This window comes from Gemmatimonadaceae bacterium, from assembly GCA_020846935.1.
Taxonomy (GTDB): Bacteria; Gemmatimonadota; Gemmatimonadetes; order Gemmatimonadales; family Gemmatimonadaceae; genus RBC101.
The window spans coordinates 400,394-458,064 of sequence record JADLCY010000002.1; the positions used below are offsets into that span (position 1 = coordinate 400,394).

A 57,671-nucleotide genomic window follows, 5' to 3' on the forward strand; every position below is an offset into this window, starting at 1 on the left:
CCAGCGCGCGCTGGCGACAAGCAGAAGGATCGCCAGGCCGGCGATCATCACCAAGAAGAGAAACCCGACTGTCTTCACGATCATCAACTTATCGGGCCACGCAAGCGGGCGACGATGTTCGGCACGTTGCGCGAACGGAGCAGCGCATTGAACGCGGCGACATCACGCGAGAACAACGTGTCGAGCGCGCCGAGGTGTCCTTCGAGTTCGCCGTGCAGGATGCCTTTCACCTCCACGTGCTGCGACGTCGGACGGTGGTCGCTCGCCGCCATGCCGTTGGCGAGGTAGCCAAGTTTGGAGATCAGCTTCGCAGCGAAACGCACGCCGTCCTGGCCGTCGCCGGTCATGCGCAGCTCCACCAGATTCAGCTCGAGATCGATGAGCTTCTGCGCCAGCGAATCCGCGGCCCGGCGTACCGTAGCGTCGTCAACGGATCGCTGGATCGCCTCGAGCTGCACGCGCACCGACTCGATGCGATGCACGGCGTCCGCGGCCTCGTTGAGGTCGCGACCGAGGCCCGTGAGTTCGCGGACCTGCTCGGCGATGTCGCCCTCCGTGCCGCCGGAGTGCGGATCCTTGAGGACGACGAGTGGCTGCGTTTCTTCGCGCCCGTCCACAATGAGCTTTACGGTATACGTCCCCGGTGGCGCGAGAATGCTCAGGCGATTGGTGCCGGGCGCGACGCGACCCTCCGGGCCCGGCACAATGTGCGGCGCGTACATGGGGCTCGTCTGCAGGCGGACTTCGGCAGACGGTTCGTAGCGGAGATCCCAATACACGCGGTTCACACCGGCGGCCCTGGTCCCGGCCAGGGTGCGGACGGTGGCGCCCTGCGCATCGGTGATCACCACGCGGACCGGTCGCGATGCCGGCGTCTTGAGATAGTAGTTGATCGACGCGCCGTACCGCGGGTTTTCGCCCGTGGTCGGGTCGTCATAGGTGGTGGATGGCGCGGTGATTGGTCGAAAGCGATACGCATCCCGCACCGTAAACAGATGCGACGCGCTGGCGAGGACCTGGGGAGTCAGCAGCCTCAGGGGCGTGATGTCGTCCATGATCCAGAAGCCGCGACCATACGTGGATACGACCAGATCGTTGAAGTGCTCCTGCACGACGATGCCGGAGACGGGGGCGCGTGGCATGTCGTTCTGCAGGGGCTGCCACAGGTCGCCTTCGTCAAAGGAGACGTAGATCCCGTTCTCCGTCCCCGCGTAGAGCAGACCGCGCCGCACGGGATCCTCGATGATGATCTTTGCGTAGCTGAGCATGCTCTTCGGGATCCCGTTCACCACGAGCGACCAGGTGCGTCCGTAGTCGCGCGTCCGGTAGATGTAGGGATCGCGATTGTTCACCTGATGAAAGTCGATCGTGATCCATGCCGTGCCCGCGTCCCAGCGCGAAGGAGCGATGCTGCGCACCGAGCCCCACGGCGGAAGATTGGGGATGTTGCGCGTCAGGTTGGTCCACGTCGCGCCGTTGTCGCGCGTGAGCTGCACGAGACCGTCGTTGGTGCCCACCCAGATCAGTCCCTTCTCGCGCGGCGATTCGGCGATGCCATACACCACGCCCGCATACTCCACGCCGATGTTGTCGGGCGTGAGCCCGCCGGACACGCCCATGCGACTGCGATCATTCAGCGTCAGGTCGGGCGAGATCACCTGCCAGCTCTGTCCGCCGTCCTGCGTGCGGTGCACGTGCTGGCTCCCGACGTAGATCGTGTTGTTGTCGTGCGGCGAGATCTGTAGCGGCGCGTCCCACACGAACCGATAGCGCACACCGGAGGCCGGCCCGTTGGACTGGTTCGGCCACACCTCGACGTTCCGGAACTGGCGGCGGTCCTCTTCGAAGCGCACGACGATGCCGCCCACCATGCCGGAACCGGAAGCCGTGGACCAGATCAGGTTGCTGTTCTTGGGGTCCGGCGTTGCCCACCCGCTTTCGCCGCCGCCAACGGAGTGCCACATCCCGCGGGAGATCCCGCCCCCTCCACCGAACCCCTGCACTCGGCTGTTAGAGGGGCCGCGGTAGGACGGCTCGTCCTGCTTGTTGCCGAGGACGTTGTAGGGGATCTCGTTGTCCACGGTGACGTGGTAGATCTGCGCGTTGGCCAGCCGCTGCCTGAACCACGTGCGGCCACGGTTCTGCGTGATCGACAGACCCTGGTCGTGGGCCACGATCATCCGCTGAGCATTGGTCGGATCGATCCAGATGTCGTGGTGATCGCCGCCGGGCGCCTGGGCACGCGGGAGCACCGTGAGGGTGCGGCCACCGTCGATCGACTTCGCGTACGAGGCCGTCAGGAAATACGTCTCGTCCGGATCGTCGGGCGCGACGGCCATCCGCGAGTAGTAGTGGGCGCGGCCCATGGCGTTGCGGTCGCGCGTGGTGAGGGTCCACGCGTTCCCACCGTCATCGCTCCGCCACAGTTGGCCGGATTCGGTGTCGCGGCCCTCCCAGGGAATGCCGTCGCCCGTCTCGATGAGGGCATACACGCGATCGGGATTCGACGCGGAGATCGCCACGGCCACCTTGCCCACCGGCTTCGTCGGCAGGCCACGGCCGGTGAGGCGGGACCAGGTGACGCCGCCATCGCGGGAGACAAACAGGCCGCTGCCTGGGCCTCCGCTCGTGCGACCCCACGTATGGATCTCGATCTGCCACATGCCGGCGAACAGCACACGCGGATTGCGCGCATCCATCGCAAGATCGGAGCAGCCGGTGTTCTCGTCGACGAACAGGACCTTCGTCCACGACGCGCCTCCGTCGGTCGACCGGAAGATGCCGCGCTCCGGCTGTGGTCCGTAGGCGTGGCCGAGCGCGCAAGCCATGACCACATCAGGGTTGGTGGGATGGACCACGATGCGTGCGATGCGTCCGGTGCGCTCGAGCCCCATGCGCGTCCACGTTCGACCCGCATCGACCGACTTGTAGATGCCCTGCCCCACCGAGATGTGGGAGCGGATGTGCGCTTCACCCGTGCCCGCCCACACCACGTTGGGATCGGATCGCGCGATGGCGAGCGCGCCGATGGATTGCACCTCCTCACGGTCGAACATCGGGTCCCAGTTCACGCCGCCGTCGGTGGTCTTCCACACGCCGCCCGACGCCGAACCGACGTAGTAGGTGAGGTGGTCGCCGGGAATGCCGACCGCTGAGGTGAAGCGGTTGCCCTCGGGACCGATGGTCCGCCAGTGAAATGCGGCGAAGGCTTCAGCGGGAATGCGCGCCGCTGTCGGCTGCGCGGGCCCGAGCATGGGCGCCAGGGACAACACACACGCCACCGGAACACGCATCGTCCACCGCATGACGAACTCTCCGCGAGAGGATGGCGCCTACGCTACCGGCCCGCGCTGTGCGCGGATAGGGGCGCCACGGCGCGGCGAGCAGGCGCTGCGGCCGCGGGCAGGGCATGGATCGGATCCCCGCTCGCGGCCGTTCTTCCGAACGCTTTCGTGCCGGCAGGCACTGGTTGGCGACGCGTTTGCCGTCCACCAGGACGCCGCCACCGGTCGCCCATTCGGTATTCGCCCCTTACGGTGCCCTGCTGCGAGGCCGGCGAGCGGACGATCAGCTCGCCGCGCGCCCGCTCGGCAGGCCGATGTCGATCGTGCGCCACTTGCCGCGCCGGAACCGCGCCACCGTGAGCGCGGCGCGCGTCATGTGGCCGACCACGATCGCGATCCAGATGCCCGTGGCGCTGAGTCCGGTGGTGGCCTGCAGCACGGCACAGATGCCGAGCGGCACGCCGATCTGCGAAATGATCGAGATGTAGAGGGGGCCCTTGGTGTCGCCAGTCCCCTGAAGCCCGCCCGTGAACGTGAGCGCGACGGTAATGAACAGGCCCGACAGGCTGAGCCAGCGCAGCAGTTCGCGACCGATGCCCACGACGAGCGCGTCCTGCATGCCGAAGATGCCGTACAGCTGGTTGGGGATCGCGAGAAAGAACAGGCCGACAAACGCAGCAATGCCGAGTCCGAACCGGGCCGCGATGTTGACGGCGCGCTCGGCGCGATCGGGCTGATTGGCGCCGAGGTTTTGCCCGGCGACGGCGGCGGCGGCGCCCATGAGCCCGACCGAGGTCCAGGTAATGAAAGAGAACAGCTCCGTGTACCCGATCGCGTAGGCCGCCTGCGTCTGGGCGCTGAGCGGCAGCGAGCCGATGAAACGCAGCAGCATGATCCCGGCGATGTTCATGGCGATCCCCTGGAGCCCGGTGGGCAGGCCAAAGCGGAAGATCTGCCGGATGATCACCCAGTCGGGGCGCCAGTCCATGCCACGGTGCCAGGCGACGACGAGGCGCCCCGAGAGCAGGAGCGCAAAGCCCGTCCCGCTGACGAGGACGCCGGCGATGACGGTGCCCACGGCAGCGCCAACCGTGCCTAACGCGGGGAGCGGGCCGAGTCCGGTGATGAGCGCCACGTTGAGCCCGATGTTGAGCGCGGTCATGGCCACGCCGAGCCGGAGGGGCGTGCGCGCATCACCGGCCGCCCGCAGGGCGCCGCCGAGCATGAAGAACATCATCATCCCGATCCCGCCCACCAGCATCGTGCGCAGGAAGGGCAACGCCTCCTCGCGCACCTCCGCCGTCGCGTTCACCAGCTCGAGCAGCCACGGCGCCGCGAACCAGCCGATGGGCGCGAGCACGAGCAGCGAGAGCATCAGCGAGGCGAGGAAGCCCTGATACACCACGCGGTTCACCGTCTCGTGGTCGCCGGCTCCCGTCGCGCGCGACACGAGCACGCCCATGCCCGTGTACAGCGACATCACGAACACGATCACCACGATGAAGATCTGCAGCGAGACGCCAACCGCGGCGTTGCCGGTGAAACCCACGTAGTGGCCCACGAGTGCGTGGTCGACGACGCCCTGCATGCCGCCGATCACGTTCTGCAGCACCGTGGGCCACGCGAGCTTTCCGACGGCCGCGGCGATCGGACCTTCCACGATCGAACGATCGAACGACTTCTGTCTGGGTTTCTGGGTCATGCGGGCATGAGGACCGGGCGCGGCGATGCGGGACGTCCGCGCGGCCATGCCGCGGATCGGCGGGGAAAGCAACATCCGAGGCACGGCAGATTGAAGGGCAGTCCCCTCCTTGCGTCGCGCGAACCTGCCCCCGACAGACACGCGCCCCGTCCGCACGCTATGCTGTCGACATGCGTCGTGTACTCACTTTCGTGCTCCTGCTGGCCCCGGTGGCCACCCTGGCCCAGACCGCCACTCCTCGTCTCCGGAGGCCGGGGATCGTCCTCACACTCTCGCCCGACGACGGACACCTCATCGAACTCTCGGACGGCGAGCGTCGCGCGCTCGCGGGCGCCGCACGGGACTCGGTTGGCCTGTGGCTCCTCGATCGCGCACCTGGCGCCACGCCGATCGCCGCGCAAGCGGCCGGCCGCTTCACCTGGCGTCGCACGGGTCAGGGCCTTGAGCTCACATGGGACCGCTTTGCGGCGCCCGCCACGAGGCTGCGCGTCGTCGCGACCGTGCGGCTTCGTCGCGACTCGACCAGCGCGTGGCGCATCCGGCTCGACGGCATCGACGGGCTCGATGTCGAAGGCGTGCATTTCCCGCGGATCACGGGGATCGCCGCGTCCGGCGATGGGGAGGAACTCGCCGTACCACAATGGATGGGCCAGCGCACGCGCGAACTTCGGCGATTGCTCGCGGGCCCTGATGGTCTGGGCCGTCGCCTCGAGTGGAGCTATCCGGGGCAGTTGTCACTGCAGGCACTGTCGTTCACGACCAGCGCTGGTCGAGGGCTCTACCTCGCCGCCGATGACACCGCCGCGTATCGCAAGAGCTTCGCGTTCTGGGGGACGCGTGACGGCCGCGTCGGCTACGACATGGTGCACGTGCCATCAGATCCGGCCAAGCGCTCGACCTACGCGCCGACCTACGCCGCGATCGTCGGCGTGACCCAAGACGGCTGGTTTGCCGCGGCGGAGCGCTATCGCTCGTGGGGAACGCGGCAGTACTGGGCTCGCGAGAGTCGACTGGCGAACGGCACGTCGCCGGCATGGGTGCGTGAGACGGGAATCTGGGTATGGAACCGTGGCCGCTCGCCGGTAGTGCTCGAGCCGGCCGCCGCGCTCCAGCGTGACGCTGGTCTGCCGGTTTCCGTGTTCTGGCATTGGTGGCACGGTGGCCCATACGACACGAGCTTCCCCGATTACCTCCCGCCCCGCGAGGGCGCCGAGGCGTTCACGCAGGCCGTCGCGAAGGCGCACGAGGAGAAGCTCCACGCCATCGTGTACATGAACCAGCGGCTCTGGTGCGTGAACACGCCGAGCTGGGTACGCGAGGGCGCCGAACGTTTTGCTGTGCGCGAGCGCGATGGGACGGTGCGGCGCGAGACGTACAACGTGTTCGATCCGCAGCCCTGCGCGCCGATGGACATCGCCACATCGTTCTGGCGCGACAAGTACGCGGGCATCGCAGTCACCGTAGTGCACCAGTACGGCATCGACGGACTCTACATGGATCAGGCGGTCCTGAGCCTGTTGTGCTGGAGTCCGGACCACGGCCATCCGGTGGGCGGTGGGCACTACTGGATGGACGGCTTTCGCTCGCTCGCGCGTGACCTGCGGCGGCGAACCGCGGGCAAGCCACTCGCGTACGCCGGCGAGGGTGGTGGTGAAAGCTGGCTCCCCGACCTCGACGCCTTCCTCACGTTGCAGGTGAGCCAGGAGCGCTACATCGATCCGGCCAGCGGCTGGGAGGTCATTCCGTTCTTCCAGGCCGTGTATCACCCGTATGCCCTGACGTACGGTACCTACGGGTCACTCACCTGGCCGCCATACGACGACCTGTGGCCCGACAGCACGCGTCCGGCGAACGCGATGACGCTGCTCGACCTGAAGTATCGCTCGCAGTACTACCTGGAGCAGGCGCGCATGTTCGTCTGGGGCATGCAGCCAACGATCGCGAACTTTCTGCCGGAGCAGCTCTCGGCGCGTCGCCGACAGATCGACTACCTCGAGCACCTCGCTCGATTGCGTTACGACCTGCTCGACTTCTTCCAGCGCGGGACGATGCTGCGCGCACCGCGCCTTGGGGTGAGCGAGCGGACGATCCTGATGTCGCGCGTGTCGATCTACGCCGCGCGGCGCGGCGGCGCATCCGAAGCCACGGTGCGAACGCCGGACGTGCTCTCGGGCGCCTGGCGCGCACGCGATGGGCGTGTCGCCCTCGCGCTCGCGAGCATCTCCGAAGACACCGTCACGTTCACGCTCGACCTCGACCCGTCGGCGTTTGGGCTGCCGCGTTCTGTGTCGATCACCCGGCACGATGCCACGGGCCGTCACGCCGTCGAAAGCCTGGGTAACGGTCCGCGCACGATGACGCTGCACCTCGCTCCGCTCCAGGCGATGGTGCTGGAACTACGTCCTCGTCGCCAGGGTTCCGGCGCGCGCCAGGCACCTCCGGGCGCGACGACGGGTATCACCGACGAGCTGGGGGTCAAGCCGGCTCCTCGCTGACCGGTTCCGGTACACCCGGGGCCTGTCGCGGTACCCGCTGAACTCGTTGCTCGCGGCGCATCACGCCGCGCGCTACCATAGGACGTTCCTTTCGGAGGCTTTCCGTGCACACGCTGCGCGTCGTCGTGCTGGCGTGCCTCGCCATGCTCCCGGCGACGGTGCGCGCGCAGGATACGTTCGACAACGTCGAGCGCATCGTGGCGGTGGGCGACGTGCACGGGGACTACGAACAGTTTGTCCTGGTGCTGCGGGAGGCCGGCGTGATCGACAGCAAGGCCCGTTGGACCGGCGGACGCACCTTCCTGGTCCAGACGGGCGACGTGCTGGATCGCGGTCCGGCGTCACGCAAAGTGATGGACCTGCTGATGGCCCTCTCGGGCCCGGCCCGGAAGGCCGGCGGGCGCGTCATCCCGTTGATCGGCAACCACGAGGCCATGAACATCCTCGGCGACCTGCGCTACGTGTCGGCCGGTGAGTACGCGTCGTACAAGTCGGGCAACTGGTCCGCGCTGCAGGAGCGGGCGTGGCAGGTGTTGTCGGACTCTGCGCGGCGTGGCGATAGTGCCTATCGCAAGATGTGGTTCGACGAACATCCACCGGGCTGGGTCGAGCAGCGGTTTGCCTTCGAAGGCAACGGGAAGTACGGCACCTGGATCCGGACGCACGACGCGGTGATCCGGATCAACGACATGCTGTTCCTGCACGGCGGCCTGTCATCGAAGTACTCCGGCATGAGCCTGGACGAACTGAACACCGCGGTGCGCGCCGCGCTCGCCGGCGACAAGGCTCCACCGCCCGACAATATCGCCGAAGATTCGCTGGGGCCCCTGTGGTACCGCGGCCTCGCCACGGGGGACGAGGCGATGCTCGCGCCACTGGTGGACACGCTGCTGCAGCGGTTTGGGGTGAAGCATATCGTCATCGGTCACACCGTGACGCCCGGGACCGTGATGCCCCGATTCGGCGGCAAGGTCATCATGATCGACGTCGGGCTGTCAGCGGTTTACGGTGGCACCCCGGCATTCCTCGTAGTGGAACGCGGCGCGGCGTTCGTGATGCACCGTGGCACCCGGCTCGACCTGCCGCTGGTCGGCGACCTGTTCCCCTACCTCAAGGCTGCCGCGGCGCTCGATCCGCCGGGATCGCGACTCCAGCAGTACGTCGAGCAGCTCGCAGCCGTGCGCGGCGCACGCTAGACCTCCGCTGCGCTGCAGGCGACACACATTGCACGCAACTCACGCATGTCTGACTGCTCCGTGCAGGATGGTTCCTGCGGGGTCCGAAACCACGGCACAGCTCAACTCCAGTTGAGCCCGTCGCCGCCGACTGAGTGCGTCAACAAACTGGCTATTGACGCGGTGTCGCATACATCCCATCGTGGCGGCGCTGGCCTGTGCCTGGGCTATACCTGACTCCCGAGCAGCTTAAGGAGGTACGTATGTCGAAGCATCTCGTTCTGCTCCCGATCCTCTTTCAATGGGCGTGCCTTGGCCAGGATTGCATCGGCCTCGACTGCTGCTGGATCGCGTAGTGACGGACAGTCTCAGGTCGCTCTGCCAGAGGTGACGGGATCTGATGAAGAACGGCCGTTCGTACATGTGCCTGGCGCTTTGCAGCACCCTTCTCTCAGCACGAGCTACGGGAGCCCAAGCGTCCCGGCTGGCTCAACACTTCACCTTTGGGCCCAGAGTGGACCTGGAGGAGCCTAAAGGCGTCCTGAACGTGGCGGTGGCCGCATCAAACGACGCACGCGGCGGGGTGCTCGTCGTCGATGCACGCGAGTCCCAGGTGAGGAGGTACGACCTCAACGGAAGGCTGCTCATGTACTTTGGAAGGGCCGGCGGGGGACCAGGTGAGTTTCCCGGTCCTCCGTTGGCCGCGATTCGACTTCCCGACAACCGGATCGCCGTCGGAGATGCTGAAGGAGGTATTTCCGTGTTCAGCGCATCCGGTACCATCGTGCGGCGCGTCAGAGTCTCGCCTTCGCCGATTTACTCAATGGTGGCCATTGGGCAGACCATCTTTGTCTCCACGCAGAGGATGGTTCATGGCCGACTGCTGTTGCTCCACCGCTGGGGCCCTGAAAGCGACAGTCTGGCTGGGAGCTTCTTCGAGCCCCCTGTAGTGCGGAACGCCTCGCGTCGCATCGTCGCCACCACTGGGGGCGCGTTCGTTGCCGCCAGAGCAGATACCCTGGTCGTCACGTTTTCGCTCGCCGACTCGTTGTACCTCTTCCCGGGCACCGCGCAGGTTCCGATCAAGCGGCCACTCTCGCTCCGCTCATTCTCATATCACGTGGGCGAGGCACCAAACAGCGGACCGCTTTCTCCGGAGTTCCGGTCGTGGTTGCAAACGGGGGCACGGGTCGAGCGGGCGTTTTCGTCGTCCGACGGTGCCCTCTACGTGCAATACCTCCGGTTTGGCTCATATGGACCGGACTGGCACTTGGCCCGCCTCTCACCGAGTGGAACGGTGACCATGGACACCGAGACCGGTGCTCAGCTCTTGTTCGTTTCGCCGATGGGCCTTGTTTTCACCGACCCTGTGACCGGGTCTCCGAGTGTGTGGCAGGTGGCATCGCCCCGAGTTCGACCGTGAGCCCTCCGACGAAGCTGCTCGTGTGCTGGCTGGCGGTCCTTTCGATGGCCTGCAGGTCGAATGCGCCATTCGAGGACCTTGACGCGCACCTGGTCGGCGCGGGAAGAACCGTCGTCTGGATCACGAGCGAACACGACTGCTTTGGATGCAGTACGCCTCTTGCTCTCCTTCGACAAGCGAGTCACGACCTGCCGCAGCTGCGAATACTCATTCTCGCTGTCGATGGCGACACCAGCATGTTCCGGGAGATGGTTACGAGAGAGCGGATTCGTGCCCGCGTTGGCCGAGTGGACCTGTCGTCTTCCTTCAGCAAGTTGCGAGCGCAGGCTCCGCTGCTCCTCGTGCTTGATGGTCGAGAGCTGCTGGCGATGGCGCGCACGGACGTACCACTGTCGCCCAACCTCACGAGCGCCATGATGGCGCTTGCGAGCCAGAACCTCGACTCAGCATCATCGGGAACACCGCACTGATGTCACCGACTCTTCGGCGAACCCTGTCCTGGCTGCTCTGCGTGGCGACAGCCGTGGCGCACTCGTCGGCCGCACAAACAGGCCCAGCCCCGGGCTACCTCGGGGCGATCATTGCAGCGTGCGCACGACCGGATTGCACCGCTGAGCAACGGATGGGGCGCGTTATGCGCATCGACCCGCACTCCCCCGCCGCCGCCGCCGGCCTCCAGGTTGGGGACACGGTAGAGGCAATCAACGGCCAGGAGCTCTCCGGGGTTCCACTCCCGGAGCTGCTGCGGTACAAAGCCGGGCAAGTTGTATCACTTCGGGTCCGCCGAGCGGGCAAGTCCCTCGTCGTCAGGGCGACTACGGTGCAGCGGACTCCGGAACTCGAAGCTCGTCTCGGGGCGCGCCCGCCATCACGGCGTCCCTGAGCTTTGGTTGGTCCGCGAGCTCATCGCCAGCATCGAGCAGTTTGTTTCGCCCTGCAACGCGACTGCCAGCCCTTCCTCTGAACGCGACAAGTCGCCGTGTCCTTGTCGAGGTGGAACGACTTCCGAAGAAGGGCCCAGCGACGTCACACTGATCATCCGCTGCCCGCGCGCCGACCTCACCTGGCCGCAGTGGGGCGTCCCTCAGAACCTCACGCCGAGCCGCACCTGACGGGGCTCGACCGGGTGGAAGTGCACGTCTTCAATTCCGCCCGCGGGTTCGCCGGCCAGGCGCGAGGCATAGTAGTACTGGATGTCGCGGGCCCTGGCGTTCAGCAGGTTGAGCACGCTGAGCTGCAGGCGCATGCGCGGGAGTTCGATGCCAACCTCGCCGTTCATGAGCGTGGTCCCGGTCGCACGGACGCTATTGTCCTCGATCAACGGATACGCGCCGAAATGCCGGAGCCGCAGGCTCGCAAACGGCCCGCGGCCGAGTCCGCCCCAGGTGGCACCGGCGGCGATGACGTTCTCGAGCGCGCCGGGAATCCGGTTGGCGTCAGCCCCTACACCAACAAAGCGAGCGCGGGCAAGGGAGACGTCCGCATCGAACGACAGCGGCGCGATGGGCCGATAGAAGTTCGCGAACGTGATGCCGGAACGCCGACTGCGATCCGATGGCTCCGTCGTGCCACCGTCGCCCACAAAGACCAGTTCGCTCGCCAGTTCCAGCGCCCACACGGTCACAGTCGAACGCAGACCCGTCACCGGCGTCGCGCGCAGGCCGAGCTCGACACCGCGTGAACGCACCAGGGGATCCACGCGCGTGGCCTGGTCGCCGCTGTTGGGATCCACCGTGATCGTCGTGCCGCGCGCATCGTTGCTGTGGAAGCCGAGTCCGCCGCTCAGGTACAGCTCCACGCGAGACGACGGCGTAAAGATCAACGACGCCTTGGGACTCGCGATCGCGTCCGTCGTGCGACCGGAATTCACGGGATCCCCGGTCACGCGGAACTGGTACGCGTCTCCGCGCAGCCCCACCACCGTCCGCAACTTCGGCGCCCAGCGCACCTCGGCCTCGCCGAAAAGCCCGGTGCCGGACTGGGTGACGTCGTCCTGCCGTACGGTCGACAGCCGCTGGCGATCGCGCGTCCGGTGCAGCCCGATGTCGTCCACCACGTCGGTGCGATGCTGCAGGCCCAGCGTGAGCGTCGCCTCCCGACCAAAGAGCCGGCCCTGCTGCTTGTGCTGCGCGTTCGCGCCGATCACGCTGCGACGTTCGCGTTGGTTGAACTGGTCGCCGTCGGTGGCGTCGTCGAGCAGGTACGTGAAGTTGGAGTAGAGGTCGAGCGTGGATCGAATGCCGTAGACCTGCACGACCTGTGTGGACGTTCCACCGAGGCGATTCCATGACCCCGAGAGGCTGTAGCGGTCCGATTCGCCACCGAGCGATGGGTCGATCTGCCCGAAGCGGGATACCGATCCCGACTCCACGGCCCGCAACGGCAGTTGGTCGGATGCGTTCCATCGGTTGTTGTATCCCAGTCCAAGCACCGAAAAGCGCGACGTCGGCGCACCCCACGAGTAGCGCACCAGCCCGCTCGCTTTTCGCAGGCGCTGGTCCACCGACCACGGGCCATCATACGCCTTGCCCTCGCCACCAATCAGCAGCGTTCCCGGGCCAACGTCGCGTGATGCGCCCGCGGCGAGGCGCGAGTACCCCCACCGCCCGCCCTCCAGCGAGATGAACGGCCGGTCGAGGGACCTGGCCAGGTGAAACTCCGCACCGCCCGCGCTGCCAAAATCGCCTAACGAGGCGTGGTGCACGCCCAGCCGGTAGTCGATGTGCTCGACGAGTTCGGGAATGAGGAAGTTGAGGTCGGTGTAGCCCTGCCCGTGGGCGTGCGACGGATTGTTCACCGGCATGCCGTCGAGCCGCGTCTGGAAATCGGTGCCGTGGTCGAGATTGAAACCGCGAACGAAGAGCTGGTTCGCCTTGCCGTCGCCGGAGTGCTGCGTGACGATCATGCCGGGCACGGTCTCCAGCAGTTCGCCCTCGCGCATGAGGGGACGCAACCTGAAGTCCGACGCGCCGACACGGCCCTCGGACGCGCTCGACGCCACGCCTGAGAGGTCGTCGATACGCCCGGTGACCTTCACCGCGCCAAGCGATCGGGCACGTATCGAATCGGGAACGGTACGCCGCGTGGTGTCGGACTGCGCGGCAGCAGGCAACGCCGACAGGGTCGTCAGCGCCAGGAGGAGAATGGTGCGCATCGAGAAGTCAGGTGGGGGCAGCAAGCTACCGAGGGATCGGGCGTGCGTGGCGCGATTGCTACGTGCGGCGCGGCGCTCCGGTTTGCCGGACCTCCCTCCGACGATGGCCGTTCGGCGCCGCGAGATGGCCGTCGGCGTTCGGGGCGTCAACGAGCGCGGGCACATGGGTGGCTCCGGCAGGTGTGCGCCCGACCAACCACCCGCAATCCGGCCGACGCGGCCAGGGTTGGCCTACGCGCCCGCGAGTCCTCGGCTCGCCAGCTCGCGGATCCGTGCTTCCACGCGCGGAAAGACCGTGTCGGCCTCGCCCTGGAATCGGGTGAACAACGCCTTGAGGTCGGCGGTGCTCAGCTTGCGGCCCTGCGCGTAGTACTGCTCGGCGGCGTGGCCGAGCGCATAGGTCGTGGCAAAGGTCACCGCCACGCCGGCGGCCGCGCCGGTGGCTCGGCCAAGCAGACCACCCAGCAGTCCGCGCCCGACGCCACCGAGCACGCGTCGCACGATGCCTTCCATCATGTGTCCGGCGGCACCGATCCCGAGCACGGCAACCAGATCCTTGGCCTGCGACATGTCGAACTGCTGCCCGTGACGCTGGCCGATCGAATACACCATGCGCAGCTGCAGCGGCAGGATTCCGATCGTCGACAGCCGGTGCGGGAGCAATTCGCACGCGCCGGCCATCATCGCCTGGTCGAGGATGAAGGCGTCGGTTTCCGGCCTTGCCGACGTTGACTCGGACTCCGCGCCCACGCGCGCGGCCGCCTGGAGCGCCTCAGTCGATGCGGCCACACCCGGCACGCCGCCCAGCGTCTTCATCAACTCGGTCAGGAACGCGGACTCGGCGGCGTTAGGCGGACCGTCGGCGTTGCAGACCGCCGCGGCCGCGTCGTAGGCCGCGAGGCGCGCCTCGTCGCTGGAGAGTGACGCCACGAGCGCGGCCACCGTGCCGCTGCCGGTGACCGTGGGCCGCAGACGCGGATCATCGTTCGGGAGTCCGAGTCGCGTGGCGGCCGCGTGGATGTTCGCGCGCTCGGCGTCGCTCTGGACACCGTCGGCCGCGGCCGCGAGCGCGGCGAGGGCAATGATCGTCTGTGCGTCTGCGGCGTTCATGGTCAGTCGTGTGCTACTTGAGGTTCTTGCGGAGGAAGGCAATGGTGCGCGGCCAGCCGTCGCGCGTTGCCGCCAGGTTCGCCGCCTCTTCGGCCGGGTCGCGTTGAGCGCGCGGGTCGTCCTGGGCGCGCAGGAACCCGTGAACGGCGCCCTCGTAGTTCACGCCCACGTAGTCCTTGCGCTGCGCCTTCATGATCGAGTCGATCGCCGGCATTGCCGCACCGATGCGAGCGTCTTTGGAGCCGTTGAGCAGCATGATCGGCGTGCGGATCTTCGCCAGGGAGTCCGCGACCGGCGACGCCGGGACCGCGGCCGTGGTGGCCGTTGCGGGCGAGCCGCCCGCCATGAACGGCGCCCCGTAGAATGCCACACCGCCGGAGAAGCCCTTCACGCCACCGTTGACAGCGTGGGCGAACGTCGTCGAGCCGCCCCAGCAGTAGCCGATCACGCCGTATTTCTGCGTCGCGGCCGGTTGCATCATGGCGTAGCTGGCGGCGGCCGCGATGATGCGATTGCGCTCCTCGATGTTCACGCCGGCGATGAGGGCACGCGCCGTGTCACCTCGCAGCTCAACGGTGCTCGGTCCGCCACGGACGCGCGTCAGGAAGTCGGGCGCGATGGCGATGAACCCATCGGCCGCGACCTGATCGGCGACGCCACGCACCCACGTGGCAAGCCCGAAGATCTCGTGCACGACCACGACCACGGGCGCCTTTTCCCGCGCCTCGGGGTAGACGATCCATGCCATGATGGAATCGGCCGAGCCCGGCGCCGAAGGAAACTTGACCCATTCACCGTGACGTGGGCTCGCGGCGAGTCGAGCCGCGGCGGCGTTGTTGCTCGCGGGCAATCCGGCCTGGCCCTGCTGGCTGAGGTCGAAGGTGCGCGGCGCCACCGGCGCCTGGAGGTCGGCCGCGTTCATGTGTGCGGCATGATCGTCGGCGGCCGACATCTCGGTCGCCGAGTATCGCTGCAACGTGCAGGCGGAGAGAATGACGGCAGCAAGAACGGCGGAATGGCGCATGGCTGGTGAGCGCTGGGGTTGCCGTGAGGGTGAAGCAGGCGAACGGGAAGATGCAGGCCAACGCACTATGGCACCACCCGCGGCTTGCCGATCTGGTACTCCTTTGGCGGCGTGGCACCCATCAGGTTGGTCACGAAATAGTCCCATCGGCGCCGCATCATGTAGTTGTTGTCGGCGCCAAAGCCGTGTCGCGCGTTGGGGAGGATCAACAGGTCGAAGTCCTTGCCGGCCTTGATCAACTGCTCCACCACCAGGGTGGTGTTGTACGGCGGAACGTTGTCGTCCATGCCGCCGTGGGCGAGCAGCAGCTTGCCCTTGAGGTTCTTCGCGTACGTCTGGTTCGCCTCGGCCGCATAGTTGTCGGTGTTGCCGTTGCGGACGAGCAGCCCCTGATAGCGTTCACCCCAATCGTCTTCGTAGTTGCGGTTGTCGTGGTTGCCGGACTCCGCAATGCCCACGTCAAAGAAATCGGGCTGCCTGAACATCGCGGATGCGGTCGCAAACCCTCCGCCCGAGTGGCCCCAGATCCCCACTTTGTCGATGTCGATGAACCGGTAGCGCTGCGCCAACTCCCGGATGCCGGCGACCTGGTCGGGAATGGTGTTGTCGCCCAGGTGACCGTAGTAGGCGTCGTGGAAGGCCTTCGAGCGACCGGGTGTGCCCATGCCGTCGATCGCGACGACGACGAACCCCAGCTCGGCCAGTGCCTGGTGGTCGCTGCGCGCGGGCGTGAACGTGCGCGGTCCCACGCTGCCGGCCTGCGGCCCCGGGTAGATGTAGTCGACGATCGGGTATTTCCGCGTGGAGTCCAGGTTCGACGGCGTGAACATCAGTCCATAGATGTCGGTCGTGCCGTCGCGCGCCTTCATGCGGATGGGCGTGGGTGGCTTCCATCCTGTCGCCACGAGCCGGGAGATGTCCGACGTTTCGAGCGTTTGCACGAGCCGGCCTGAGGCATCGCGTACGACGGCGACCGGCGGCGTGGTCGGCGTGGAGTAGACGTCGGTGAAATAGCGGCCGTCGGGTGCGATGCTCACCGTGTGGCTGGCGTCTTCGGGCGTGAGCAGCACCTGGTTTCGACCGTCGAAGCCGACCTTGTACAGGTGCTGGTAGTACGGGTCGCGGCCCGCTTCCTTGCCGTTCGCCGTGAACCAGATCGTGCGCGTTTTCTCGTCCACGCGCACGACGTCGCTCACGTTGCCGTCGCCACTCGTTATGCGGTGCTTGAGTGCGCCGGTGCCGAGATCGTAGAGGTAGAGGTTCACGAAGTTGTCGCGCTGTGACCACCAGATCAGTTCATTGGACGCCGGGAGCACCCGCCAGAGGTTCTCGGCGAGCGAGGCGTCGCCCACCTGCGTGGCGCTCTTCTCCTCGAACAGCGTGCGCACCGCGCCGGTCTGTGCGTCGGCCACACGGAAGGTGGCCGTCTTGTGATCGCGCGAGCTGGAGATGAAGGCGAGGTGTGACCCGTCGGGGTACCACTGCACGTCGCAGATCGCACCGCCGTCGCAGGCGACGTGGTCTGATACCGTCGAGCGGTGCGGGTCGGGCGGCATCTGCAGTCGGACCACGCGCGGGCGACCGTCCGCCCCGCGACTCACGATCACGCGCGAGATGCGGAAGATGACGGAGTCACCGGGGAGCGGGTATTTCCACGACTCGATGACGGGCGACCCGACGTTGGTGGCCACCAGGTGCATGTCGCGCACGCCGCGCCCGTCGTGCTGGAACGTTGCCAGTTGCCGCGAGTCCGGAGACCAGGTGGCCACCGGCGTGTCGGTGTGGACCCACCCCGCGTTGTTGGTGGCGTAGCCGAAGTCGCGGACGCCGTCGGTCGTGAGCTGCGACTCCTGGCCGCTGGCCATGTCGCGCGCCCAGAGATTGTAGTCGCGGATGAACACGGCCCACGTGCCGTCCGGCGACACGGTGGAATTTCGTGGAGGTGGCGCCGACTGGCCCGCCGCTGCGCATGTCGACGCAGCGAGGTCGCAGCGATAGCGGCGTCCCTGGATGGTGGTGGCGAGGCTGGCACCGTCCGGGGCCAGGTCGAACGCGGTGAATGGCAACCGATTGCCGTCGACCGGCGTGCCGGACGCGGTGGTCAGCGCCGCGGCGAGCCGTGCGTGGTCAAACGCCGGTACGCGCGTCTTGCGGGTGGGGTTCACCAGATAGAATGCGCTGCCGCTGGCCGTCGTGGTCCGATAGTAGAAGCGCCCATCGGCGAGCCAGGTGGGGCGGCCCGCCGAGCCGGTGACGAGCGGCGCGACGTTCGGGGCGAGCAGGCGTTCAGCGCGCCCGTAGTCCTCATCGGTGAGCACACGGGCCGACTGGGCGAACAGCGGAATGGGCGCGAGAAACAGCGCAGCGCGAGCGAGACGCATGGCGAGGGATTGGTGTGGTCGTCCCCTTCAAGATGCGCCCGGTCTCCGGGAGCCGCCACGCGCGCGGGGGCGAAACGTGCTGCGTAGTGCGTGAAAAGCAGAACGGGACCGACCCGGCGGTGCGGATCGGTCCCGTTCCTCGTGTACTGGCTCAGCGAGCGCAGGTCACCTTTGGATGGATCGGCGTGAAGATGTTCCACGTCACCCAACCCACGAGAAGGTTGACGAAGCTGTGCTCGACCACGACGCGCGACACGCCGTTCGGGCAGGTCGGGCGGGTGTTGATCGTGTCCGGCGGCACGAGACCGTAGATCCAGGACTTCTGCCACGGGATGTCGATCGTGCGATCGCCCGCGGGCAGCCCGGTCTCCACGGTGGTGCGGTAGCAGGCGACGCTCCCGAGGAGCATCGCGCAGAGCAGTGCTTTCCGGATCATCGGGAGGCCTCCGTCGTGGTGGATGCCACGTCCCACACGAGGGCGACCGCTTCGCCTCGCTCACGTGACAGATCTGCCGCGCGATGGAGCGCGTCGTTAGGTGAGGTTCCGAGTGGTACCTGAATCATCCCCGGATCGATGGCCGCGCGACCGCCAGCGCAGGTCACCGTGACGTGCCACGGCACCCAGATGCCGAATGTGACCGCAGCGCCCAGCCAGTTCATTACCGTGAACTTCGACGCGACCAGCGCCACGCCGCTTGGGCACTCCGCCCGCACGTTGATCGGCTTGGCCTCCACGAGGCCGAAGATCCATGTGGACGTCCACGGCTTGTCCACCACGGTAGCGCCGGGCGCCAGCCCAGTGTTCACCACCTGATGCCAACATGCGCTCAACAGCACGCACGCGGCGATCGTCATGCCCAACCTGACTCGTGTCAGCACAGCCCCTCCTTCGATGGCGTGAATACCAGCCCCTGCAGTGCCGCCATTCTTGTGGAGCCTACCGACGCTCGTCAACCCTGTTGCGCTCATGCACAGCCGGCAAAGCCCACCCGGTGAGGTCCATACGGGGCTGACGAGGTCGTTGGGCGGTTGGAACCCTATGCGTTCTCGAGCGCCTCGATGTCCATCTTGTTCATGCCGAGCATCGCTTGCTGCACCCGCGTGGCCTTGGCGCGGTCGGGGTGGCCAAGCAACGCGGGCAACCGCGTCGGGACGATCTGCCAGGACAGGCCGAACTTGTCCTTGAGCCAGCCGCAGCGACTCTCCTTGCCACCGTCGGCGGTGAGTCGCGACCACAACTCATCGATCTCCTGCTGGGTCTCGCAGGTCACGACCATCGAGATCGCCTCGGTGAACTCGAACTGCGGACCGCCATTGAGTGCGTGGAACACCTGCCCGTGCAACTCGAAGGTGCCCGTGATGACCGGACCCGTGGCGTCCGGCCCGCTGCCGTCGGTGCGCAGCAGGCTCAGGACACGGGCATCCTTGAACACGGACGTATAGAGCCGAATCGCTTCCTCGGCGTTGCCATTGAACCAGAGGAACGGGGTGATCTTTGGCGTGGGGCGGGTCATGGTGAGGCTCCTGGTATCGAGAAGGGTGATTGGGCTTGAGTGCCTTCACCCTTCAGTCGGAGCCGAAGCTGGCGTCTCGACATGCCCCAGGCCAGCACACCGCTCCCCGGCATTCGCAACCTCCCTTACGCCACCCCGAGCCCGCTCACGACGTCTTCCAGCCGGTTGAACGAGACCTGCATCCCGCCTTCCATGCCGGAGTTGATGTGGGCGTCGCGGTGTTCCCTGATGGTGTGCTGTACCAGGGTGGTCATCGTAGTTACCCCGTCCTTCTCCACCAGCGTCATCGTGTTCAGGGCCCCGGCGTCGGGAAAGCCTTCGAAGACCTCGGTCGTCACCAGCCGGGTCGGGGCCGCGATCTCCCGGTACTCACCATGAAAGCCCACCTCGTATCCGTTGGCTTCTCGCGTCACGTAGCGCCAGGATCCGCCCACGCGCAGGTCGATCTCGCACACCAGCCACTCCGATGATTCGAAGCCCCACCAGCGCTTGACCAGTTCGGGCGTGGTGGTCGCCTTGAAGACGAGCGCGGCAGGCGCGTCAAACTGCCGCGTGATGAGGATCTCGGTGTCTGACGGCAGCGTGACCGTAGCGGAACCGTGGCGATTGCGAGTGGCAGTCATGGCGTGTTCTCCGGGGAGTTGAGCTCGGCGAGGAGGTCGTCGAGGCGGTCGAGGCGGGCGTTCCAGGTGCGGGCGAACGGCAACACCCAGTCGTGGATCGGCTTGAGGGCGGGCCCGTTCACGCGATACCAGCGGTGCCTCCCCTCGTTGCGCACGTGCACGAGCCCCACGGTGCGCAGCACGCCGAGGTGCTTGGAGACCTGCGGCTGCGTCATGCCAAGCCGCAGGACCAATTCGCTCACCGTGACCTCATCGGTCCCGATGGTGGCGAGCATCTCGCGTCGGCCGGCCTCGGCGATGGCGTTGAACGCGTCGGCGGTGGTGGGTGTCCGTGCCATGGCGCATTATATACCGATATAGGTATATATCAAGCGGTATCGCTCCCGATCCGTTTGGTGGGGCGCTACCGACGGGAGCCCCGCGCCGGAGTTCACATTGTGGGTCCGCTCACGCCGGCGGTGATTCGGTCGCGCCGCTGGCACTCGCCAGGAGAGCCGCCCCCTCAGCGCACCAGGCCGACCTGACGCTCCACCGCGCGCGCGGCCGCGCTGTCTCCGGCTCGACGCCACGCGGCCGCCAGGCGCTCGGCCATCACGCGGACCGACCGACTCGAATCCGCTGCCGTCGCGCGCAGGATCGCCAGCGCACGCACCTGATATCCGATGCCCTCGCGCGCCCGACCGCGCGACGCGATGACGAGGCCCAACCGCTCCGTTGCCGTCGCGAGCTGTGGGTGCCGCGGCCCCAGGCGCTTCTCGAACGCGATCGTCACGTTGCGATAGAGCGACTCCGCTTCTGCGAGCACGGCATCCGCGGCTTCACGCTCGCCGCGCTCGGACAGAAGCATCGCCAGCGAGAGCCCAAGCCGGGCCGTTACCGGATGGTCGGGCCCCTGCAGCCGCGTCTGACGCGTCATCAGCTCGCGATACACCGATTCGGCCGATGCGATCTCGCCGTTCCGTTGCATGAACAGCGCGAGGTTGCTCGTCGCCACGATCGTGCGCTGGTGGTCCGGCCCAACGGCGGCCTGCAGGGAGCGAATGGCGAGTTGCTGCATGACGACGGCGGAATCGTTCCGCTTCTGCGAGTACCACGCGGCCGCGATGTTGTTGGCCGTGATGCCGACCGCGCGATGCCAGTCGCCGAACTCGGCGCGCCGGATCCGCAGCGCTTCGCTCAGTACCACCACGGCGTCTTCCCATCGTTGCTGGGCGTTGTAGACCACGCCGATGTCGTTCAGCGTGCGAGCCAGATCAGCGGGCGCACGCGCCGAATCGGCCCGCCGGAGCCGCTCGGCACGGGCGAGCAGTGGGAGCGCGGTGGTTGACGCTCCGCGCTCGTGCAGGATCCAGCCGAGCAGGTTGAGTGAGGCCGCCACGTCCGGATGATCCGCCGGCAGCAAGCGTTCGCGCAGCTCGAGGGCGCGCCTGGCCATGGGTTCGGCGTCAGCGTACAGGCCGAGCCGATCGTAGCCGTCGGCAAGGGCGTCGAGCATGTCCGCTTTCACCGCATCGCGACCGGCGTACGCGCGATCGACCAGTGCGCGCTGCCGGTCGAGCAGCGCGCGCACCGAGACCGTGTCCCCGACCGCCTGGTCGGCGCCGGTGGCGCCAAACATCTCCATGAGAAAGCCGCGCACTTCGAGCGCCTTGTCGCGCTCCTGGGCGGTTCGCAGGGCTTCGGCGGCCACGCGCCGCGACTGGATCACGCTCGTCGCGGCGATGCCGATCAACGCGAAGACGATGGCCGCGCCCGCGATCACGGCCCCGCGGTTCCGGCCGATGAACTTTCGGACGCGATAGCCGGCGGTGTCGGGTCGTGCGCTGACGGGCAGGCCGTCGAGGTGGCGGCTGATGTCCGCTGCGAGCGCGGATGCTGAGGGATACCGGCGCTCGGGCTCCTTGCGGAGCGCCATGAGGATGATGGTGTCGAGATCTCCGGCCAATCGCCGCGCGAGTCCTGCCGGGTCGGTGGAACGCGCGTTGGCGACGCGGGATGTGCGTGCCCGGGCACTCGCGGTCTCGGGCGGTGTCGCGAGCACCGAAGCTTCCAGTTGTTGGCGCGACATGCCGGGCACCACGTACGGATGCTCGCCGACCAGGATTTCGTGCAGGATGACGCCCAGCGCGTAGACGTCGGTGGCGGTGGTGACGACCGCACCGGTGAGTTGCTCGGGCGCCGCGTATTCCGGTGTGAGCAACCGCACGTCGGCGCGGGTCTCGATGGCGGAGCCGAACGTCGCGCCGGCATCGAGCACCTTGCCGATGCCGAAGTCCAGCAACATCGGGGCACCGGCCGGGGTGACGAGGATGTTGCGGGGCTTGAGGTCGCGATGGACGACGAGGCGCTGGTGCGCGTGGTCCACGGCGGCGCAGATCTGCAGGAAGAGCCTGAGGCGTTCGCTGACGCCGAGTCGTCGGTCGTCGCAGTAGGTGGTGAGGGGCACGCCGTCGACGAACTCCATGGCGAACCACGGGCGTCCGTCGGCCGTGATGCCGGCATCGAGCAGTTGGGCGACGTTGGGATGGTTGAGCTGCGAGAGGATGCGTCGCTCGAGCCGGAAGCGATGCACGACGTCGTCCGTGTCCATTCCGCGGCGGATCACCTTGATGGCGACGCGCTGGGTCGAGCCGTCGAGGTCACGGACCGCGAGATAGACCTCGCCCATGCCGCCGCGGCCAAGCAGGCGCTGCAGCACCCAGGGTCCGATGCGCTCACCGGCAGGCAGTGGCGATCCCGGATCGTCGCGTCGGAGGACGGAGTGCTCGAGAAAGTCCGGGTCAGCCTCGAGCTGGTCGATCAGCGACGCCACGTCCTCGCGCAGCGCGAAGTCGCCGTCGCACGCCGCGTCGAGGAACGCCGGGCGTTCGCTGGCCGGCCGGTCGAGCGCTTCGTCGACCAGGGCTTCGATGCGGGCCCATCGCTCGCGGTCCACCTGGGCTCAGCTCCGTGACTGCATGGTGAGCGACCACGCGTCGCGCACGGTGGGGCCAAGCTCTCGGCGCAGCCAGGCTTTGGCGACCGACCATTGACGTCGCACGGTGCGCTCGGACGAGCCGAGTACGGTGGCGATCTCGCTGTTGGACAGGCCGCCAAAGAAGCGGAGGTGTACGATCCGCACGCCGTCGGGGTTGAACGCGGCGAGGCGCTGGAGGGCATCGTCGATGGCGAGGAGTTCCTCCGCTTGATCGTCGTCGATCGTGATGGGCTGGTCGGCGTCGTCCAGCGGGACGTGATCCAGCGTGCCTCCGCGCTTGTCGCGCAACCGCCGCCGTGCATGGTCGATGAGCACACGGCGCATGGCTTCCGAGGCCACGGCAAAGAAGTGGTCGCGGCCCTGCCACGCGACGCGCGTCTGGCCCGCCAGCTTGAGATAGGCCTCGTGCACGAGGCCGGTGGTGCTCAGGCTGTGCCCGGCCGGCTCGTGACGAAGGCGCTGGTGCGCGAGCTCGTTGAGCTGGACATACAGCAGCTCGACGAGCTGGCCAAAGGCCTCGCCACTGCCACCGGAGGCTGCGTGCAGGAGGCGGGTGATGTCACCTGGGGGAGCGGCTTCCGATGGGCACATCGACAGGTGGCGGACGGTGTGCCCGTAGCTTATTGCGCCCTGCCGTCGGCGGTAGCCCGGCGTCGGCACCCGGCCATGACTCCACGGGTCTGCTCGGCAAGGAAGCGAACGTGGGTCCAGCGCGTGCGGGGTATCGGGCATGGTTCCGGTCGGCGGCGGTGGCACTGGACTACGCGCCGAGTGCTGGGGCGTGCGGCCACACCCGGGCGGCGACGTCCAGGTCGGGGGGTCGCGGGCGTCGCCGTGACGGTCCGTTCCTGCCGTCGGGTTGTAGGGTTCTGGCCGGCGGCGGCGCCGTCCTGTATGTTCGCGGTCTTGAACGCCGGGAGGGCCCGCGTGGTCGATCGGGTGTTGGGAGTACCGTCGCCGTTCGCGGACCGTTACGCCGTCGTGCGTGAGCTCGGTCGCGGGGCGAGCGCGGTGGTGATCCTGGCTCGCGACCTCGTCCATGATCGCGAGGTGGCGCTCAAGGTTTTGTCCGCCGAGTACGCCAGCGTGCTCGGGTCCGAGCGCTTCCAGCGCGAAGTCCGCCTGGACCGTCGCCTTCAGCACCCCTACGTGATCCCGATCCTCGACTCGGGGGAGTGGGAGGGTTGGCTCTACCTCGTGATGCCGGTGGTCGAGGGCAGCGCGCTGCGCGCGCACCTCACGTCCCTGCGGCAGCTGCCCGTGGACGACGCGGTGCGTTACGCGCAGGAGATCGCCGATGCCCTGCAGCACGCGCATGACCACGGCGTGATCCATCGCGATGTGAAACCGGAGAACATCCTGCTGTCGGGCGGGCACGCGTGCCTGGCTGACTTCGGGATCGCCCGGGCGCTGGTACCGGCCACCGGCGACGACATCACCACCACCGGGGTGATCCTGGGCACGCCGGCGTACATGAGCCCGGAGCAGGCCGCGGGTGATGCGCTCGATGGCCGGACCGATCAGTACGCCCTGGCATGCGTGCTGTTCGAAATGCTTGCCGGCATACCGCCATTTGTGGGCCCGTCGTCGCAGTCCATCATGCAGCAACGACTGGCCCGCCCTGCTCCGTCGGTGCAGGACTATCGACCGGCGGTGAGACGCGGACTCGCCCTCGTGATTGCGCGTGCCCTCTCCATGGCGCCGGCTGATCGGTTTCCAAACATGCGCGCCATGGCCGAGGCCCTGCACGCCGCGACGTCGCCGTCGCCGTACGGCATCGAGGCCGTAGCGCAGACACCGGTACGCCGCGGACCTGGCGTGCGCCGACTCGCTTTCGGCGCGGCCGCGCTGATCTCGGTCGGCGTCGCCACCTGGCTCGCCTGGAGGCCGGAGCGGGCGCGCGATCTCGTCCCGCAGGGCGGCGCGGTGGCTCTTCTCGGCGAACCCGACGGAGCCAACGCGGAGGCAGCCCGCTTCTTCGTGCGCGGGCGCGCCGCGCTCGACACGGGAGACCTCGATAGCGCCGCTGCGGCTTTCTCACGATCGGCGGCAGCCGACCCCCTCTTCGCGCGGGCCGATCTGTGGCAGGCGCAGGTCATGCAGTGGAACCCGACGTACCGCTCATCAGCCGAATGGATGGGACCGGCCAGGCGCGCCAGCCGCGGGCGCCTGTCCACACGCGATTCGCTCCACGCCGTCGGACTCGTCGCGTTGGGCGATCGACGCTTTCCCGAGGCATGTGAAGCATTCGGCGCGCTGGTTCGTGCGGATTCGCAGAGCTTCGTTGGGTGGTTCGGACTGGGCGAGTGCCGCCGACTCGACCGCGCGGTCGAGCGTGACCGTGCAAGTCCATCGGGTTGGCGCTTCCGCGCCGAGCTGTCGGAGGCAATCCGGGCGTACGCCGAAGCGCTGGCCATCGCCCCTGGCGAAGCAATGGGCCCCGCCTTCTCCCGGGCACAGCAGGTGTTCCTCAGCTCCGCGTCGAGGGTACGGCCGGGCCGAGCCGTGATGCCGGATACGGGCGACTTCTTCGCCTACCCTTCGCTCCGCAACGACACAGTGGCGTTTGTCCCGTTTCGCTCCGGCGCTGGGGCGTCACTCGATCCGGCGACGAGCCAACAGGAGTTGACAGGTGCATGGCGCGCCGTCGGCGACCAGGAACTCGCGTTCGTGCGCCAATGGATACAACGCATGCCTGCGAGCCCTTACGCGAGGCTCGCACTCGCGCTCGCCCTCGAGGACGCCGCGCCACTCCGTGTTCATGACAGCACCGCGACTGACGCTCGCAGTGTCCTTCATGAGGCGCGGGCCCGAAATCCGGATGCACGAGTTGCCCTGCAACTCGCCGCCGCCGAAGTGCGCGTCCTGGTCAAGGCGGGCCGATGGGCCGAGGCTGGCCGCCTCGCGGATTCGCTGGTGCGACAGCCCCCCGCCACCGACTATGGCATTCTCGCGGCGCTCGCCGTGCTGCTGGGGAGCGAGCGAGCAGCGAGTGCCTTCCTCCGCCAAGGGTGGCGTGAACCGGCACGCGCGCGGGACGAGCATCTGACGGACGTCCCCGATGCGGTGCTCGACGCACTGGCCCCGCTTGCTGCGGCCGTGTTGACCGGTGCATGCGAGAGTGCCCACCTGGACTCACTCGAGCACAACGTCACGGATCGCATCAATACCCTAGTTGAACCGCGCCAACAGGCTGCGGTCCGGGCCGGCATCATCGATGATCTCCTCGTGCAGTCGGCACCGTGCACCAGCGGCGGGAGCATGCGCGGCGTCCGTGGCGCCGCGTCCGTGTCCGTAACGCACCGGCTGGCCGCGGCGGCGGGCAACGGCAATCGGCGCGCCGCGCTCGCCGCCCTGCACTGGATCGATGCACAGCGCGTTGCGACGAACCGCGCAAACATCTCGTGGGATGCCGTCGCGCTTGAAGGCTGGGCGCTCGCCGCACTCGGCGACTCGACCCACGCCGCGGCGCGACTCGATAGCGCGCTTCGCGTGCTGCCTTACACCACCACGTTGCTCACGTCGCATGCGCGCCTCACCGGCGGACTGCGGCGCACACTGCGCCTCCGTAGCGACCTCGCTCGACTTGCCGGCGACAGCGCGACTCACGCTCGATGGCGGGACGCCCTCCGTGATCTCACGGGGTGGCCGTAGGACCACCGGGCTTCGTCCAGGCCCACTCAGTCGAGGAGGAGGGAGTCATGCATTCGCGCCATGCGACACCGACGCTCGCCCTGCTGGCCACGCTTGGTCTCGAGGGCGCCGTGCCCACCGTGCCTCAACCAGCCTGCGCGCCCAATGGGAGCGCCGCATATCACGGCGCGCTCGAGCGGCCCCTGACCGGAACCGGATCCTACGACTACAGCGGCTTCCGAAGCTTTGTGGAGAGCCGCACGTGGCTGGCGGAGGCCGGCGTCTCGCGCGTTCGCCGCCGGGGTGACTGTGGCCCGCGCTGCATCTACGCCGGTTCGCGCAACCGACGGGAGGACGAACCCACATCGTATGCTCTTGCGTCGAACCACCCCATATGCGATGCGGGAAGGATCTCCATTCCCGACTTGCCGGCGAACGGCGTGCTGATCGGGCGCCTCAGGTATGACGGTGAACGCGGAACCGCGTCGGCCGCCGGCGACGCCAGCTTCAACCTGACCTCGCGCCGTCCCATCACGACCACCAGGCGGCTGCGGGAGCACTACGTCGTGGTAACACCCGGCAAGCAACTCGTTGACAAGTCGACGTACGCGATCTGGCGCATCGTTGCCATCTGGGACACCACTCGAAGCGGCCGGGGCGAGTTTGCGGTGGTCGACTCTGGTTTGTTCCGTGTGTGCCTGCCAACGCACATGACAAGGAGTGGCGAGGTCCTCGCCAGCTTCCGAAGCTGCGCCGAGGTTGCCGAGCTGCACGCGCTCTCGCGCCTCACCGCAGTGCAGCAGCGTGTCTTGCCGACGTTTCAGGGAGACTCCGCCCTGCGCCAGGCGAGCACCTTTTCGCTCCTCGTTCGCGGTGACTCCGCAGCGCTCGATGCGCTGGCGCTGGTGCCGGACTCGGTGAAGTTCGGGCGCGTGCCTGGTGATGATGCCCCCGAGGCCGAGGACGACCGACCGCACGGGCCGTTTGCCTCCGCGACCTGGCGCAACCCGTCGGTGAGGCGCCGGCTGCTGGCCGGGCGCTACGGAGAACTGCACGCGGACGCGCCGCTCTGGTACACGTGTGTGAACGGCTGCTGCACGGGAGAGCCCTGGTAGCCCGGTGGATGCGGGCTGCGGTGCAGAGGAACGTTCTGTCCCACCGACACGCGCGCTGGTCCTGCGCGCGGCTCAGCTTGCACCCCTCATTCCAGACGAGGTCGTGATGCGCCGTACGATCCTGTGGCTGTCGCTCTTCACGTTGGTCGCGCCACTCGGCGCGCAAGCGCCGGGCCAGGGGGCCGTGCTCGTCACCGGCGCGTCGAGCGGCATCGGACGGAAGATCACTGAGGCCCTTGCCGCACGCGGCTCCTACGTGTACGCGGGAGCACGGAAGGCCGAGGACATCGCGGAGCTGAGCCGGATCCCGAACGTGCAGGGCATTCGGCTCGACGTCACGATCCCCGGCGATATCGCCGCCGCGGTGGAAACGGTGCGCCGCGGGGGCCGCGGCCTCCACGGCGTCGTCAACAATGCCGGCATCGCCGTCGTCGGCCCGCTCATCGAACACGACGACCGCGAGTTGCTCGATCTCTTTGCCGTGAACACCTTCGGCCCGTTCCGCATCACCAGGGCCTTTGCCCAGATGCTCATCGAGTCGAAGGGCCGCGTCGTCACGATCAGTTCGATCTCGGGCATCCTCTCCGGCCCGTTCCTCGGCGCGTACAGCATGAGCAAACATGCGGTGGAAGCCTTCGGCGACGCGTTAGGCGCGGAGATGGCCCGGTTCGGTGTGCACTCGGCGCTCATCGAGCCGGGGAACTACCGCTCGGACATCGGGCGGAACACGCTGGCGCAGGTCGAGACGGCCATGGCCCGATCGAAGGGAACGCCATTCGAACAGAATATGCGCAACATGGCCACGGCGATGGGCATGTACGACTCCTACCCCGAGCCCGACGCGGTGGCCGCGGCGGCCGTGCACGCGCTCTTCGACCCCAGCCCCCGGGTACGCTACATGGTTGTGCCTGCGGCGCGACAGGCCGAAGTCACGATCCGCAAGGCCATCGACGAGCTTGTGCAGCTGAACGCGGGCCACCAGTTCACCTACGACCGGGAAACGCTGATCCGGATGCTCGACGAGTCGCTGGCAAGAAACCGTTAGAGGCGACCATGAGTCGCTCGCTGTCCACGGGCGAAGGGTGCGGAGTGGAGTCTCCGACCCCTGCTCGTCCATCTCCGGAGCAGCGTCAGCAGCTGACACGGCGGAAGTCTCTACAGGTCCGACGCACGGGCCGCCCGATTCAACGCTGATCGAACGCGACCTCGTATAGCCGCTCTTCGACCGGATTCCCGCCCGGCCCGCGTCGCATTCGCGTGAAGTACAGCATTCGACCGTCCGTGCTCACACTCGGCGCGAACTCGGCCAGCGCGGTGTTCACCCTCGGCCCGAGGTTGCGGGGCGGGCTCCAGCTCCGGCCACGTCGCTCGCTGACGTACAGATCCGAGTCGCCGAATCCGTCGGGGCGCTCGGCGAGGAACACCAGCCACGACTCGTCGGGCGCAATGAACGGATTCGACGCCGTTTCGGGTGGCTCGTTGACCACCGTGAGCGTCTCCGGTGCGGCCCAACCCCCTCCCGCCAGCGGACGCGACCGCACGATCCATGACTTCCGCACCGGGACAGTCTGGGCCACGGTGAAGTAGAGCGTGCCGCTCCGCGTCACGGTGGCAAAGAACTCGCCACTCGTGGTGTTTATCGGTGCGGGGAGCCGCTGAGGCTCGCCCCATCCATTCGCTGCTCGATCGACATACCAGATGTCGAAGTCGGCGCGGGTGGAGTCGCGACCGGGCGCCGGCCGCACGGAGTTGAACCACACGCGCCGCCCATCGGGTGCGAACGCCGGGTCGATATCCCGCCAGCGACCGGAAAACGTCGCCGTGTCAGGCCGCTGCCACGTCCCGTCGGGGCCGCGACGTGATTCGAGAATGACCAGAGTTGGCGGCCCACCCGCGACAGGAAACCGCCGCTCGACGGTCAGCAGCGTACCACCGTCGGGCGCGATCGACACCATGAACTGGTGCCCGGTCGACACGACGCCGGGCGCAACCTCGCGGGCCGGTTGCTCCGCAGGCGCCCTCGACTCCGGCGCGCTGCGCGTGCAGCCGCTGCCCGACATCAACGCAATGATTGCCCAGTGGGCGACCGCGCGTGCTTCTTTCCCCCTGCCGCCTCGTCGTGCCATGGCACCGTGCTCCGGGTTGCGCTTCGACGAGCGCTAGCTAGTGCTCCCACCGTGTGACTGGCAGTGGCGAGGGACGTACGAAACCATCCATGGGATGAGCGACCGATGCATGTGATGCCAACGCGACGCGCACACGAGGGATTGCCGGGCATGCGCGTGCTGCTCGCCGGTGCAGTGCTCGGCATGGCCGCTCTCACACTCCAGATCCTCGTCGTCCACGGTCTCGGAGGTCGCGGCACACCGGTGTGGCACGCCGCTGGATGGGCCATCGCCACCATTGGCGTGTGGGTTCCCGTCACCATGTTTGCCTTCGTTCTTGCGCGCGGCATGGTGACCGGGCGTGGCAGGCCTGTAACCCGACTCCTCGGGATGCTGGCACTCGCCTTCGGCTGTGTGATCGCCGCGTCCGCCCTGCGCGCGTTCATCGATCCGTTGTTGCCGCAGGCAGCGCAACAGACCGTGCCGAGCCTCGAGCTGTTCGGGCGCTTCCTCGCGCGTTGGAGCGGCCCCGGCCTGCTGATCGCGCTCGCCGTGGTTGCGCTGCCGTGGCTGACGGCCCGTTTCGACTCCGCGCCATCGACCGAACAGGCGACGCCGGTCACGTTCGCCGAGCGCATGGAGGGCAGCACCCTGAGCACCCTCGTCGTGCGTATTGGCGATCGATCGGTGCCAGTGGCGGTTGCGGACCTTCTCTGGATTTCCGCAGCCGGGAACTACGCCGAGCTGCACGGGCCGCGCGGCCGGCAGCTGGCGCGCATCACGATGTCGGAGCTGGAGCGTCGACTCGACCCGACTCGCTTCGTGCGTGTGCATCGCTCGTCGATCATCGCCCTCGACGCCGTCCGCGAGGTGCGACGGAACGGCGGATCGGTCGAGGTCGTGTTGTCCAACGGCCAGGCCATTGCCTTGAGTCGACTGGGTCGCAAGGCACTCGAAGAGCGGTTGGGTCGACGCGGCTGAAGCCGGACCCTGGCGCACGGCGACTCCTCGAACCAGAATCGCCACGCGTCGGCGGCCGACCTGTTGTGCCGCTGACCTCACCCTCGGCATCGAGTAACTCGTGGAGAGCAGTTGGTCGCGGATCGAGGTCTCGCTCATCGTCGCCGACTACCTCTCCATGCTCGAGGACGAGGCGTCGGGGCGTCGGTACTCCAAGGCGGAGCACCGGCGTCAGTTGGGCCCCTTGCTCAACGGAAGGTCGCCCCAGGCGATCGAGTTCAAGCACTGCAATGTCAGCGCTGCGCTCAGGGACCTTGGCTTCCCATCGATCGACGGCTACAAGCCGCGCTCCAACTACCAGCGTCAGCTGGTCGACGAGCTGCGAGATCAGCTCCAGCGGCATCCGTCGCTCCTGGACACGCTGACGCGTGTCGCGTCTTCGCCTGCCGTTGCGCCCGACGTACGCGACATTCTTTCGGTGGTTGTTCCCGCACCAAAGCGAGAACGATCGCCGGATAGTTGGCACGAGCGACCAACCGTACTCGTAGCACCGGGAGCTTTCGCGGCAGCCGAGGCATCCAACAGGTCGCTTGGACAGACTGGTGAGGCGTTCGTGGTCGCCTTCGAGCGGGCGCGACTCTTCGCCGCCGGCCAACGACGGCTCGCCGATCGCGTCGAGCAGGTGAGCGTCACGCGAGGCGATGGGCTCGGCTATGACGTGCTCTCGTACGAGACGTCCGGGCGTGAGCGACTCATCGAGGTCAAGACCACGAAGTTCAGCCGGTACACGCCGTTCCTGATCACGCGCAACGAGGTGCGGTGCTCCGAGGAACACGCCGAGCACTATTCGTTGTACCGCGTCTTCGACATGCGGGGCACACCGCGCATGTTCCAGCTCGACGGTGCCGTCTCTCAGACGGCGTTCCTCGATCCGGTGCAGTACCTGGGCCGCGCGCGGTAGCATCGCGGTTGGCATGACGCTGGGCGAATGACCGTGCGTGCGGTGCGTCTCGGCAGGCGAGCCGGCCCCCAAGGTGCGGCCACCTGGCGGCCCACCCTGTCGTGCCGAACACAGCCACGACAGGTATGGGGCGCGGCTCGCGAGCCGGCGCCGCCAGCCTGCTTGCTAGTGGTCGTCGTAGGGCCGCACTTCACACTCGCCTTCGAACGAAGGCCAGTGAACGCGGTGCAGGTCCATGAACCGGTTGGCCACTTCGAGCGCCTTTTCGCGCGACTCCACGTCGACCACGGCGAATCCGCCGATCACTTCCCTGGCTTCCGTGAACGGGCCGTCGGTGGTGCGGAGCTTGCCGCCCGCGAGTCGGATGCGGAACCCGTGCGCGGTGCCCTTGAGACCCGCGGTCTCCTTGAGCGAGCCGTTGGCAAAGCTCTCGGTGACGAACGCGCCCATCGCTTCCATCAGCCCCGGGGGCACGGGCTCGGCGCGGTACGATTCGCTGTGCTTGATCATCATGAGGAACTTCATGGCGTATCTCCGGAAGGGTCGTTGGAATTTGGTATCAGCCCGCCTGCGAAGGACTCCGCGGCAAGGGCCCTTACACCCTGACGTCGCGCGAGGGCGCCGGAAATCGACACGGCGGGCGAGCCTGGTGTCAGGCGGCTTCCGGCGAGGGGCCCGAGCCGGGGTCTCTCGTCGCCAGTGCCCGGTGGGCTGGGACGCGCCTCGGAGCTTGTTCCTTTGTCGCCAGTGCCCGGTGGGCGGTGGCGTGTGTCGGTGCATTGTCTCACGAATCTCCTGAACGCCCCAAACGCAAACGGCACGCCGGCCCGCAACTCCCGGACCGACGTGCCATTCGCTGATTGTCGCGCTGCCTACATCGCCACGTTGCTGCGCTGCGGCTTGATCTCTTCAGTGCTGGGTCGGAGTTCCTGCAGCCCGGCGGCACGGAGGATCGCGTTCAGCTTTGGCAGATTTGCGTCCATCGAAGCCTTGATGGCCTTGAGGTGTACGTCCAGCTCGCCGGAGAGCGTGTTGAACACCTGTAGTTGCTGCTGCGTAGGGCGGTATTCGCCCTGCGACGCGTAGTTCGCTACGCCGGCGATTTCGTTGTTGAGCTTGATCGGGAAGTTCAGCGGATCCTGATTGCTCTCATTCTTCGTCTGGTAGGCCTCCTGCTCGGCGGCCGTCAGCTCGCCCATCATGCCATCCGCGAGCGCCTTGAACTCCTGCGCCGGCCCACCGGTGAGCTTGCCGGTCCGGTCGCCCACGTTCCAGCGCATGTTGCGCACCATGCGCACCGCATTGTTTGCCTCCGACGTCTTGTCGCGGATCGCGATGAGAAAACGGAACTGCGCCAGCAGATCGGCGTCGGTCGCCGTGGAGCGGGGATCCTTGCGCACGCGGAACGTCTGGACCTGCGTCGTGCCGCCGGCGGTCAGCCGCACCGAATACGTGCCTGGAGGTGCGACCGGTCCGGTCACGCTTCCCGCCCACATGATGAGGTTGTCGAACGTGACCGCGTCGGGATATCGGAGATTCCACGCAAACGTGTTGAGGCCTGCACGATTGGGCACTCGCGCGCGCTGAGGACCGAGGCCTGCGGTTGGGACCTGGGGTCGCGTCGCCACCACGCGCGATGCGCTGTCACGCGACAGCCCGCCGCGTGTGAGCGAATCGATTGCCGCCTCGCGCGCCTGCGCGCGCGTCACGCTGTCGGCCGCGGCCTCCGGGCTCTGCTCGCTCGAGAACGACTGGATCACTTCGCCCCGGGCATCCATGAAGTCCAGCGTCACGCGCTGGTTGGGCTGCCGCAGCGTGTAGTAGAGCACGGCGCCGCTGCGCGGGTTGGCGCCAACCTGATTGGCGCCGCCACCGCCACCGCCGCCACCGAAGCCGCCGCCGCCCCATTGCGTGCGATAGGCGTCCACCGGCTTGTAGAGATGCGCGTCCGCCGTGATCAGATCCGGCGTGAGCTGGCGGAGCGACGAGATGTCGTCCAGCACCCAGAAGGAGCGCCCGTGCGCGGCCGCGATCAGGTCGTTGTCCTTGATGGCCAGATCGTGGATCGGGACGAGCGGAAGGTTCTTGCGCAGCGACTGCCACTGCCGTCCGTCGTCGAACGACACGTACACGCCGCGCTCGGTGCCGGCGAACAGCAGGCCGCGACGCACGGGGTCTTCACGGATCACACGCGCAAAGTGGTCGGGCGCGATGCCGTTCACGATCTTCGTCCAGGTCTTTCCGTAGTCCGTCGTACGGTAGAAGATCGGCGTCTTGTCGCCTAACGCGTAGCGGTTGGCGGCAACGTACGCCGTGCCAGCGGCATAGCGCGACGGCTCGATGATCGAAACGCGCGTAAAGTCGCCAATGTCGGGCGGCGTGACGTTGGTCCACTGCGCGCCGTTGTTCCGGCTGATGTAGATCAGTCCGTCGTCCGTGCCCGCCCACAGCAGTCCGGGCGTCACCGGCGATTCGTCAAAGGCAAAGATGATTCCGTAGGTCTCCACGCCCGTCTGGTCCTTGGTGATCGGACCGCCGCTCGGCCCCATCGTCATCGGGTCACGCCGCGCCAGTTCCGGCGACGCCGCCGTCCAGCTCTCGCCTTCGTTCGTCGAGCGGAAGAGCTGCGAACCCGCGGCGTACAGCACGTTCGGGTTGTGGCGCGAGAACACGATCGGGAACGTCCAGTTGAACCGGATCTTGATGTCCTCCGACGAGTGACCCATCGGGTTCCTCGGGTACACGGTGACGTCACGCGTGAAGCCCGTCTCGCGGTCGCGACGCTCGAGCGTGCCGCCGTAGCAGCCGGCGAACGTGATGTTCGGCCGCAGAGGGTGCGCCGCGATGTACCCCGATTCGCAGCCGCCGGCGTCATACCAGTCGGCCATCACGATCTGGCCGTCCTTCCGGCTCGGCCCGCACAGCGTCGAGTTGTCCTGCTGCGCGCCACAGATCTTGTAGGGCCACTCGTTGGTCGTGGAGATGTGGTAGAACTGCGCCGTCGGGAACTCCTGATCGGTCCACGTCTGCCCGCCGTTGTAGCTCACGTTCGCTCCACCGTCGTTCCCCTGCACCATGCGCTGCGGATTGTCCGGGGCGATCCACAGGTCGTGGTTGTCGCCGTGCGGGACGGTGATGGCCTGCGGGAACGTCCGCCCACCGTCGCGCGAACGGAAGAAGCCGACGTTGAGGCCGTACACCACGTTGGTGTCCCGGGTGTCGGCGATGATGTGCGAGTAGTACCACGCCCGCTGTCGCAGCTTGCGCTCCCGATTGATGTAGGACCACGTCTGACCGGCATCACTCGAGCGGTACACACCGCCGGAGTCGTGTTCGATCAGCGCCCACACGAGACTCGGCTTCACGGGCGATACGGCAATTCCGATCTTGCCGATCATCCCTTGCGGGAGCCCGCGGGCGGTCTTGTGCAGGTTGGCCCACGTGGTCCCGCCATCTGTTGTCTTGTAGATGCCCGAGTGGATCCCGCCCGATGACATGCCCCACGGCTTACGCCAGGCCTGCCACATCGCCGCGTAGACGACCTCGGGGTTCTGCAGGTCCATCGCGATGTCGATGACGCCGGTCGAATCGTTGACGTAGAGCACGCGATTGAAGGTCTGTCCACCGTCCGTGGTCTTGTAGACGCCGCGCGGCCCCGACTTGAACGGATCGCCGAACACGCCGATCCAGGCCACGCTGGCGTTGGTGGGATGGATGCGGATCGCCGAGATGTGCTCATCCTTGAAGCCGAGCAGTCGCCAGGTGCGCCCGCCGTCGTTCGTCTTCCACAGGCCATCGCCGGCCGCCACGTTCCCGCGGATGTCCGTCTCGCCGCCACCCACCCACACCACATCCGGGTTCTGCTGGTCGACCGCGAGCGCTCCGATGCTTCCGCCGAAGTACCGATCGCTGGCTGGCGACCAGTTCATCCCGCCATCGGTCGTCTTGTAGACGCCACCGCCGGTCGTGCCCATCCAGTATTCGTATGGGCGCTGCTGCGAGCCCCCGACCGCCGGAGACCGGCCACCACGTGGTGGGCCGATCTCGCGCCACCTGAGCGCGTTGAACTGACTCGTGTCAGGGTTGAACAGCGCGGTTGGCGCGGGCGAGATGGTTCGCGATGCCGGCCGCGTCGCCTGTCCGCCAACGACCAGGGGAACCAGGACGACCACGGTCGCCATTGCGCGAGACCGGATCACTTCGGAGAGCCGCATGACGTGCTCCTGACGTGGGGAGGTGGTGCGAAAACAGGGGGCCGCGCGCGCCTCACGATGCGTCCGCGCCCTGGTTGAACTCTATGGCTGACTACGCCGCACACGCTATCGGCGTTCGAGGTCTCGGAGGTAGCCTCGGGCGTCGCCGCATCTTGGCGGCCGAGCCGATCGACGCTGTCGGGCATGTCCCGTCAAGTCTGTCCGGCAACCTCTGGGGGTGGTGGGCCGAGTCGCTCCAGCGCGTCTTCGACGCCCCGAAGGTGGCTCAGCATGCGCTCCTTCCCGAGCGCGCCGTCCCGTGCCTCGATCGCCGCGAGAATGCCGAGGTGCTCCTCGTGGTGGCGCTCCCGCGACACCAGGTCGAGGATCAGTCGTTGTTCTTCAATGAAGAGCTCGACCAGCACGTCGATCAGTTGCGCGAAGACCGCGTTGCCCGAGGCGGCGGCAATCGATCGATGGAACCGGGCGTTGGTGGCATGCTGCACGACGCCGTCGTCCAGGTGCTCGCCGGCCTCGGCGAGCACTCGCCGCATCTCCGCGATGTCCTCGGGCTTGGCATGATGCGCGGCGCCCTCCACCACATGCGGTTCGAGCAGCATGCGCGTGCGGATCAGGTCCAGCAGGAGCTTGCGCGTCACCTGGCCGGAGAAATCCGGACTTGCCACCAGCAGGACGTCTTCGTTGCGGAGCACGTACACGCCGGAGCCGTGCCGGATCTCCACCCAGCCCGTCGTCTCCAGCTTCTTGAGCGCTTCGCGGATCGTCGGGTGGCCCACGCCAAAACGCCGCGCCATCTCGAGAATCGCGGGCAGCCGGTCCCCTTGCTGAAAACCGCCATCGCGAATCATCGCCTTGATCCGGCTGGCCAGGCGGTCGGCCATTCCGCGCCTGAGTTCCGGATGGAACGAACTGCTCATGGTCTCTCCCTCACTGGACGGCCCCGTACCCGATGCACGGGCCAAGGCAAACCTATCGAATCCCCACCAGACCCCCGCACCGACGCGAGGAGCTTCTGCGCATCGCACCACACCCCGGCCTTGAGGACGGTCACCGTGTTGGGGAGCGCGCGTGGGCCCGACGCGAGGTCACACCGCACGAGTACGAGATCGGCGGTCTGGTGCTCGTCGCGGCCGACACGTCCGTGGCGTCGAGTGAGCCCGTCTCACTCGACCGTGAACACCCCCGTCATCCCGGCTCGCAGGTGCTCGGTGATGTGGCAGGGCATCATCCACTTCCCCCGGTTCGACACTTCCACCAGCAGCTCGACCGTGGAGCCCACCCGAAGACGTACCGTATCCGTCCACACAAGATTGGTCGCCCGAACGCATTTGTGCGAGAGCACCCTGCGCCCTCGTCCGTGCAGGCGACTCGGGTGCGGCATCGGGGGGGGGGAGCGAGGAGCGGTTCGTCAGCCAGGCGCCGTCTCACGACGGCGCCCAGCCGGAAGCCCAGTCGATGGCCAGGTGCTCCCTGCCCGTGGCCGGTGCCCGCAGGACCCACACGGCTCCCGCGACGTGGCCAGCCAGCCCATCATCGGCATCGCGCCGCTGAGCTCGACCGGATGGACACCGGCTTCGTCCGGTTCATCTGTATCCGCGCCTACGGCAGCTCCCCCAGGCGCAGCATGAGGGTGTCAGGGAAGCGTCGTCGTCCGACCTAACGAGCTGTCGTAGAACCGCTGCAGGTCGGCACGAAGCTTCTTCATCGACGGCGCATCGATGTACATCATGTGCCCCGCCTCGAAGTACCCCACCTGCACGTTGTTCTTTCTCACCTCGGGGCTCACCTTGAGATGCGACAGGGTGTACTCCACGCCCCAGTACGGGGTCGCCGTGTCGTAGTACCCCATCGCCACGTACATCTTCATCGCCGGATTCTTGTTGAACGCTTTCTCCAGCGAGGCCTTGACCTCGAGGTTGGCGGGCCGGTTCCAGGGGCCGATGCCGCCGCCGAGGATGTAGTAGATGTCGTCGTTGCGGTAGTTGAGTTCGCGGCGCATGAACTCGTTCAGCACCGGCGTGAACGAGTTGCGGATCGACGCCTCGCTCGGATCGAAGTCGTTGCGCTCGGCGGCCGCGTCCGAGGCGTGGCCGAGGAACCGGCCGTCGAGCCGCCCCACCATCACGCCCTTGTCCCGCAGGAGCTCGTGGTCGAACCGCGAGAGGTCGATGCGCAGGTCATTCTGATCCACGAACGCCTTGTCCAGCCCCGTGAGTCGGGAGTACTCGGCGACCACCTGCTGGCGCTCCGTCGCCGTGAGCCGATTGCCCTTGCGGAGCGCGATGAGGTACGGCCCGTCGGCGAACGCCTGGGCCTGTTCCACGACCTTCGCGACGGGCAGCGCCTGGAGGTCGGGCGCGAGTCGCTTGTGGTACCACGACACGGCGGCGTACGACGGGAAGAACGCGAGCGCGCGGCTGTCACCGTCCTGCTGCGCAAACGCCGTCGCCGAGATCATCATCACGCCGTTGAGCGCGATACCGTTGTCGATCAGCCAGCCCGAGAGGTGTGCGGCGCGCGTCGTGCCATAGCTTTCGCCGCCGATGAACTTGGGTGAACCCCAGCGCTCGTATTTCACGAGAAAGAGCCGGATGAACTCGCCCACCGAGCGGACGTCTTCGTCCACGCCCCAGAACTTCGGGCCATACTCGGGCCGCGTGGCCCGCGAGTAGCCCGTCCCCACGGGGTCGAGAAACACCAGGTCCGTCTGGTCGAGCAGCGTCGCCTGGTTGTCTTCGAATGTGTAGGGCGGCGGCGCGTTGCTGCCGTCGGCGTTGAGCTTGACCATCCGGGGCCCGAAGGCGCCCATGTGGAGCCACACCGTCGACGAGCCAGGGCCGCCGTTGAAGATGAACGAGATCGGCCGCCGTGAGGCGTTTTCGCCGTCCTTCGAATAGTAGACGTAGAAGATGTTGCCTTCGACGATGCCGGTACGATCGTCCTTGATCGGCATCATGCCGGTGCGGGCCGTGTAGCGCAGCGGCTGTCCGCGGAGCGTGATCGAGCCCTGCGTGACGACCGGCTCGGCACTTGGCGTCGCGCGGGTCGGCGTGGCGGCTTCGCGTGCGGAGGTGTCACGCGGGGGTGCCGCGGTACGGTTGGCCTGGGCGGCGATGGGCGGCGCCGCGAGCGTGGCGGCCGCGAGGGCGAGAAGCAGTCGGTTGGGCATGATGTCTGGCGGTAAGTCAGTCAGTCAACAAACGTGCAGACGTGACCGGATGTTGACGAGGGCCGCGACGTTCGAACTCGAGGAGCCAGGCGCTGAGGCGTGGCGACGATGGGCGCTGCCGGCGCCGGCGCGGAGCGTGGGGTCCACGAAGTCCACGACAACTCGCTGCACGGTGCAGCATACACGAACGTCAGCTTGATCGCATCGGCTGGCATATGACGCTGCGCACGTCCTCCACGTGGCCTCATCGGCGCCGGCGACGGACGGTTGGCACGCGAGGTGTGCTGGCCGCGGGTGCGCACCACGTGGCCAGTGCTCGGGCCGCGTCCTGGCTTGGACGGGCTCGTGCAGCGGGAGGGATGGCTCCGGCAGCGGGACGAGCCGGACTGTCGGTCCCCCCACTTATTTCCTGCAGCATGCAACGCCTCGGTGACCAGGTCGTGCTCAGTGCGACCGATCTCGCGAACTTTCTCTCGTGCCGTCACCGCACGGCCCTCGATCGCGCGGCGACGTTTGGGGAGCGCGCGTGGCCTCCTCGGTTCGAGGATCCGCTGCTTGACATCCTCATCGCGCGAGGCAAGGCGCACGAAGCCGCCTACGTCGCATCGCTGCAGTCGAAGGGGCAGCGCGTCGTGGACCTCAACCACATCCAGTTCCATGACCGCGACGCCCGCCTGGCGCAGACGACCGCCGCGATGCAAGCCGGCGCCGATGTCATCGTGCAGGCGGGCCTCGGAAACGATCGTTGGTACGGAATGGCCGACGTGCTGCAGCGGGTGGAGCGACCCAGCCGCCTCGGTGGCTGGTCGTACGAAATCGCCGACACCAAGCTCGCCCGCGAAACCAAGGCTGGGACCATCCTGCAACTCGGACTCTACTCCGAGTTGCTCGCCGACGCGCAGGGCCTGCAGCCCGAGCACTTTCGCGTGGTCACGCCCGACCCCTTGCACCCGGTCGAGACCTACCGCGTCAACGACTACGCCGCGTACTTCCGTGCCGTCCGAATCAGGGCGGAGGAAGCCGTCGCGCGGTCGGCAGACCTGGGTGCGACGCGTGGGTTGGGTGAACGTGCGAAAAGCGCGAGCCGTGCTGCGCCGTTCGCGACGTACCCCGAGCCCGTGGAACATTGCTTCGTTTGTCCCTGGCAGCAGACGTGCCGGGAGCAGTGGAGAGTCGATGACCATCTCACGCTCGTGGCCGGAATCTCGCGCAACCAGCGTCGCGAACTGGAGGCGCGGCAAGTCACGACCCTGACGGCGCTCGCCGCCCTCCCCACCCCGATTCCGTTTCGGCCCTCGCGGGGATCGCGCGCGGCGTACGAGCGCGTGCGCGATCAGGCCCTGGTTCAGCTGCAGTCGCGCGGTCGCTCCACACCACTGCATACCCTGCGGCCGCTCGAGGATGGGATGGGGCTCCATCGCCTTCCCGAGCCGTGTGAGGGTGATGTGTTCCTCGATCTCGAGGGTGATCCGTACGCGGTGGAGAAAGGTCGCGAGTACCTCTTTGGGTTCGTGACCGTCGATGGAGGGGCGCCGACGTACCACGCCGCCTGGGGCATGAACGACGCCGCGGAGCGCGCCGCGTTCGAGCAGGTGCTGGATGTGATCATGGAGCGCCGGCAGCGGTGGCCCGCGATGCATGTGTACCACTACGCACCGTACGAGCCCGCCGCGTTCAAGAAGCTCGCCGGTCGGTACGCCACACGGGAATCCGCACTCGACGCACTGCTCCGCGGTGAGTGCTTCGTCGACCTGTATGCGATCGTACGTCAGGCGATGTTGGTCGGCGTCGATCGCTACTCCATCAAGTCGCTGGAGCCGGTGTACGGTTTCACCCGCGACGTGGATCTCGCACGAGCGAACCGTGCCTTGCACACCGTGGAGGCGTGCCTCGAGCGTGGTTGCGTCGACGTGTTGCCGGTCGAGACACTGGATGCCGTGCGCAGGTACAATCGCGACGACTGCCTCTCCACGCTGCGACTGCGCGACTGGCTCGAAGGCGTGAGTGCGTCGGCCATCGCCGATGGTCTTCCAATCGTGCGCCCTCAGCCCGCGTCGCCGGAACCTCCACCCGCGGTGGACGAACGCGCGATGCGCGTGGAGGCGCTACGCGCCCGCTTGCTCGATGGGCTGCCGGCGGAAGGGCGCAACGATGCGCAGCAGGCCCGATGGCTGCTGGCGTACCTGCTCGACTGGCACCGGCGCGAAGACAAAGCGACCTGGTGGGAGTACTTCCGGCTCCGGAGTCTCCCCGATGAAGACCTCCTCGAGGAGCGACAGGCATTGAGTGGCCTGAGGTTCGCGGCTGACCTCGGCGCGGCGACCGGCAAGAGCGGGAAGCCGACGAAGAGCGTGATCCACCGGTATGAGTATCCGCCCCAGGACTCCGAGGTCGATCCCGGGGACGAGCTTCACTCCAGAGAATCGGCGTGGGGTGAGGTGATCGCGGTGGATCGCGATGCGGGCACCATCGACGTGAAGAAGGGCCCGCAGCGTGCCGGGCACCATGCCACGGCGGCGTTTGCGCACTCGCACGTGAAGCAGACCACCATGGAGGATGCTCTCTTCACCATCGGCGAGGCCATGGCGACCACCGGCGTGCTCCCGGCTGCAGGACGACACGCCGCGGCACACAGGCTCCTCGCCCGGCAGACCCGCAGTGCTCTCCCGGAAGGCGGCGCTCCGTGCGGGCCCGCGTCACGCCGCGCGGGAGCATCGGGCGCTCCCGCCGCGCCTAACGTCGATCCGGTCGAGGACGCCGTCGCGACGGCCGTGTCGCTCCACGACGAGGTGTTTGCCATCCAGGGGCCGCCCGGTGCCGGCAAGACCTTCACCGCGGCACGCATGATCGTGGCGCTGGTGCGCGCGGGCAAGCGCGTTGGCGTCACGGCAAACAGCCACCAGGTCATTCGCAAGGTCCTGGAGGACGTTCACAAGGCGCCCGGTGGTGAGCAGATCCGCATGGGCCACAAGGACCGGACCGACGCGGCGCCACCGCCGGCCTGGCTCGACGTCACCGACGATTACGCGGAGGCGCGCGACTGGCTCGAAACCGGCAGCGTCCGCGTGCTTGGCGGCACTTCGTTCCTGTGGGCGCGCGAGGAGTTCGAAGGGGCGGTCGACGTGCTCTTCATCGACGAGGCGGGTCAGCTGTCGCTCGCCAATGCCGTCGCCGTCTCACGCGGCGCGCGCGCCGTCGTGTTGCTGGGCGATCCGCAGCAACTCCGGCAACCTACACAGGGAAGCCATCCCGACGGCGTGGGTGTGTCGGCCCTCGAACACCTGCTCGGCGGCGAGGCGGTGATGCCTGCGAATCGGGGAATGTTCCTCCCGGAGACCCATCGCTTGCATCCCGAGCTGTGCGCCTTTACATCCGAGGTCTTCTACGAGAGCGCGCTGCGTTCGCGTCCCGGACTCGACGGGCAGCACCTGAACGGAACCCGGGGGCTCGATGGCAGCGGACTTGTCGTCGTGCCGGTGCGGCACTCCGGTAATCGGAACGCCGCCGACGAGGAAGTCGACGTCGTGGCCGATCTCGTGGCCCGGCTGACCCGGGAGGGTGCCACCTGGACCGACGGCACGGGCGCGGTACATCCGCTCACGACCGCCGGCGTGCTCGTCGTGTCGCCCTACAACGCGCAGGTCACCAGACTGCAGCAACGTCTCGATCCCCTCGGCGTTCACGTGGGGACGGTGGACAAGTTCCAGGGTCAGGAGCGGCCGGTGGTGATCTACTCGATGGCCACGTCGATTCCCGAGGACGCGCCGCGGGGCATGGAGTTTCTGTACAGTCCCAATCGGCTCAACGTGGCCACGTCGCGGGCGCGATGCCTGGCGATCCTGGTGGCGAGTCCCGCGCTGTTCGAGCCTGAGTGTACGAGTCCTCGGCAGATGAAGCTCGCGAATGCCCTGTGCCGGTTCCTTGAGCTGGCGCTGCTGGATCGCGACAACGGTGGACCGCGCGATCGATCAGGCTGATCGCGCGACAGTTGCGCACGATGCGCCGCGGTCAGGCCCTTCCGAGGAAGGCGTGCACCCAGAATGCGCCGGAATCCACTCCCTGCGCAACGCGTTCGTCGCCAGCGTTTCGAGCGCTGGCGCCGTCAGCGCTGTCGCGTCCCGCTTCGCGTTCCCGCGCCAGTCACCTGTCCTCGTCCTGCATGGCGAGAGCGATGGGGCCGCGTCCACGCTCGGTCGCCTCTGCCGGGTCGCGCCATGAGGCTGCTCGCGCGCGACAGGTCGAGGCGGCCGAGTGCGGTCCGGCTCGCGCCTTCAGGGCTATCGATCGGCGTCCAGCTCCATCGCGTCACGAACTGACGCTGGTGCGCTCGGCCGCATCTCATCGTCGAACGACATCGCCTTGCGCGCCATCACGTACACTTCCTTATGGCCCACGGTGCCCCACGAAGACCTGACACGCGAGCCAACGGCCGAGAGGGAGTCGACCAGTTCCTCCATGCCTTCCAGTCCTGCGACGTAGCGCAGGAACCGCTGTTCCCACCGTCGCACGTAGCTTGCGGCCGCGTCGTAGTCGCCGCGTTCGTTCATTTCGAGCGCGGTCGCGAGGATCCTTGCATGCCAGAGTCGGGCTGCGCGCTGCGCCAGCTCGCGGTTGCGCGCGACGGGTCCATCATGGGTGTTCACCCGCAACGTGGTCGCGCGCGCTCCCTGCTCCGCATCTTCCCAGCGCGCCGCCACGTCCAGCGTCGCAACACCGCGGGGAAGGCGCGGCCAGATGAGCGCTACCACTTGCACCCGGCGACCCGACCCGACGCGGGCGAAGCGTGCCCGCCCCGTGGTGCCCTCATCGACCACGTCACCTCCAAGCAGCGAAAACCGGTGCGCTGAGTGAGCCGTGACGTCGAGGTGCAGGTCGCGCACGGTGACCTGCCTCAAGGCGTTCAGCTCGCCGAGCACGATCTCCACGATCTCCTGAGGCTGCGACGCATGGTGGAAGGCGCCGCTCCCTCCGTCGGACAGCGCGGTGAGCTGAGCGGCCTGGTAGTCCTGGCCAATGCCGATGCTGATGGTCCGGATCCCGCGATGCGCGATCGCGCGAGCGTGGTGTCGCATCTGCGCCGGATCCTGCAGCCCGTGGTTGCCCATGCCATCGGAGAGCACCACGACCCACGAGTCCTGCTCGCGGGGGTCGGTGCCAAGCGCCACCAGTTCGGCGGCCCGCGCATAGCCATCGAAGAGGGCGGTAGAACCACCGGGTTCGATGGCGCCCAGACGGGGTCGTAGCTCACGACGCACACGCGCATTGACCGGCGTGCTCGGGCAGACGTCGGTCACGCTGCTGTCGAACGCCGTGGCGGCGAACTGTTCGCCATCCTTCAGGGCATCGAGCACGCCGGTGGCCGCGTGGCGCGCAGCCCCAAGCTTGGCTCCGGCCATCGACCCCGAACGATCGATCGCGAGTCCGAGGCTCAGCGGCAGGTTCGGCGATTGTTCGCTGGACGTCGGCGCCTGGAAGGTGAACTCCACCGCCAGTGGAACGCCCCGAATTGCCTGGTTGGCTTCGAGGGCGCACCCCAGCCCGGTCGGCGTGTCGATCCCGTCTTCAATCCGCGTCATCGTCATCTCTCCTGGTGGTAAATGGCCTGCTGCAGCAGCTGGCCGATGGTTTCGAGGAGCTGGACTTCGTCTGGCGTCAGGGGGCCGCGCGCGGCGATCTCGATGTCCCGATTCGCCGTCACGCGGTGCCATATCTCCGAGCGCGCGGCGTTGACCCGCGGGGCTGAGGTGCTGCCACTGCCGAGGTACTGTTCGAGTGCGGCGCGCAGCCTCCGCAGGGCGAGCGCCGGGCCTGCGCGATGTGCTTCGCGCAGATCCACCTGGACCGTTGGTTCCGGTCGACCCCGGTTGAGCAGCACGCGTGACGGTGTCGCGCGTTGCACCGAGGCGAGGTACTGCAACGCGTCGATGTTCTGCGCGGCGCGTGCCGGCGGCGCCGACTGCCGTGACGCCATGAGCGGCGGTGGATACTCGTGGTCGGCGACCGAAGTGTGGATGGTGGCATCGACCTGTCCGTCGTCGACCAGAGCGAACGGCACCGACCCCTCGGCGATGCTCCGCAGCAGACCCTGATCGGCGAGCCGATCGATCATGGCGCGGAGTTGCTCGTTGGTCGTCCCCGGCGGCGCGTCGGCGCGGAGGCGTCTCCAGGCGCGCAGCCGCTCGACGTGTCCGGTGCCATAGGTGGCCCCGCGACCACGCGAGGACGGCGCGGGGATGACGCCCAGGCGCACCAGTTCGCGAATCTGGCGCGGGGGCACGCCGGAGAGCTGCTCCAGCTGGTCGAGGGTATGGCGGTCGGTGTGGTTCATGTGGCAACGATATAAGTCGACATGGCACGAAACAAGTAGCCATGTCGATTTGCGCCAGATCCGCGAAAACGGACGGCCTCCACGGAACCACCAGTTCGAGCGCGAATGCTCGCTTCCTCCGCGACTAGCGCCTTCACCACGCGCAGAGGCGGCCAGCGCCTGAGGCTGTCAGAGGGCCAGTGCACCTTCCCGACGTCACGCGAGTGCCTCGGGAGGTGGTGATGCGTGCATTCCTCGATCGAGCGACCAACTGGACCAGCTTCGTCGCCTTCCTGCTCGGCCTCTGGCTGGGCTACCTCGGCGCCGTCTACGACGCGCGGGACTGCCAGCGCCGCCACCTGCAACACGCCACCGTGACCTGCGCGCGGTGGATGCAGGGCCCTTAGCCCGCTGTCGGACCCCAAGGCAAGATTCCTGAAATGGCCAAGCTCCAGCGCTGGATCGACCTCGTCGCCGAACTCCTGTCCCGCCGCCTTCCGGCCTCCTTCGAGGACCTGGCGCGAGGGGTACCGGAATATCAGGAAAAGCTCCGCCTGGCCGAGCGCCTCGACGAACGCAAGCGCCGCACGGCGCTCGACTCGATCAAGCGCACGTTCGAACGCGACAAGGACGAGCTGCGACGCCTCGGGATCCCGCTGCAATCGGTGGCCGACGACGATGGCGTGGAGTCGCGCTACCTGCTCCGCCCAACGGACTTCTACCTGCCGTACCTGTGCCTGGCGATGCCCGGACGGCGAGCCACGCCGCGGCGGAACGACCGCTGGGGGTACGCCGCGCTCGCCACCCTGACGTTCACCCCGGATGAACTGCAAGCCGTGGTCGAAGGCGTGGCCATCGTGCGCGCCTCGGGCGACCCGGTGCTGGTCAGCACCGCAGCAGCCGCGGTCCGCAAGCTGGCGATCGACCTGCCAGTGGACGTCGCGCAACCCGATGGCGAGGCGCACCACCTGCCCGTGCGCACCCGCGCCGACGCTACCACCTTCGCGCGCCTCGGCGACGCGGTCCAGCGGCGCAAGGTCGTGCGGTTCACCTACCGCCACCTCGCGTCCGGCGAAGTCGCCGAGCGCGAACTCGCACCGTTCGGGCTGTTCTTCGTCAATGGGCACTGGTACGTCACGGGCCACGATCGCCAGCGCGACGCACGCCGCACGTTTCGCGTCAGCCGCATGGCCGACGTCATGGCACCCAACGACAAGCTGCCGGGTGCGGACTTCGTGGTGCCGGACGGCTTTGACGTGCGCGACCTGGCCCGCGCTCGTCAGGCGTGGGAGCTGGGCGACGCCGAAGACGAAGTGGCCGTGGTCGAGTTCCTGGACGAGTCCGGGCCGCCCATGGCCGCCCGCGCGCTCGGTGAACCGGTCGACGGCGCGCCAGCGCAGCGCCGGTTCCGCGTGCGCCGGCGAGATGCGTTCGTCCGCTGGATCCTCTCCTTCGCCGGCTCGGTCGTGCCGCGTTCACCGGCGATCCTGGTCGACGATGTCCTCGACACCGTGCGCGCGACGCGTGCGCTCTACCATCGCGCGCCCACCAACACCGAGCCGTCAAAGCCGGCCCCGCCCACGCTCCCGGGCGACACCTGGAACGCCGCCACCGCCGCCGGCCAGCTCTCACGCATCCTGCATGCGATCCCGCACCTCACCGCGGGGACCACCACACTTCCCCGGCTCGCCGCCGCGCTCGGAACGGAGGTGGAGACACTGCGACGCGACCTGCATTCGCTCGGCGATCGCTACGACGTTCCCGGGGGCTTCATCGAGGGCGTTCGTCTCTTCCTTTCTGCGGATCGGGTCAGCGCCGAGACCAATCACTTCCGTCGCCCGATGCGCCTGACGATCCCGGAACTCTGCGCCCTCGAGCTTGGGCTCGCGGTGCTGCAATCACGCCGCCCGCCGGACGAGCGCGCGCCCGTCATCGCGGCACGCGAGCGGCTCCGCGATGTCATCATGAAGCTGCCCAACGAGCCCATGCCGGGTATGCTGCCGGACCTCGCCGTGGCCCCCGACGCACCGGCGCCCGCACTCGACGTACTGCGCGCGAGCATCGGCGCACGACGAAAGGTGCAGATCCGCTACCGTCGCTCCGGAAGCACCACGGCACGGGATCGCACCGTGCATCCCTACGGCCTCGTGCACGCGAGCGGCATGCTGTATGTCGTCGCGTGGTGCGAGGCCGAGCACGACGTTCGCGTGTTTCGGCTCGATCGCATCGAGTCGATCGAGGGGCTGCGTGAAACGTTCAGCCGCGACGACGGCATTGAGCTGGACGGTCTGCTGTCGTCGCATCGCGCACTGCTCGAGGACGCCCCTCACGCGACGATGCGCGTGCGCTATTCGCCGCAGGTCGCGCGGTGGATCGCCGAGCGCGAGGGCCGTGAAGTGGAGCCGGATGGCTCGCTCGTCCTCGATCATCCTCTCGCCGACGTGGCGTGGGGGCTGCGCCACGTGCTGCAATACGGGGCGGAAGCCGAGGTACTCTCGCCGGCTTCGATGCGCGACGCAGTGCGGCAGCGGCTGGACGAGTGGGCGAGCCGCGGAGGGACAGAAGCGGCGACCACGGAGGGCACCGGTGACGTCGGCGGGCTTCGGGCGCACTGAATCCGGATCGATCGGCAGGGCCGATGTCAGCGATCCGGGTCGAGACGCCTTGCCTCCGTCCTTGAAGGGCCGTTAGCCTGACAGGACAGCCGTGGCGCGTCAGGCGGGCGATCACCTTTGCGGGAGGGGCTCACTAGTGCTTGCGACCCAGGTGCGGCAGAAGGACAGCGTCTACTACTTCGTGGCCTATCCGGCCGAAGATCTCCTCGCGAAGGTCCGGTTCATCAGCCGGTTCTATGGGGATGGCGAGCAGATCGCCCCGGACAAGCCACCGGCGCACGAAGACGAGATCGCGTCCTTCATCTCACGCGTCGAGCGCTCGGACGCTGCGTTCCAGCGCCAGATGTCCAAGTCCAAGGTGAGCGCGATCCGCAACTTCTACGAGACGGCGGAGAGCCAGCCCCCGATCCCCGCCGCGATCCTGCTCTTCACCCACGAGCGGCTCGCGTTCGATCGCCTGGGTCAGTACGAAAACGTCGGCAACCTGCAGGAGCCATCCGGCAAGTTTCTCGTGATCGACGGCCAGCACCGGCTCGCGGCGCTCCAGTTCTACCTGCATTCGCACCCGAGGGAAGCGGCCTCGATCCACGTGCCCTGCGTGATCTTCGACGGCAAGCAGGAGAACTTTGCCGCCGAGATGTTCGTGATCATCAACTCGACGCCGACGCGCATCAACAAGAGTCACCTCGTCGATCTCTACGAGCGTGTGTCGTATGTGTCGGCCGACAAGAAGTTTGCCGCGCGCGTGGTCGACATGCTCTACAGCGCCGACGACAGCCCCCTGCAGTACCGGATCAACCGGCTCGGCGGGCGCAGCCAGCAGCAGAAGTGGATCCTGCAGGCCGAGCTGTTCAACGAGATCCACCGCTGGGTGGCGTCGGACTGGAAGCGCATCGAGCGCACGGGCACGGATCGCAAGCACGCCGAGCGGTTCTATGGCGTGGTGCGCGACTTCTTCAAGGCGGCGGAGAAGGCGTGGGGCGAGGCCTGGGGGAGCAGCGACCACTTCGTGACGTCGTCGGTCACGCTGAAGGCGATGCTTCGCGTCTGTGCCGACCTTGCGGCCACCGACGCGGAGCCCGCGCTCGATCGCGTGGCGCGGTGGACGCGACGCCTCGCGCCCTGGGGTGAGCTCGCGCGGGCCTTCCGCACCGAAGGCTTTTACGAGCGTTTTCCCGCCAAGGGACAGGTGGAACGCGTGGTGCGCATCGAGAAGGAACTGGCGCGCGCCGCGCGGATCGAGGCACCCCCAAAGACACGCAGCAGGAAGTAGGCCCGGCTGGAGGCGCCCGCCACGAGGGCGGGGCGCCTCACGCGGCGTGGGATGCCTGCGCTGAGCGGACTTCCCGCAGGCCGTACTGGATGAACGACAGGATCCCGGCCCAGGCCACGAACCCGATCAGCAGGTACTTGCCGAAGAACGGCACCTGCACCGGCATGTTGTTCACCATGTGCAGCGCGACGACCAGGCCAAAGACGCGGAGGAAGCGCGGATCGGTCAGCATGTCGAAGCGGAGGGGAGCGTCACCGCGCACGCGCCACAGTGCGGCGCCGACCAGTCCGGTCCAGAGCGAATGATCGCCGAGCAGGTTGAGCCACCCGCGTCGCGTGATGATCTGGAACATCCCCTCCTGGCCCCCGCGCAGGAATCCCTGGACGAAGACGTAGCCCATGGTCTCGAAGATCGAGAACCCGGTGCCCACCGCTGCGCCGATGAGGAGGCCGTTGAGCGTCCAGCGATAGCGCAGGTTGCGGGCAACGAGCAGCAGCGCCACGAGCTTGGCCGATTCCTCCACGATGCCCGCCGACATGGCGCCGAGCCATGACGAGAGGTTCGATACACGAAAGCCGAAGAGTGCGGCGAGCAGCGAGAGGACCCCGCCGAACACGAGCCACTTGAGCAGGAAGAGGAGCGAGACGTTCCGCGGGACGTTCATCTCGTAGAAGAAGATCAGGATCGTCAGCGGAAACGCGAGCGACCCGACTACCATGATGCCGGGCAGGAAGTACGTATTGCCAAACTCGCGAAAGCCGTAGGCCAGCAGAAAGTACGCCGCCACGCTAAGCAGGAAGATGCGCGCGAAGGCCCACGGCCTCGGCCAGTCGGTCCCGACCGTCATGAGGTCGGGCGTGGTCGCCGGCGTGCCGGAGACGAAATACGCCTCGATCTCCTCGTCGGAGCGCTTCGTGAACACGTCGGAGAAGAGGTCGCCGGCGCTGAATCCCTGGATGCGCTCGAGCCCCGCCGCCGCCGACACCCGCGCACTCCACTTCGAGAAGAACCCGGACTCCGGTGGCAACTCGCCGCGCGCGTTGGTGAGGCGCCAGAGCGATCGACCCACGCGCAGCTGCTGCCCGCGACCAAGGGTGGCCTCGCCGTGCACCTGCACACCGTCGATGAACACCATCGCGCCGCTCACGCCCTCCACCGACAACATTCCACGCTCGGCCGCAATCACCGCGTGCCGGGCCGCGACGTCGGGATCGTCGCTCAGGATGTTGTTGGTTGGCGCGCTGCCGATCGAGAGGACGCTGCCCGCGAGTGCCACGCGCTTGCCCGCGTCCGGGCCGGAGAAACAGGAGAGGTACAGCGCCGGCGGCGGCGCGGCGCCGGTCGCACCCACATGCGACGTGTTCGGTCCGTCGTGACTCATTGGCACCCGCACGCGGCTCAGACTGCCAGCGAACCTACGGACGCCCGTCCTGGCTCGCCAGCCCTCGCAGGACTTCCAGCAGGCGTACCATCGCCCACGTATCGCGCTTGCAGTACTCCAGCAGGTCATGCCGCACGTGATCACGCTCGGCGGCCGGGATTCGATCGGCGACGAACAGAAGGCGCGCAATCTCGACGCTCGCCACGCGACCGTCGACGATCACCAGATCGCTGTACGACAGCTCCGGGACGAGCGCCGGCAACACGTGCTTGAGGCTGAACGACCCGAGAAACCGCGGATGGTACACATGGTCCCGAACGATCGGCAGCAGGTCAACGAGCTTGCCCTCGAGGGCCGTCAGTTCGCCCGCCAGTGAGGGAACCGTCTCGCGCAGGGCCCTGATGCGCGTCTTCTCGAAGGACGAATACGTGACGACCTTCGCCGCGCCGCGGGTGGCCTCGACGAGCCGCTGGGCGACCAGCGGCCGTGCGTCCTCGGGGCCTTCGGCGAGGTGCTCCTGGTGGCGGTACCCGCCGCCAGGCTGAGACTCATGGTAGCTGAACTGCGCCGCCGCCATGCCCCACGGTGCCATCGCGTCCCACACCGGGACTGCGCGCGCAATCGTCTCGAAGTCGAGGAAGCCGATGGGCTCGGCGTCGAGCACGCGAAGCGCGGCGCCGAGCGTCGACTCCACGATGCGCTCGCCACTCGCCATGGACCGGAGCTGCCGGCGCGCCGTGAATGACAGCCGCTCGGTCGGTGGCAGCTGGTCGATGCGATGGATCCCCTGCGCCATGTATTGCGCCGCGCGCTTGGGACCCACGAGGTACAGGTTGGAGATGTGGCGCTCGTCCTCCGGCCAGCAGCGCGAGGCAAAGACGCACTCCCACGGTTCGGTGCAGTGCAACCCGATCGGGACGTCGGGCAGCGCGCCCTCGAGCACGACGAGTTGTCGCTGGATCTCGTCAGGCACGCGCGGCTGCCACACGCGCACTTCGTCGGTGACCGACGTCGATGCAAACAGGTCGTTGGTGGCCGGGTGGCGGAACTCGCTGTTCAGGTGCATCACCTCGATACGGGAGACCGGCAACCCGCTCTGCGTGAGTACGTGCGCCTGCACGGCGAGATCCACGATGTGCTCGTCCTTGCGGCGCGTCGACGACTTCACCTCGATCAGCCGCCACCCCTCCGGTTCGCGCACGATCACGTCGCAAGCGACAAAGGTGCCTTCGAAGAGAAACGACGCCTCGAAGATCACCGTCGCGCCGGCCGCGATCACCTCGGCGGTCTGGCGCACGCGTTCCGCACGCGAACGCTGATGCGGGATGAGCACGCCGCCGGGGAATCGCTCGCGCGCCAGCGCACCGACCAGATTGCCCTGGTCGAACAGATCCTGCAGCACACGGTCGGGCTGCAGCTCAACGGCACCAGGCTCGTGCCGCCGCCACCAGAGCAGGCGATGGCACTGGGCACCGGCGATGAACTCGGACTTGGTGAGCACGGTACGTGGGCTGGTGGACAGGAGAGCGCGCGTGACAATGCCGCCCAACCCCGCTCAACGCCAGCGCACATTCCCCGACCCGCTCACCGGTGTGACGTCATCCTCGCGCATCGAGATGCCACGACGTGTGGACCCAGCGACCGTTGTGCTTCACAAACACCTCGGTGGCGAGTCCCCGCTGTGTTGCCCGCGTGCCCCCGTTCTCCATCGCCAGCGCATAGTGCGAAAACATCACCACCACGTCACCAAATCGATGAACCGTCGTGGAGTCGAAGGTCACCGACAGGAGCCGGCCACCACTCGCCTTGTAACCGGCCGCGCCAGCCAGCGACTGCGGGAGGGACTGCCAGTGCGGCTCATCGGGTGAGATCGCGACGAGTTCCGGGCCGAGGACTCGGCGGAGAGCCAGCGTGTCTCCGGCGAACCAGTTGACCCAGACGTCCTTTCGCAGTTGGTCCAGCGCCTTCAGTTCGTCGGCGGGAAGCGTCGTGGCAACGCGCGGTGCACTCTGTGCGGCTGCGGGCGCGGCCAGGGCGAGCGTGGCAAGCAGGATGGCGACGGTGCGCATGGTGGTTTGGTCTGGAGGAACCGGAAACCTGATCCCGGCCTGGCGGCCCGGCTTGCGGATTCTTGTGGAGTTCAGACACCGGCGCGCCCCTGGGGGCTGCCGCGGTCGGGGAGAAGCGGACACGGGGCGAGGAGTTCCCCCCACGCGCCAATCACTGGGCATCACACGTACGGCCGCGTTCGGTTTCAGGCGGCGATTGGTTAGCTTTCAGGCGCTGCCGATCACTTGCCGAGCGCCGACGCGCCGCACGCAGCACTGCACGGCCCCCCTTACCAGACCAACGTTCCCATGCCCGCTAGAAAGCGCACGCCTGCCAGCAAGGACAAGGATACGAAAGCCACGGCCAGCAAGGAGACGAAGGCAGTGGCTGCGAAGCCCGCTGACGCGATCGTGACGACCCCAAAGAAGGCTGCGGCCGCACCGAAGGCAAAGCGCGCTGCCGCCGCGAAGCCCGTCGTTGCCGACGCGGCGCCGGTGATCGCGGTGCCCGTGGTCGCCGAGAAGGCAGCGGCCCCGGCGAGCCCGGTCGTCGACATGCCGGCCAAGCGTCGCCCTACCGAAGACGAGATCCGTCGAAAGGCCTTCTCGCTCTCGCAGCACCGTCGCGGGCCTGGTGATCCGGTCGCGGACTGGCTCGAGGCCGAGCGACTGCTGACGCACTCCAGTTAGTCGACCGCGCGGATCTACGGCGGGATGACGCACGGTGCGTCGTCCCGCCGTTCTGTTTGATCCCGCGCTGATTCGTGGCATGACGGGCGCCGGAGGGATCGAGGGACTGTCACCGGCCGACGTTCGCGAGGGTGGCGCCTTTGGGCGTCGACGGGGCACTTTCATCGGCCGACGATCCCCTCAGCCTCGCCGCGCCATGCATCGTCCACTCCGCTGTCTCGTTCTCGTGTCCGCGTTGGCCACACCGAACGTCATTCGCGCCCAGCACATCATCGGACCGGTCGACGCACGCGCACGGTCGGTCGACAGCGTGTTTGCCGCCTTCGATCGCACCAACTCCCCGGGATGTGCACTCGGTGTCTATCAGGACGGGAAGCTGGTGTATGGTCGTGGCTACGGGATGGCCAGCCTCGAACACGGCGTGGCCCTGTCGCCTCGATCGGTGCTCGACGTCGGGTCGATCTCCAAGCAGTTCACGGCCATGGCCATCCTCCTGCTGCAGAAGGACGGGAAGCTGTCCATCGACGACCCGATCCGGAAATACATCCCCGAGATGCCGGCGTACGCGGACCGCGTCACGATCCGACGCGCATTGAGCCAAACGAGCGGATTGCGCGATCTCTACGTGATGATGGGGCAGACCGGACGAACGTTCGCCGGAGATACGCTCGACGCACTGCGCGTGATCACCCGCTCGGCGGAGACGAACTACGAACCGGGCGCGCGCTACCTGTACACCAACTCGGGGTGGATCCTCGCCGCGCAGATCGTCTATCGGCTCACCGGCAAGACGCTCGCCCAGTTCGCCGACGAGCGCATCTTCAAGCCGTTAGGCATGCTTGACACGTGATACCACGATGACGTGACGACGATCATCGCGAACGGCGCCGAGGGCTATGCGCCGCGCCCCGGCGGCGGGTTCCGGGTCGCGCGTTCGACGTACGATGGCGCCATCGTCGGCGCGGGCGCGGTCCACACGAGCGTCGAGGACTTCGGCCGCTGGCTCGACAACTACGACCGCGCCACCATTGGCGGGCGCGAGATCCTCGCGACCATGACGACGGCCACCGCGCTCAGCGACGGGTCGCCCGCGACCTCGGGCGCCAACTCGGCGTACGCGGTCGGCCTGAGCGTCGGCACGCTGCGCGGGCTTCGCGTCGTCTCGCACGGGGGGAGCTGGGCCGGCTATCGCGGACACTTCCTGCGGTTCCCCGACCAGCGCTCCGCCGTGGCGACGTTCTGCAATCTCACGACGTCGGGCCCCGATTCCCTCGCGCGCAAGGTGGCCGGCATCTACCTCGGCAGCCAGATGCAGCCCGACAGCGCGCTCCTCTGGACGACCGCGCTCGCGCAGATGCCGACCCGTGCGCTGCCTGGCGGCATGCGCGCCTACGCGGGCGTGTGGCGGAACGTCGAGCGCGGCGAGGTGCGCCGCACGCGTCTCTCCGGGGACACGCTCTTCTCCGTCGCCGGTGAACGCACCCGAATGGAGCCGCTGGGCGGCGATCGTTTTCGCGCCGGTCCGGGCACCGAAATCGTGTTCGACGGCGATGCCACCGGCCCCAAACGCATGATCGTCCGGACGGCGACCGAAGCAACGACGTACACGCGGGCCGACAGCGTGTCGCTGCCCGCGGCTGCGCTCGCGGAATACACCGGCGACTACCGAAGCGAGGAAGTCGAGGCCACGCACACCTGGCGCGTGGAACGCGGCCAGCTCGTCATGTACACCAACAACCGGCGACAGGGCGTGCTGGAACCAGCGTTCCGCGATGGGTTCACGCGCGCCGGCACGGTCATCGAGATGCAGCGTGATGCGCGCGGGCGTATCACGGGGTTCGTGGTGGAAGCCGGCCGCGTCAGGCACCTCCGCTTCACGCGACAGTGATCGGAGCCGGCTCGACGGCGGCGCTGCGCAGCGTGCGCGGGGACCGCCGCCGTCGGATCGCCGTCCCCGTCAGTCGTTGCGTAGCGAAACCATCGGGTCCACGCCGCTTGCCCGGCGCGCTGGCAGGTAGCTCGCCGCGACCCCGATGAGCACCATCACCGCCGCCATCGTGGCGAACACCAGGGGATCGACGGCGCTGATCCCGTAGAGCAGGGCCTGCATCAGGTGTGTTGAGGACGCCGCCGCGCCGAGGCCGATGGCGACGCCGACGAGTACGACCCGCACGCCCTGCGACACGACCTGACGTCGCACGGCCTTCGCGGTGGCGCCGAGCGCCATGCGAACGCCGATTTCCCGCGTGCGCTCGGCCACCACGTATGACAGCACGCCGTAAAGTCCGATCGCGCCGAGCAGCAGAGCCAGCGCCGACACCACGCCCAGCGTGAGCATCGTGAAGGAGAGCTCGATCATCGAACGGCGAGCGAGATAGTCCAGGGTGTATTCCCGGTAGACGGGTGCCTCCGGCGCCACGGAGTGCACGATGGCACGCACCTCCTCACGAAGCGCCTCGGCGCGCGACGACTTCACCACGTACGCCGGCGAGGACATGGACCAACTGGAATCGGACGATCCGATCAGGCCGAAATAGACGTTCACGTCACCGGCACCGCGCCAGTCTTCCTGCTTCACATCGTCGACGACCCCCACGACCGTGAACCATGACTGCCTTCGGTCAAACTCCGGCCTCAGGCGTTGACCGATGGCGTCGCGACCAGGCCAGAGCTTCAGGGCCGCTGACCGGCTGACCACGACGTTGCTGTGTGGAACCTGGAGCTCATCGCGCGTGAACACACGACCCTGCAGCAACTCGACGCCGACGGCCGTGAAGTAGTCGCCTCCGCTGAAGTTGGCCTTGATCAGCGGGCCCTCCACCTCGGCGCCGTCTCGCTCGATCTGGACACGGGCGCTCGGCGTCGACTCGTCGAGTGGCAGGTTGTTCACGGCGCCGACGGCGCTCACACCCGGCAGGGCTCGCAGGCGGTCCATCACGTTCGAGTGCAGTTCGCCCCAGCGGCGCGCAGGTCCATCGTTGAGCGCCGGCTGGTCCGGCGCAAACTGGAAGGTGTACAGGTTCGCCGTCTGGTAGCCCGGATCCACACGTCGCAGCCGGTCAAAGCTCTGCATCAGAAGCGCCGAGCCGATGAGCAGGACGAGCGCGAGGGCGGTCTGGCCGATGACGAGCAGGTCGCGGCCCCAGCGACGACCGCCGGTCGCCCCGCGACCACCGTCGCGCAATCGTCGCAGGTCCGGCGCGGAAGCGCGCAACGCGGGTACGAGGCCACAGGTCAACGCGACGAGCATCGCCACGCCGAGCGTGGTGATGATCGCCCACGCATCGATGCCCGTCACAGCGAGCCGCGGGATGCCTTCGGGCGCCGCATGCAGGAAAAGCGGGAGCGACACGCGGCTGATGACGATGGCCAGGACTCCACCAGCCATGGCCACGAGCGCCGATTCGGCCAGTTGAAGTCTGACGAGCCTCGAACGCGTGGCGCCAATCGCCCGTCGCAGCGCCATGTCGCGCGCGCGCCCCTCGGCACGCACGAGGAAGAGGTTCGCCACGTTCGCACAGGCGATCAGCAGCACGACAGACACGGAACCCAGGAGCAGCCAGAGCGAGGTGCGCACGGCAGGTCCGACCATGCGGTCGAGAACCGGCTCCACGAAGGCTCGATGGTTCTGTACGATGCGGCCAAACGCCGGGGTGCCGCCAAAGCGCTCCGGGACTTCGCGGGCGATGCGCGTCAGTTCATTGGCGAGCTGGCCGGGTGTGACGCCGGCTTTGAGCCGCGCAAACACCGGCCGGTCGAACCGGCCGAGCCGGATGTCCTCGGAACGCACTTCGCCCGAGATCCACAGCATCGTGTTGTCGGACGGGAACCGGAAGTCCGGGGGCATGATCCCGATGACCTGCTTCATGCTGTCCGAGACAAAGAACGACTTGCCGATGACCGACGAATCGCGTCCGAACCAGCTGCTCCAGAGCTGATCGCTGATCAATACGGCCGCATCGCCGTCTTCCGGAACCGGGAGCCGGCCGATCGCGGGCCGCACGCCGAGCGTGGAGTACATGTCGTTGGACGGCCACGCCATCTCGATGCGCTCCACGCGGTCGCCGGTCCTGAACGTGGAGGAACCCCGCTGGCCCGTGAAGATGCCGTCGATCAGCGCCGATCGCTCCTTGTACTGCAGGTAGAACTCCGCACCGGGGTCGAACCGCTCCGGCAAGTCCGAGCCCGGCGACACACCGGACACCGAGACGAGGCGGTCGGGTGCCGGAAACGGCAGCGGTTCGAACAACACGGCCTTCACCACACTGGACATCCCGGTGACGGCGCCCATGGCGAGGGCCAGCGTGCCAACCGTCGTCAGGAGGAACACGGGGTGGC

43 protein-coding genes (2 of these 43 running past the window's edge) are annotated in these 57,671 nt (G+C 67.7%); 17 read left to right on the forward strand and 26 right to left on the reverse strand.

Annotated elements, in window-relative coordinates; all coding sequences use genetic code 11:
• The 3 genes from IT361_05675 to IT361_05685 form a co-directional block, all read right to left on the reverse strand.
• A protein-coding gene (locus tag IT361_05675; protein MCC6317164.1) for a hypothetical protein crosses the window boundary here: on the reverse strand, positions 1-84 show its beginning. 813 nt of this gene lie to the left of the window's left edge; the window shows 84 of its 897 coding nt (coding positions 1-84); the start codon lies at positions 82-84; its stop codon lies beyond the left edge, outside the window.
• Complete coding sequence (locus tag IT361_05680) at positions 84-3,305, reverse strand: sialidase (GenBank protein ID MCC6317165.1); 3,222 nt, start codon at positions 3,303-3,305, stop codon at positions 84-86. The genes IT361_05675 and IT361_05680 overlap by 1 nt, the downstream gene beginning before the upstream one ends.
• A 262-nt stretch (positions 3,306-3,567) precedes the next feature.
• Positions 3,568-4,986: an MATE family efflux transporter gene (locus IT361_05685; GenBank protein ID MCC6317166.1), complete on the reverse strand. Its 1,419-nt coding sequence runs from the start codon at positions 4,984-4,986 to the stop codon at positions 3,568-3,570.
• A gap of 170 nt (positions 4,987-5,156) precedes the next feature.
• Here IT361_05685 and IT361_05690 point away from each other — a divergent pair, with 170 nt between their 5' ends.
• The 5 genes from IT361_05690 (at position 5,157) to IT361_05710 (ending at position 10,962) form a co-directional block, all read left to right on the forward strand.
• A complete protein-coding gene (locus IT361_05690; protein ID MCC6317167.1) occupies positions 5,157-7,481 on the forward strand; it encodes a hypothetical protein in 2,325 nt (774 codons plus the stop codon).
• Positions 7,482-7,585: 104 nt separating this feature from the next.
• The gene (locus tag IT361_05695) at positions 7,586-8,677 is read left to right on the forward strand and encodes a metallophosphoesterase (GenBank protein ID MCC6317168.1); all 1,092 of its coding nucleotides are present in this window, start codon (positions 7,586-7,588) and stop codon (positions 8,675-8,677) included.
• 928 nt (positions 8,678-9,605) lie between these two features.
• A complete protein-coding gene (locus IT361_05700) occupies positions 9,606-10,079 on the forward strand; it encodes a hypothetical protein (GenBank protein ID MCC6317169.1) in 474 nt (157 codons plus the stop codon).
• Positions 10,076-10,549: a hypothetical protein gene (locus tag IT361_05705; GenBank protein ID MCC6317170.1), complete on the forward strand. Its 474-nt coding sequence runs from the start codon at positions 10,076-10,078 to the stop codon at positions 10,547-10,549. The genes IT361_05700 and IT361_05705 overlap by 4 nt, the downstream gene beginning before the upstream one ends.
• A gap of 164 nt (positions 10,550-10,713) precedes the next feature.
• Entirely contained in the window at positions 10,714-10,962 is a 249-nt protein-coding gene (locus IT361_05710) for a PDZ domain-containing protein (GenBank protein MCC6317171.1), read from the forward strand.
• Between the two features lie 201 nt (positions 10,963-11,163).
• On the opposite strand, the gene IT361_05715 is transcribed toward IT361_05710, so the two are convergent.
• The 11 genes from IT361_05715 to IT361_05765 form a co-directional block, all read right to left on the reverse strand.
• Entirely contained in the window at positions 11,164-13,233 is a 2,070-nt protein-coding gene (locus IT361_05715; GenBank protein ID MCC6317172.1) for a TonB-dependent receptor, read from the reverse strand.
• Positions 13,234-13,464: 231 nt separating this feature from the next.
• Positions 13,465-14,343, reverse strand: a complete 879-nt coding sequence (locus tag IT361_05720; protein ID MCC6317173.1) for a hypothetical protein — start codon at positions 14,341-14,343, stop codon at positions 13,465-13,467.
• Positions 14,344-14,356: 13 nt separating this feature from the next.
• The gene (locus tag IT361_05725; GenBank protein ID MCC6317174.1) at positions 14,357-15,367 is read right to left on the reverse strand and encodes a dienelactone hydrolase family protein; all 1,011 of its coding nucleotides are present in this window, start codon (positions 15,365-15,367) and stop codon (positions 14,357-14,359) included.
• Between the two features lie 65 nt (positions 15,368-15,432).
• A complete protein-coding gene (locus tag IT361_05730; GenBank protein ID MCC6317175.1) occupies positions 15,433-17,748 on the reverse strand; it encodes a DPP IV N-terminal domain-containing protein in 2,316 nt (771 codons plus the stop codon).
• Positions 17,749-17,899: 151 nt separating this feature from the next.
• Positions 17,900-18,184 (reverse strand): hypothetical protein, encoded by a 285-nt coding sequence (locus IT361_05735; GenBank protein MCC6317176.1) that lies wholly within the window; start codon positions 18,182-18,184, stop codon positions 17,900-17,902.
• Entirely contained in the window at positions 18,181-18,603 is a 423-nt protein-coding gene (locus tag IT361_05740) for a hypothetical protein (protein MCC6317177.1), read from the reverse strand. The genes IT361_05735 and IT361_05740 overlap by 4 nt, the downstream gene beginning before the upstream one ends.
• A gap of 182 nt (positions 18,604-18,785) precedes the next feature.
• On the reverse strand, positions 18,786-19,262 hold the full coding sequence (locus IT361_05745; GenBank protein MCC6317178.1) for a VOC family protein: 477 nt from the start codon (positions 19,260-19,262) through the stop codon (positions 18,786-18,788).
• Between the two features lie 125 nt (positions 19,263-19,387).
• Positions 19,388-19,885, reverse strand: a complete 498-nt coding sequence (locus IT361_05750; protein MCC6317179.1) for an SRPBCC family protein — start codon at positions 19,883-19,885, stop codon at positions 19,388-19,390.
• On the reverse strand, positions 19,882-20,223 hold the full coding sequence (locus IT361_05755) for a winged helix-turn-helix transcriptional regulator (GenBank protein ID MCC6317180.1): 342 nt from the start codon (positions 20,221-20,223) through the stop codon (positions 19,882-19,884). Before IT361_05755 ends, IT361_05750 begins: the two co-directional genes overlap by 4 nt.
• Positions 20,224-20,387: 164 nt before the next feature.
• Entirely contained in the window at positions 20,388-22,820 is a 2,433-nt protein-coding gene (locus IT361_05760) for a serine/threonine protein kinase (protein MCC6317181.1), read from the reverse strand.
• Between the two features lie 6 nt (positions 22,821-22,826).
• Positions 22,827-23,453, reverse strand: coding sequence for a sigma-70 family RNA polymerase sigma factor (locus tag IT361_05765; protein MCC6317182.1), 627 nt, complete (start codon positions 23,451-23,453; stop codon positions 22,827-22,829).
• A gap of 303 nt (positions 23,454-23,756) precedes the next feature.
• On the opposite strand from IT361_05765, the gene IT361_05770 reads away from it, so the two are divergent.
• The 3 genes from IT361_05770 (at position 23,757) to IT361_05780 (ending at position 28,655) form a co-directional block, all read left to right on the forward strand.
• Positions 23,757-26,516, forward strand: a complete 2,760-nt coding sequence (locus tag IT361_05770; GenBank protein ID MCC6317183.1) for a serine/threonine protein kinase — start codon at positions 23,757-23,759, stop codon at positions 26,514-26,516.
• 47 nt (positions 26,517-26,563) lie between these two features.
• Positions 26,564-27,610 carry a hypothetical protein gene (locus IT361_05775; protein ID MCC6317184.1) on the forward strand — a complete coding sequence of 349 codons (1,047 nt, stop codon included), beginning with the start codon at positions 26,564-26,566 and terminating at the stop codon, positions 27,608-27,610.
• 106 nt (positions 27,611-27,716) lie between these two features.
• On the forward strand, positions 27,717-28,655 hold the full coding sequence (locus IT361_05780; protein MCC6317185.1) for an SDR family NAD(P)-dependent oxidoreductase: 939 nt from the start codon (positions 27,717-27,719) through the stop codon (positions 28,653-28,655).
• A 139-nt stretch (positions 28,656-28,794) separates the two neighbouring features.
• Here the strand turns inward: IT361_05780 and IT361_05785 are convergent, their stop codons facing one another.
• The gene (locus IT361_05785) at positions 28,795-29,736 is read right to left on the reverse strand and encodes an exo-alpha-sialidase (protein MCC6317186.1); all 942 of its coding nucleotides are present in this window, start codon (positions 29,734-29,736) and stop codon (positions 28,795-28,797) included.
• Positions 29,737-29,850: 114 nt separating this feature from the next.
• Between IT361_05785 and IT361_05790 the strand changes: the two genes are divergently transcribed.
• Entirely contained in the window at positions 29,851-30,696 is an 846-nt protein-coding gene (locus IT361_05790; GenBank protein MCC6317187.1) for a LytTR family transcriptional regulator, read from the forward strand.
• Positions 30,697-30,853: 157 nt separating this feature from the next.
• The gene (locus IT361_05795) at positions 30,854-31,636 is read left to right on the forward strand and encodes a DUF3883 domain-containing protein (GenBank protein MCC6317188.1); all 783 of its coding nucleotides are present in this window, start codon (positions 30,854-30,856) and stop codon (positions 31,634-31,636) included.
• Positions 31,637-31,801: 165 nt separating this feature from the next.
• On the opposite strand, the gene IT361_05800 is transcribed toward IT361_05795, so the two are convergent.
• From IT361_05800 to IT361_05820, 5 genes are all read right to left on the reverse strand, one after another.
• On the reverse strand, positions 31,802-32,161 hold the full coding sequence (locus IT361_05800) for a hypothetical protein (GenBank protein MCC6317189.1): 360 nt from the start codon (positions 32,159-32,161) through the stop codon (positions 31,802-31,804).
• A gap of 347 nt (positions 32,162-32,508) precedes the next feature.
• On the reverse strand, positions 32,509-35,850 hold the full coding sequence (locus IT361_05805) for a glycosyl hydrolase (GenBank protein ID MCC6317190.1): 3,342 nt from the start codon (positions 35,848-35,850) through the stop codon (positions 32,509-32,511).
• 191 nt (positions 35,851-36,041) lie between these two features.
• Entirely contained in the window at positions 36,042-36,767 is a 726-nt protein-coding gene (locus IT361_05810) for a FadR family transcriptional regulator (protein ID MCC6317191.1), read from the reverse strand.
• A gap of 245 nt (positions 36,768-37,012) precedes the next feature.
• Complete coding sequence (locus IT361_05815) at positions 37,013-37,231, reverse strand: multicopper oxidase domain-containing protein (protein MCC6317192.1); 219 nt, start codon at positions 37,229-37,231, stop codon at positions 37,013-37,015.
• 252 nt (positions 37,232-37,483) lie between these two features.
• Complete coding sequence (locus tag IT361_05820) at positions 37,484-39,019, reverse strand: peptidase S10 (GenBank protein ID MCC6317193.1); 1,536 nt, start codon at positions 39,017-39,019, stop codon at positions 37,484-37,486.
• A gap of 416 nt (positions 39,020-39,435) precedes the next feature.
• Here IT361_05820 and IT361_05825 point away from each other — a divergent pair, with 416 nt between their 5' ends.
• Positions 39,436-42,996 (forward strand): TM0106 family RecB-like putative nuclease, encoded by a 3,561-nt coding sequence (locus IT361_05825; protein ID MCC6317194.1) that lies wholly within the window; start codon positions 39,436-39,438, stop codon positions 42,994-42,996.
• A 300-nt stretch (positions 42,997-43,296) separates the two neighbouring features.
• Here IT361_05825 and IT361_05830 read toward each other — a convergent pair whose 3' ends face one another.
• Together IT361_05830 and IT361_05835 are read right to left on the reverse strand one after the other, a co-directional pair.
• Complete coding sequence (locus IT361_05830; protein MCC6317195.1) at positions 43,297-44,595, reverse strand: VWA domain-containing protein; 1,299 nt, start codon at positions 44,593-44,595, stop codon at positions 43,297-43,299.
• Positions 44,596-44,597: 2 nt separating this feature from the next.
• The gene (locus tag IT361_05835; GenBank protein MCC6317196.1) at positions 44,598-45,347 is read right to left on the reverse strand and encodes a MerR family transcriptional regulator; all 750 of its coding nucleotides are present in this window, start codon (positions 45,345-45,347) and stop codon (positions 44,598-44,600) included.
• 221 nt (positions 45,348-45,568) lie between these two features.
• Between IT361_05835 and IT361_05840 the strand changes: the two genes are divergently transcribed.
• The 3 genes from IT361_05840 to IT361_05850 all read left to right on the forward strand — a co-directional run bounded on the left by IT361_05840 (position 45,569) and on the right by IT361_05850 (position 49,214).
• Positions 45,569-45,733, forward strand: coding sequence for a hypothetical protein (locus IT361_05840; protein ID MCC6317197.1), 165 nt, complete (start codon positions 45,569-45,571; stop codon positions 45,731-45,733).
• Between the two features lie 33 nt (positions 45,734-45,766).
• A complete protein-coding gene (locus IT361_05845) occupies positions 45,767-47,941 on the forward strand; it encodes a WYL domain-containing protein (protein ID MCC6317198.1) in 2,175 nt (724 codons plus the stop codon).
• A gap of 136 nt (positions 47,942-48,077) precedes the next feature.
• Positions 48,078-49,214 (forward strand): DGQHR domain-containing protein, encoded by a 1,137-nt coding sequence (locus IT361_05850; GenBank protein ID MCC6317199.1) that lies wholly within the window; start codon positions 48,078-48,080, stop codon positions 49,212-49,214.
• 37 nt (positions 49,215-49,251) lie between these two features.
• Here IT361_05850 and IT361_05855 read toward each other — a convergent pair whose 3' ends face one another.
• The 3 genes from IT361_05855 to IT361_05865 all read right to left on the reverse strand — a co-directional run bounded on the left by IT361_05855 (position 49,252) and on the right by IT361_05865 (position 52,664).
• On the reverse strand, positions 49,252-50,595 hold the full coding sequence (locus tag IT361_05855; GenBank protein MCC6317200.1) for a PrsW family intramembrane metalloprotease: 1,344 nt from the start codon (positions 50,593-50,595) through the stop codon (positions 49,252-49,254).
• Positions 50,596-50,629: 34 nt separating this feature from the next.
• Entirely contained in the window at positions 50,630-52,096 is a 1,467-nt protein-coding gene (locus tag IT361_05860) for a DUF2779 domain-containing protein (GenBank protein ID MCC6317201.1), read from the reverse strand.
• A gap of 97 nt (positions 52,097-52,193) precedes the next feature.
• A complete protein-coding gene (locus tag IT361_05865) occupies positions 52,194-52,664 on the reverse strand; it encodes a nuclear transport factor 2 family protein (protein ID MCC6317202.1) in 471 nt (156 codons plus the stop codon).
• A 288-nt stretch (positions 52,665-52,952) separates the two neighbouring features.
• Between IT361_05865 and IT361_05870 the strand changes: the two genes are divergently transcribed.
• From IT361_05870 to IT361_05880, 3 genes are all read left to right on the forward strand, one after another.
• Entirely contained in the window at positions 52,953-53,333 is a 381-nt protein-coding gene (locus tag IT361_05870) for a hypothetical protein (GenBank protein ID MCC6317203.1), read from the forward strand.
• A 196-nt stretch (positions 53,334-53,529) separates the two neighbouring features.
• Positions 53,530-54,183 (forward strand): serine hydrolase, encoded by a 654-nt coding sequence (locus IT361_05875; GenBank protein MCC6317204.1) that lies wholly within the window; start codon positions 53,530-53,532, stop codon positions 54,181-54,183.
• Positions 54,184-54,195: 12 nt separating this feature from the next.
• The gene (locus tag IT361_05880; protein MCC6317205.1) at positions 54,196-55,221 is read left to right on the forward strand and encodes a hypothetical protein; all 1,026 of its coding nucleotides are present in this window, start codon (positions 54,196-54,198) and stop codon (positions 55,219-55,221) included.
• A gap of 69 nt (positions 55,222-55,290) precedes the next feature.
• Here the strand turns inward: IT361_05880 and IT361_05885 are convergent, their stop codons facing one another.
• A protein-coding gene (locus IT361_05885) for an ABC transporter permease (protein MCC6317206.1) crosses the window boundary here: on the reverse strand, positions 55,291-57,671 show its 3' portion. 232 nt of this gene lie beyond the right edge of the window; only the last 2,381 of its 2,613 coding nucleotides appear in the window; its start codon lies off the right edge, out of view — the gene reads right to left on this strand; its stop codon occupies positions 55,291-55,293.

What these genes read in the sequence shown, in the direction of transcription:
- IT361_05680 (MCC6317165.1), bottom strand. Translation starts at nt 3,305, where the DNA reads ATGCGGTGGACGATGCGTGTTCCGGTGGCGTGTGTGTTGTCCCTGGCG.
- IT361_05685 (MCC6317166.1), bottom strand. Translation starts at nt 4,986, where the DNA reads ATGACCCAGAAACCCAGACAGAAGTCGTTCGATCGTTCGATCGTGGAA.
- IT361_05690 (MCC6317167.1), top strand. Translation starts at nt 5,157, where the DNA reads ATGCGTCGTGTACTCACTTTCGTGCTCCTGCTGGCCCCGGTGGCCACC.
- IT361_05710 (MCC6317171.1), top strand. Translation starts at nt 10,714, where the DNA reads ATGCGCATCGACCCGCACTCCCCCGCCGCCGCCGCCGGCCTCCAGGTT.
- IT361_05715 (MCC6317172.1), bottom strand. Translation starts at nt 13,233, where the DNA reads ATGCGCACCATTCTCCTCCTGGCGCTGACGACCCTGTCGGCGTTGCCT.
- IT361_05720 (MCC6317173.1), bottom strand. Translation starts at nt 14,343, where the DNA reads ATGAACGCCGCAGACGCACAGACGATCATTGCCCTCGCCGCGCTCGCG.
- IT361_05725 (MCC6317174.1), bottom strand. Translation starts at nt 15,367, where the DNA reads ATGCGCCATTCCGCCGTTCTTGCTGCCGTCATTCTCTCCGCCTGCACG.
- IT361_05730 (MCC6317175.1), bottom strand. Translation starts at nt 17,748, where the DNA reads ATGCGTCTCGCTCGCGCTGCGCTGTTTCTCGCGCCCATTCCGCTGTTC.
- IT361_05735 (MCC6317176.1), bottom strand. Translation starts at nt 18,184, where the DNA reads ATGATCCGGAAAGCACTGCTCTGCGCGATGCTCCTCGGGAGCGTCGCC.
- IT361_05740 (MCC6317177.1), bottom strand. Translation starts at nt 18,603, where the DNA reads ATGACGATCGCCGCGTGCGTGCTGTTGAGCGCATGTTGGCATCAGGTG.
- IT361_05745 (MCC6317178.1), bottom strand. Translation starts at nt 19,262, where the DNA reads ATGACCCGCCCCACGCCAAAGATCACCCCGTTCCTCTGGTTCAATGGC.
- IT361_05750 (MCC6317179.1), bottom strand. Translation starts at nt 19,885, where the DNA reads ATGACTGCCACTCGCAATCGCCACGGTTCCGCTACGGTCACGCTGCCG.
- IT361_05755 (MCC6317180.1), bottom strand. Translation starts at nt 20,223, where the DNA reads ATGGCACGGACACCCACCACCGCCGACGCGTTCAACGCCATCGCCGAG.
- IT361_05765 (MCC6317182.1), bottom strand. Translation starts at nt 23,453, where the DNA reads ATGTGCCCATCGGAAGCCGCTCCCCCAGGTGACATCACCCGCCTCCTG.
- IT361_05770 (MCC6317183.1), top strand. Translation starts at nt 23,757, where the DNA reads ATGTTCGCGGTCTTGAACGCCGGGAGGGCCCGCGTGGTCGATCGGGTG.
- IT361_05775 (MCC6317184.1), top strand. Translation starts at nt 26,564, where the DNA reads ATGCATTCGCGCCATGCGACACCGACGCTCGCCCTGCTGGCCACGCTT.
- IT361_05780 (MCC6317185.1), top strand. Translation starts at nt 27,717, where the DNA reads ATGCGCCGTACGATCCTGTGGCTGTCGCTCTTCACGTTGGTCGCGCCA.
- IT361_05785 (MCC6317186.1), bottom strand. Translation starts at nt 29,736, where the DNA reads ATGGCACGACGAGGCGGCAGGGGGAAAGAAGCACGCGCGGTCGCCCAC.
- IT361_05790 (MCC6317187.1), top strand. Translation starts at nt 29,851, where the DNA reads ATGCCAACGCGACGCGCACACGAGGGATTGCCGGGCATGCGCGTGCTG.
- IT361_05795 (MCC6317188.1), top strand. Translation starts at nt 30,854, where the DNA reads ATGCTCGAGGACGAGGCGTCGGGGCGTCGGTACTCCAAGGCGGAGCAC.
- IT361_05800 (MCC6317189.1), bottom strand. Translation starts at nt 32,161, where the DNA reads ATGAAGTTCCTCATGATGATCAAGCACAGCGAATCGTACCGCGCCGAG.
- IT361_05805 (MCC6317190.1), bottom strand. Translation starts at nt 35,850, where the DNA reads ATGCGGCTCTCCGAAGTGATCCGGTCTCGCGCAATGGCGACCGTGGTC.
- IT361_05810 (MCC6317191.1), bottom strand. Translation starts at nt 36,767, where the DNA reads ATGAGCAGTTCGTTCCATCCGGAACTCAGGCGCGGAATGGCCGACCGC.
- IT361_05815 (MCC6317192.1), bottom strand. Translation starts at nt 37,231, where the DNA reads ATGCCGCACCCGAGTCGCCTGCACGGACGAGGGCGCAGGGTGCTCTCG.
- IT361_05820 (MCC6317193.1), bottom strand. Translation starts at nt 39,019, where the DNA reads ATGCCCAACCGACTGCTTCTCGCCCTCGCGGCCGCCACGCTCGCGGCG.
- IT361_05825 (MCC6317194.1), top strand. Translation starts at nt 39,436, where the DNA reads ATGCAACGCCTCGGTGACCAGGTCGTGCTCAGTGCGACCGATCTCGCG.
- IT361_05830 (MCC6317195.1), bottom strand. Translation starts at nt 44,595, where the DNA reads ATGACGCGGATTGAAGACGGGATCGACACGCCGACCGGGCTGGGGTGC.
- IT361_05835 (MCC6317196.1), bottom strand. Translation starts at nt 45,347, where the DNA reads ATGAACCACACCGACCGCCATACCCTCGACCAGCTGGAGCAGCTCTCC.
- IT361_05840 (MCC6317197.1), top strand. Translation starts at nt 45,569, where the DNA reads ATGCGTGCATTCCTCGATCGAGCGACCAACTGGACCAGCTTCGTCGCC.
- IT361_05845 (MCC6317198.1), top strand. Translation starts at nt 45,767, where the DNA reads ATGGCCAAGCTCCAGCGCTGGATCGACCTCGTCGCCGAACTCCTGTCC.
- IT361_05855 (MCC6317200.1), bottom strand. Translation starts at nt 50,595, where the DNA reads ATGAGTCACGACGGACCGAACACGTCGCATGTGGGTGCGACCGGCGCC.
- IT361_05865 (MCC6317202.1), bottom strand. Translation starts at nt 52,664, where the DNA reads ATGCGCACCGTCGCCATCCTGCTTGCCACGCTCGCCCTGGCCGCGCCC.
- IT361_05870 (MCC6317203.1), top strand. Translation starts at nt 52,953, where the DNA reads ATGCCCGCTAGAAAGCGCACGCCTGCCAGCAAGGACAAGGATACGAAA.
- IT361_05875 (MCC6317204.1), top strand. Translation starts at nt 53,530, where the DNA reads ATGCATCGTCCACTCCGCTGTCTCGTTCTCGTGTCCGCGTTGGCCACA.